Below are 56210 nucleotides of genomic sequence, written 5' to 3'. Positions count from 1 at the left end.
ACGGCCACTTCAACGACATCCTCAAGATGCCCGACATCGTCGCGCGCATGGCCGTGCTCGGCACCACGCCGGTGGGCGGCGATGCCGACGTGCTCGGCAAGACCAACGCCGCCGACTTCACGCGCTTCGGCAAGGTCATCAAGGAACTCGGCATCCAGGCCGACTGAGACTGAACATCCCATGTCCGAACTCAAAGCCATTCCCGATCCGTCGAGCCTGCAGGCGCTGCTGGCCGAATTGCCCGCCAACCTGCTGGCCGGCCGTCGCGTCCTAGTGACCGGCGGCGCGCGCGGCCTGGGCCTTGCGTTCGCGCAGTGCATCGCCGCGGCGGGCGCGAGCGTGGTGCTGGCCGACATCCTCGGCGAGCTGGCCGGGACCGAAGCGAAGGCGCTGCGCGAAGCCGGCCACAAGGCGCATGCGCTGACCGTCGATCTGTCGAACCCGGCATCCATCGACGCCTGCGCCGCCGAAGCGATCCGCCTGCTCGGTGGCCTCGACGGCCTCGTCAACAACGCCGCCATCACCAACTCGGGCGGCCGCGACGCGCACCTGCTCGAGATCGACATGTGGGACCGCGTGATGAACGTCAACGTGCGCGGCACCTGGCTCATGGGCCGCGCCTGCCGGCCGGCACTGGCGGCAAGCGGCCGCGGCGCCGTCGTCAACCTTGCTTCCGACACCGCGCTGTGGGGCGCCCCCAACCTGCTGGCCTACGCATCGAGCAAAGGCGCCGTCATCTCCATGACGCGTTCGCTGGCGCGCGAATGGGGCGGCGACAACATCACCGTCAATGCCGTGGCACCGGGCCTCACGCTGGTCGAGGCGACCGAATACGTGCCGATGGCGCGCCATCAAAAGTACCTCGAAGGCCGCGCCATCCCGCGCGAGCAGCAGGCGGCCGACGTGTGCGGCGCCACGCTGTACCTGCTTTCCGGCCTCGCACGCTTCGTGACGGGCCAGCTGCTGGCCGTCAACGGCGGCTTCGCGATGCACTGATGCACCGACCCCACAAGCGAACGAACGACCAAATTTTTCCGACGAAGGAGTGACCCCCATGAGCGATTTGTCCGAACAGCAGAAGATCAACGATGCCGCCGCCACCACCACGCTGGCGCAGCCCGAGGGCAGCAGCCTTGCCGAGTGGATGAACACCCGCATCGCGCGCTACGAAACCCGCAAGTACGACTGGGACGCGCTGAAGTTCCAGGCCGACTTCGACCCCAAGTTCCGCCGCGCGCAGATGCGCTACGTGGGCACCGGCGGCACCGGCGTGGCGAAAGACGTCAACACCGTGGCCGCCGAGCACTTCACCTTCTCGACCATGGTGATCCCGGCCGGCCACGAAGGCCCGCCGCACCTGCACACCGACGTGGAAGAAGTGTTCTTCCTGATCCGCGGCAAGCTCAAGGTCGTGATCGAGAAGGACGGCGAGCGCTTCGAAACCATCATGACCGACCGCGACCTCATCTCGGTGCCGCCGGGCGTGTACCGCGAAGAGATCAACATCGGCGACGAAGACGCGCTGATGTGCGTGATGCTCGGCGCGAAGAAGCCGGTGACGCCGACCTATCCGGCCGATCACCCGCTCGCCAAGATCAAGCGCTGAGAACGGCATGAGCGACGCCATGGCCACCGATGCACAGACGCTGCCCGCTTCCGAGCTGGCACTGCTGGACGCCCGCTTTCCCGCCCGCACGGTGCCGGTCGGCGGCGGCGCGGCGGTGTCGGTGCGCGAGCACGGCGCAGGCCCGGCCATCGTGTGCCTGCACGGCATCGGCTCGGGCGCGGCCTCATGGCTCCATGTCGCGTTGCTGCTCGCACCGCAGGCCCGCGTGATCGCGTGGGATGCGCCGGGCTACGGTGCATCGACGCCGCTCGCATCCGCCACGCCAACCGCCGCTGATTACGCAGAGCGACTGCATGCGCTGCTCGATGCGCTCGACGTGCAGTCCTGCGTGCTCGTCGGCCATTCGCTCGGTGCGCTCACCGCCGCATCGGCCGCGCGCAACGGCTCGGCCCTGGCTTCGCGCATCCGCCGCCTCATGCTGATCAGCCCGGCCGCCGGCTACGGCGCACCGTCGCGCGCCGAAGCCCGCGCCAAGGTGCACACCGAACGCCTGGCCACGCTCGACGAACTGGGCATCGCCGGCATGGCCGCGAAGCGCTCGGGCCGCCTCGTGTCCGACACCGCCAGCGAACTCGCGCGCCAATGGGTGCGCTGGAACATGGCGCGGCTGAACGATGGCGGCTACCGCCAGGCCGTCGAGCTGCTGTGCAACGGCGACCTGCTGGCCGACCTGCCGCCCGCCATGCCGGTGCGCGTGGCCTGTGGCACGCTCGATGTCGTCACCACGCCCGACGCCTGCGCCGAAGTCGCGCGCCAATGCGGGGTGGCGCTCGAAGCCATCGAAGGCGCGGGCCACGCCAGCTACGTGGAACAGCCGCAGGCCGTTGCCGCGCTGCTGCGCGAAGCGCTCGCCGCCTGACCGGGCACCCGGAACAACCAACCCCAACAACCAACGACCATGGCCAACGACAACGAAGTGATGGAAGAGGGCGCCGACCGCTACAACGTGCCCGCGCTCGAACGCGGCCTGCGCGTGCTGTGCGAGTTCAGCCGCGAAAGCCGCACGCTCTCCGCGCCCGAACTGGCGCGCCGCTTCGACCTGCCGCGCTCCACCGTGTTCCGCCTGCTCACCACGCTGGAGAACATGGGCTTTCTGGAACGTGCCGAAGGCGGCCGCGACTACCGGCTGGGCCTTGCGGTGCTGCGCCTGGGCTTCGAATACCTCGCGTCGCTGGAACTCACGCAGCTCGGCACGCCGCTGCTCAACCGCCTGTGCGACGAGCTGCGCACGCCCTGCAACCTCGTGGTGCGCGACGGCCGCTCGATCGTCTACGTCGCCAAGGTCGCACCGCCCACGCCGTTCGCCAGCTCGGTCACCGTGGGCACGCGCCTGCCGGCCCATGCCACGGTGCTCGGCCGCGTGCTGCTCGAAGACCTCACGCTGCCGCAACTGCGCGCGCTGTACCCCGAAGACAAGCTGGAGACCTTCTCGCCGAGCACGCCCAAGACCGTGAACGAACTCTTCGACATGGTGCAGGCCGACCGCTCGCGCGGCTACGTGCTGGGCGAAGGATTCTTCGAGTCGAACATCTCCAGCATCGCGGCCCCGGTGCGCGACCACAGCGGCCACATCGTGGCGGCGCTGGGCGCGACCATCACCTCGGGCCACATCGAAGAAAACCGCATGGACGAGATGGTGCTGCGCGTGCGCAGCACGGCCGAAGAAATCTCTGGCCTGCTGAACTACTCGCCTGCACGCGCCAACAAGGTGGTGCCGCTTCGCAGCGCTTGATGGTGATGGTCATGACGATGCACGCACCTTCTTCCTTCTTTGCCGCCGATGCGCTCGCGGGCCGCGTGGCCGTGGTCACAGGCGGTTCGTCGGGCATTGGCCTGGCGACCGTCGAGCTGCTGCTCGGCTGCGGCGCCGCCGTCGCGCTGTGCGGGCGCAATGCCGAACGTCTCGACCGCGCGGTGGCCGGCCTGCGCGAACAGTTCCCCAACGCGAAGCTCTTCGCCCAAGCTTGCGACGTGCTCGACGGCGCCTCGGTCCGCTCCTTCGCTGCTGCCAGCGAAGCCGCGCTCGGCCCGGCCTCGATGCTCGTCAACAACGCAGGGCAGGGCCGCGTCTCCACCTTCGCCACGACCGACGATGCAGCCTGGACCGAAGAGCTGAATCTGAAGTTCTTCTCGGTCATCAATCCCACGCGCGCCTTTTTGCCGCAGCTCGCGGCACAGCGCGCGGTGCTCGGCGATGCGTCCATCGTCTGTGCCAACTCGCTGCTGGCGCGCCAACCCGAGCCGCACATGGTCGCGACCTCGGCCGCGCGTGCGGGCCTGTTGAACCTCGTGCGTTCGATGGCCACCGAGTTTGCGCCGCAGGGCGTGCGCGTCAACGGCATCCTGATCGGGCTGGTCGAGTCGGGCCAATGGCGCCGCCGCTTCGAGGCGCGCGAAGACAAGTCGCAGGACTGGTCCGCCTGGAGCGGCCAGCTCGCAACCAACAAACACATCCCGCTGGGTCGCCTGGGGCTTCCGACCGAAGCCGCACGCGCGATCCTTTTCCTCGCTTCGCCCCTCGCGTCGTACACGACGGGCAGTCACATCGATATCTCCGGAGGCCTGTCGCGCCATGCATGAACCCACGAACAACAACACGGTCACGGTCGGCGCGGTCGTCGCGGCCTTTCTCGAGCAGTGCGGCGTCAAGGCGGCGTTCGGCGTGATTTCGATCCACAACATGCCGATCCTCGATGCCTTCGCGCAGCGCGGCATGGTGCGCTTCATCTCCTCGCGGGGCGAGGCGGGCGCGGGCAACATGGCCGACGCCTATGCGCGCTCCACCGCCAGCCTGGGCGTGTGCATCACCAGCACCGGCCCCGCTGCGGGCAACATCGCGGGCAGCCTGGTCGAAGCCTTGACCGCCGGCGCGCCGCTGCTGCACATCACCGGGCAGATCGAGACGCCATATTTGGACAAGGGCATGTCGTACATCCACGAGGCGCCCGACCAGCTCACCATGCTCAAGGCAGTGTCGAAGGCTGCGCTGCGCGTGCGCAGCGTGGAGACGGCGCTCGGCACGCTCAAGCGCGCGGTGCAGCTCGCGCTGACGGCGCCTACCGGCCCGGTGAGCGTGGAGATCCCGATCGACATCCAGTCGGCGCTCATGACGATGCCTGCCGACCTGTCGCCGCTGCCCATCGAGCGGCCCGTGCCGTCGGCCGCCGCGCTCGATGCATTGGCCGCGCGCCTCTCGGCCGCCAAGCGCCCGCTGCTGTGGGTCGGCGGTGGTGCACGCCACGCACGCAGTGCGATCCAGCGCCTGCAAAAGCTCGGCTTCGGCGTGGTCACCACCACGCAGGGCCGCGGCACGGTGTCCGAAGACGACGCCGGCTCGCTCGGCGCCTACAACATCCAGAAGCCGGTCGAGGCCTTCTATCAGACCTGCGACGCGATGCTGGTGGTGGGCTCGCGCCTGCGCGGCAACGAAACGCTCAAGTACGAACTGAAGCTGCCGCGCCCGCTGTACCGCATCGACGCCGACGCTGCCGCCGAAGGCCGCTGCTACGCCTCTGAAGCTTTTGTCTGCGGCGATTCGGCACTCGCGCTCGAAGGCCTTGCGGATCGCCTCGAGGCAAAGGGCTATCGCGCCGACGCGCAGCTGCTGGTCGACCTGCGCGCCGCGCACGACCAGGCCGTGGCAACGCTGCGCGACGGCCTTGGCCCGTACGCCGAACTCGTGCGCCGCATCCAGTCGGCGGCGGGCCGCAATTTCAACTGGGTGCGCGACGTCACCGTCTCCAACAGCACCTGGGGCAACCGCGAGCTGCGCATCTTCGAGCCGAGCGCCGGCGTGCACGCCACGGGCGGCGGCATCGGGCAGGGCATGCCGATGGCGATCGGCGCGGCCATCGGCGCGGCGGTCACCGGCTCGGGCCGCAAGACCTTCTGCCTGGCCGGCGACGGCGGCTTCATCCTGAACCTGGGCGAGCTGGCCTGCATGGTGCAGGAGAAGGCGCCCATGGTGATCGTGCTGATGAACGACAAGAGCTACGGCGTCATCAAGAACATCCAGGACGCGCAATACGGCGGCCGCCAGTGCTACGCCGAGCTGCACACACCCGACTACGACCTGCTGTGCAAGTCGATCGCGCTGCCGCACGCTTGCGTGCGCGACCTTGCCGATCTGCCGGCGCGGCTGGGCGAGGCACTGTCCACCGACGGCCCGTTCCTGCTGGAGATCGACATGCTCTCCATCGGTGGCTTCAAGACCAGCTTCGCCGGCCCGCCGACGAACACGGTCACGCAGATTCCCGCGCTCGGCACGGCCAAGTGACGGTGGGCAAGGCTTCCTCCATGACCGCCATCACACGCATTGCACTCGTCGGCTGCGGCGCCATCGGCACCGCGGTGCTCGAACTGCTCCGGGGCGACCCGGTCCTCAAGGTGACGGTCATCGTCGTGCCCGTCGAAGGCATGGCTGCGGCACAGAAGGCCGTGCCCGGCGCGCAGGTCTTGAGCACGGTGCCCGTTGCCGGCATCGACCTCGTGGTCGAGACGGCCGGCCATGCGGCCATCGAAGAGCATGTGCTGCCGGCGCTGGCACGCGGCACGCCTTGCGTGGTCGCCTCGGTCGGCGCGCTGTCGGCGACCGGCTTGGCTGAAAAGCTCGAAGCCGCCGCCATCGCGGGCCGCACGCAGGTGCAGCTGATCCCCGGCGCCATCGGCGGAATCGACGCGCTGGCCGCCGCCCGCATCGGCGGCCTGGACAGCGTGCGCTACACCGGTCGCAAGCCGCCGCAGGCCTGGAAGGGCACGCCGGCCGAGCAGGGCCGCGATCTCGATGCGTTGACGCAGGAAACCGTGATCTTCGAAGGCAGCGCGCGCGAAGCCGCCTTGCTGTACCCGAAGAACGCCAACGTCGCGGCCACCGTCTCGCTCGCGGGCCTGGGGCTCGACAAGACGCTGGTGCGCCTGATTGCCGACCCCGCCACCGCCGAGAACGTGCACACCGTCGAAGCCGAAGGCGCCTTCGGCAGCTTCGCGCTGACCATGCGCAACAAGCCGCTCGCGGCCAACCCCAAGACCTCCGCGCTCACCGTCTACAGCGCGGTGCGCGCCCTGCGCAACCGCGTCGCGGCGCTCGCCATCTGAATTGCTTTCCATGATTTCTTCCGAACTCCTTCCGATCTGCGTTGCCGGCGAATGGCGCCTGGGCGGCGGCGATGTGTATGAAAGCCTCTACCCCGCCACGGGCGAGCCCATCGCGCGGCTGAAGGCCGCAAGCCTCGCCGACGTCGAGGAAGCCATCACGCGCGCCGACCATGCCTTCCGTACCAGCGGCTGGGCCCAGCGCCTGCCGCACGAGCGCGCCGCCGTGCTGCATCGCGTGGCGCAACTGATCCGCGAAGAAGGCGAATCGCTCGCGCAGAAGCAGCGTCTGGACAACGGCAAGCCCATCAGCGAAACCCGCAACCTCGTTGCCAGCGCCGCCGGCACCTTCCAGTTCTTCGCCGCCGCGCTCGAAACGCTCGAAGAAACCATCACCCCCTCGCGCGGCGCCTTCGTCACGATGAGCGTGCACGAGCCCATGGGCGTGGTCGCAGCCATCACGCCGTGGAACTCGCCGATTGCCAGCGAAGCGCAGAAGCTCGCGCCCGCGCTGGCGGCCGGCAATGCGGTGGTCGTCAAGCCCGCCGAAGTCACGCCGCTCATGGCGCTGGAACTGGCGCGCATCTGCGAGAAGGCCGGCGTGCCCAAGGGCATCGTCAGCGTGTTGCCGGGCAAGGGCTCGGTGATTGGCGACGCGATCACCAAGCATCCGCTGGTCAAGCGCGTGTCGTTCACGGGCGGCACCACCACGGGCAAGCACATCGCACACATCGCGGCCGACAAGATGATGCCGGTGTCGCTGGAGCTGGGCGGCAAGTCGCCGACCATGGTGCTGGACGATGCCGACCTCGACCATGCGGTGAGCGGCGTGCTGTACGGCATCTTCAGTTCGTCGGGCGAATCGTGCATCGCAGGTTCGCGCCTGTTCGTGGCGCGAAGCATCTACGACGAGTTCCTGACGCGGCTGGCCGAAGGCGCCAATGCGTTGCGCGTGGGCGACCCGGCCTCGGAGCGAACGCAGATGGGCCCGCTCATCACAGCCAAGCACCGCGAGGGCATCGAGCGCTATGTGGACCTCGGCGTGTCCGAAGGCGGCCGAATTCGCACGGGCGGCGTACGCCCGCACGGCGATGGCTATGACCGTGGCTACTTCTACAAGCCAACCATCATCGAAGGTCTGGACAACAGCGCGCGCATCAGCCAGGAGGAAATCTTCGGGCCGGTGCTGGTCGCGATGCCGTTCGACGACGAAGCCTCGCTGATTGCGCAGGCCAACGACAGCGTTTACGCGCTGGCTGCGGGTGTGTGGAGCCGCGACTTCAAGCGCGCCTGGAAGTTGGGCCGTGCGGTGCAGGCTGGCACGGTATGGGTCAACACGTACAAGCAGTTCTCTGTCTCCACGCCTTTTGGCGGCTGGCGTGACAGCGGGCTGGGGCGCGAGAAGGGGCGCGAAGGGATCTTTCAGTACATGGAGCAGAAGAGCATGTACTGGGGGACGAATGAACAGCCGTTGCCTTGGGCACTGGGATGACGTCTCTTTTCTCTGCTCATTTGCTGCGTTGTTCTGGGCGCTGTCGTTCAGGGCGACGCTCACGCCGACACGGTGCTCTTTTTCGCGAATGTCCCCCGCTTCGCTCCTCCTTTATTTCGCGAAAAAGAGCCCCGTATCGGCGCGAGCGCTGGACAGAGTGGTTGTTGATCAGCGGTACACCAGCTGCGTGCCCCTGTGCGAATGACACCAGGTGCTCCCCGCAGCGAAATAAAGGAGGAGCGAAGCGGGGGACATTCGCGGAGGGGAGCTCCTGGTGTCATTCGCACTCGCCCCGAATGAACCCGACCCCGACCCCGATCCCGCCCCGAACAAGCGTCCCGAAAGCAAAAGACCGCAGCCCCCGTTGAACACCAGAGCGAAAAACTGACATGAGCGTACTTGGCATCGACCAGATCACCTACGGGGCAGACGACCTGCCCACCTGCCGCCGCTTCTTCGAAGACTGGGGCCTCGCACTCACGTCGGAAGCGAACGACGAACTCGTTTTCGAGTGCCTGAACGGCTGCAAGGTTGTCGTCGCGGCGTTGGGCAACGCCAACCTGCCGCCCGCGATGGAAGAAGGCCCGACGCTGCGCGAAGTGGTGTGGGGCGTGGAAAGCGATGCGGACCTCGACCGCTATGCCGCTGCCATCGCAAACGACACGGGTTTCTTCGACAGCACGGTCGACGACGCACGCCGCATCGGCTGCATCGACCCCAACGGCCTCGCCGTGCGTTTGCAAGTCAGCCGCAAGCACGCGGTCGACGTCGACTGCGGTGCCATGAACACCTGGAACGCCAAGCCGCGCATCAACCAGGCCGCACCGATCTACGAACGCGCAACACCTATCGAAGTCGGTCATGTGGTGTTCTTCGTCAACGACGTGGTGGGCACGAGCGCGTTCTATGCGCAACGCTTCGGCTTCGTCGCTTCCGACAGCTACCCGAACCGTGGTGCCTTCATGCGCTGCGCTTCGGAGGGTGGCCACCACGACCTGTTCCTGCTGCAGATTCCCTCGGGCAAACGCGGGCTGAACCACGTGGCCTTCACCGTGCGCGACATCCACGAAGTGTTCGGCGGTGGCCTGCACTTCTCGCGCCGTGGCTGGGAGACGCAGCTCGGCCCGGGGCGCCACCCGGTGTCGTCGGCGTACTTCTGGTACTTCAAGAACCCGGCCGGCGGCCTCATCGAGTACTACGCCGACGAAGACCAGCTCACCGCCGACTGGCAACCACGCGAGTTCGAGCCCGGCCCGACGGTGTTCGCCGAATGGGCCGTCGATGGCGGCCTCGATGGCAACACCCGTCGCCAGAAGAACGCGGAAGGCCCGAAAGGCGCGTTCCTTACCGAAAAGAAATAAGTCCCTCGATCCGCCATGCAACAACGTCTTTCCTTTTCTTCTTCTCTCCTGTTTGCCGCGCTCGCGGCGCTGACGCTCGGCACGACCGCGCATGCGCAGCAAAGCGATGCGCAGAAGCAACTGGCCAGTGAACGCTTCACCATCATTTCGCCGTTCCCGCCCGGTGGCCCGGTCGATACGCTGGCGCGCATCCTGTCGGACGGCCTGGCGCGGCGCTACGGCCAGGCGGCCGTGGTCGACAACCAGGTCGGCGCGGCCGGCAACATCGGCATGGAAAAAGTCAAGCGCGCCAAGGGCGACGGCCACACGCTGCTGGTGATCCCGGCGGGCAACGTCACCATCAACCCGACGCTGATGCCCAACTTCCCGTTCGACATGGCGAAGGACTTCGTGCCGATCACCATGCTGGCCAAGGCGCCCAACGTGCTGGTGGCGTCGCCGGCGTCGGGCATCAAGAACGCGAAGGACCTGGTGGCGAAGGCCAAGGCCAAGCCCAACACGCTGTCGTATGCCTCGCCGGGCGTGGGCAGCGGCCTGCACCTGGCGGGCGAACTGTTCAAGCAGCAGGCCGGCATCGACATGCTGCACGTGCCCTACAAGGGCACGCCGCCGGCACTCAATGATGTGCTCGGCGGCTCGGTACCGCTGATGTTCAGCAACCTGCCCGCGACGCTGCCGTTCTTGAAGCAAGGCAAGCTGGTCGCCATCGGCGTGACCGAGGCCAAGCGCAGCGCCGCCGCGCCCGACATTCCCACGCTGGCGGAGCAGGGCATCCAGGGCGTGACGGTGACCTCCTGGTACGGCCTGATGGCACCGAAGGGCACGCCGCCCGCCGTGGTCGAGCAACTGGCGAAGGACGCGGCGGACATGCTCGCGCAGCCCGACGTGCGCGAACGGCTCAAGTTGCAGGGCATGACCGACGCGGCCATGAAGCCCGCCGAGTTCGCCACCTACATCCGCGATGAGACGGCCGTGTGGGCCAAGATCATCAAGGCCCGCAACATCGTCGCCGAGTAAGCGCCGGCAGCCACATCAAGCGGAGACAGATTCATGATGATGATGAAGAAGACCAGCGAATCCACCATCGGCATCGTCGGTGCGGGCATCGGCGGCCTTGTGGCAGCCATTGCGCTGCGGCGCGCGGGCCACGACGTGATCGTGTTCGAGCAGGCCAAACAGTTTGCCCGCGTCGGCGCGGACATCAACCTCACGCCGAATGCCGTGCGCGCACTCGACGGCCTCGGTGTCGGCGAAGCGGCCCGCGTGACGGCCGCACGTCCGTCGCACCGCATCAGCCGCACCTACGACACCGGCGAAGAAACCTCGCGCCTTGAAATGGCCGATTCGGCGGAGCAGCGCTACGGCGCACCGCAGCTCACGATCCACCGCGCCGACCTGCTGGCTGCATTGGCCGACATGTTCCCGGCCGAACAGGTCGCGCTCGGCAAGCGTGCGGAAAAAATCGAAGCGGACGGCAAGGGCGTGAGCCTTTCCTTCGCCGATGGCACCAGCGCCCGTGTCGGCGTGCTGCTGGGCGCCGATGGCATCCACTCGTGCGTGCGCACCGCGATGTTCGGTGCCGAGAGCCCGCGCTTCACCGGCATCGTGGCCTACCGCGCCGTGGTGCCCGCCGAGCGCGTGGCCGGCGTGCCGAACCTGGGCGCCTTCACCAAGTGGTGGGGCCCGAATCCGCAGAGCCAGATCGTCACGTTCCCGCTCAATCGCGGCAAGGACATCTTCATCTTCGCGACCACGCCGCAGGACACCTGGCACCTCGAATCGTGGACCGCGCCGGGCAGCGTCGACGAACTGCGCGAGCAGTACGTGGCCTATCACCCCGAAGCGCGCGCCTTGCTCGATGCCTGCGACACGGTGCTCAAGACCGCGCTGTACGAGCGTGACCCGATGCCCGCCTGGGCCGCCGGCCGCATGGCGTTGCTGGGTGACGCCGCGCACCCGATGCTGCCTTTCATGGCGCAGGGCGCGGGCATGGCGATCGAAGACGCAGTGGTGCTGGCCCGCCACCTCGAAGGCGTGGCGATGAGCGACATGGCCGATGCCTTGCAAGGCTACGAGAAGGCCCGCATCGAACGCGCCAGCCAGGTGCAGCTCGGCTCACGCGGCAACAACTGGCTGCGCGAAGGTGGCAACGCCGACTGGGTCTACGGCTACGACGCCTGGGCCGTGCCGCTCGGTGCACCCGTTGCGGTCGCCGCTGCCACCGCCTGATTTCATTTCACCTCACTCCCACGGAGGCCACGATGCAACAACAAGACCGCTATCTCCAACCGCACCAGGCGCGCCAACGCCCGGCGACCACTTACGAAGACCTGCTCGGCGACGTGATCGAACGCGCCTTTGCCGATGGCATCCATGACCTGGGCGGCCTGGTGCAACGTCTGAACGACAGCGGCCTGGCCACGCCCGGCGGCCAGCTGTGGACCGAAGCGCTGTACCGCAAGGAAATGGCCGCGCTGGCCGTCTGAGGAGAACCCACCATGCCCATCGCCATTCACCCCGTTCCCGCAGACCCGGTCGACCATCTCCTGGAGATCGGCCTGAAAGACCTCTGGTATCCGATCTGCCCCTCGCACTTCATCAAGGAGAACCCCATCTCCCTGCGCCGCCTCGGCCGCAAGCTCGCGCTGTGGCGCGACGGCGAAGGCGTGCTGCATGCGCTGGAAGACCGTTGCCCGCATCGCGGCGCGCCGCTGTCGCAGGGCGTGATCCTGGGTGACCGTCTCTCGTGCCCGTACCACGGCGTCGAGGTGCGGCATGACGGCGTCGTCACGCGCGTGCCCGGCAGCCCGGGTTGCAAGCTCGAAGGCTCGCAGGCCACGCGGCACTTCCATGTGCAGGAGCGCGCGGGTGCGGTGTTTCTCTACAACTCGAAGGAGTCGGTCGATGTGCCGCCGCCGCTGGTGCTGCCCGAGCAACTGACCGACGACGCAGAGTACGGCAGCTTCCTTTGCTACACCGAGTGGAAGGGCGACTACCGCTACGTGCTCGACAACGTGATGGACCCGATGCACGGCACGTATCTGCACAAGCAGTCGCATTCGATGGCCGAGGGCGACTCGAGCGCCAAGTTCGGCATTCGCCCGACCGACATCGGCTTCGTGTTCGAGAAGGAAGGCCAGCGCAACGTCAACTTCGACTGGACCGAGTGGGCCGACACCGGCATCCACTGGATGCGCCTTGAAATCCCGTACCCGAAGACCGGCGGCCCCGGCGGCAACTTCATCATCATCGGCGCGTTCTCGCCGATGGCGAATGGCATGACGGCCACCTTCTTCTGGCGCGTGCGCAAGCTGCCCAAGGGCTGGGAGCGCGACACCTGGCGCTTTCTCTACAAGAACCGCCTGGAAGCGCGCCACTGGCATGTGCTGGAGCAGGACCGCGTGATGCTCGAAGAGATGGAGCCCGACGCCAACCAGCACGAGAACCTGTACCAGCACGACCTGGGCATCGTGCGGCTGCGCCGCCACATGCGCGGCCTGGCACAGGCACAACTGGCTGAAGCAGCCGAAGCCACCACCGCCTGACCCGGGAGCGAGCCGCGCCATGTCTTCTCCCACGCTGAACGCCCTCGTGCACACCATGCGCTACGAGGCCGACGGCATCGTCAGCGTCGAGTTCCGGCCGGCATCGCCTGCCGTGGACTTTCCCGCCTTCGAGGCCGGCTCCCACATCGACCTGCACCTGCCCAACGGGCTGGTGCGCAGCTACTCGCTGTGCAATCCATCGAGCGACCGCCAGCGCTATGTGGTCGGCGTGCTCAACGACCGCAAGAGCCGGGGCGGCTCGCGCTATGTGCACCAGCAGTTGCGCGTGGGCATGACGCTGCCGATCTCGGCGCCGCGCAACAACTTCAAGCTGCAGGAGGGCGCCGCGCGCTCGGTGCTGGTGGCCGGCGGCATCGGCGTCACGCCCATCTGGTGCATGCTGCAGCGCCTCGTGGCCATCGGCAAGCCGGTGGAGCTGCTGTACTGCGCGCGCACCCGCAAGGAAGCCGCCTTCTGCGATGCCATCGAAGCGCTGGCGAAAGAAAAGGCCATACAGCTCACCTGGCATTTCGACGACGAGAAGGGCGCACCGCCCGACCTCGCGGCGCTGCTGGCCGGCAAGGGCGCCGACAGCCACTACTACTGCTGCGGCCCGACGCCGATGCTCGATGCGTTCGAGAAAAGCTGCGAACAGCTCGGCCATGCGAACGCGCACATCGAGCGCTTTGCCGCCGTGCATGTGGAGGCGCCGAGCGCCACGCAAGGCTACGTGGTGCAGTGCGCGAAGAGCGGCAAGAGCGTCGAGGTGCCGGCGGGCAAGTCGATCCTCGACAGCCTGATCGACGCCGGCCTCAACCCCGACCACAGTTGCAAGGAAGGCGTGTGCGGCGCCTGTGAAACAGCGGTGCTCGAAGGCGAAGTCGAGCACCACGACGGCATCCTCACCAAGATCGAACGTGCGTCCAACAAGACCATGATGATCTGCGTCTCTCGCTGCAAGGGCGAGCGGCTGGTGCTGGACATCTGAGAGGCCACGCGGCCGGAAAAAGAAAAAACCAACCCGAGACATTCAATGAAAAAGTACTTGATCGCGCTGGCTGCGGCCAGCACGGCTGGCGGAGCGCTGGCCCAGTCTTCCCTCACGCTCTTCGGCGTGGTCGATGCCGCCGTCACCTACACGCGCGGCAGCGGCACCGGTTCGGGCAGCAAGGTGCAGTTGACCAACAGCGGCAACATGTTTAGCCGGCTGGGCTTTCGCGGCACTGAAGACCTGGGCGGAGGTCTGTCGGCCAGCTTCTGGCTCGAGATGGGCCTGCAGAACGACACCGGCACCGGCTTTCCCTCGAACTCGAACAACCAGGCCAGCGGCAACGGCCCCGCCGGATCGCTCAGCTTCAACCGCCGCTCGACGGTGAGCCTGGCCGGCCCGTTCGGCGAAGTGCGGCTGGGCCGCGACTACGTGCCGGCGTTCTGGAACACGGCCATCTTCGATCCCTTCGGCACGGGCAGCGGCATCGGGGCGAATCAGATCTATTTCTCGGGCCTGGGCGGGCTGGTGGCGCCTACCGGCACGCGCGCATCGAACAGCATCGGCTACTTTCTGCCCGCCAACCTCGGCGGCTTCTACGGGCAGGTGATGTACGCGATGGGCGAGAACGATTCGCTCTCGGTGGTGCCCAAGACGCTGGTGTCGACGCGGCACGACGGCGATCACACGGGGCTGCGCTTCGGCTACCAGAGCGGCGGCTTCCACATCGCGCTGGCCACCGGCAAGACGCGCTATGCCAGCGGCGACCTGCGCGTGACCAACCTCGGTGCCTCCTACACCTTCGGGCCCTCGCTGATGAACCTCAAGCTCACGAGCGAGCTCTACACCGAGTCGAAGGGCGCGACGGACGGCAAGGGCGCGCTCATCGGCTTCCAGTTGCCCATCGGCCCCGGCGAGATCAAGGGCTCGTACGCGCGCTACAAGCTGCAGCCGGCCGGCGCGCTGCTGGACCCCACGTCGTCGAAGCTGGCCATCGGCTACGTGCACAACCTCTCGAAGCGCACCGCGCTGTACGCCACCATCGCGCGCATCAGCAACAGGAACGGCGCCACGCAGGCGCTGTCGGGCGCCGTCACGCTGCCGAACCGTGCCTCCAGCGGCACCGAGTTCGGCATGCGCCACATGTTCTAGGCGCATTCGCGCAGCAACAACCCACGGCAGGAGCGCCATGCAGAGCAAGAACTTTCGTTGGTACGGCGTCGTCACGCTGTTCGTGATCGTCGCGATCTCCTACGTGGACCGCATCAACATCGCAGTGCTGATCACCGACCCCGCGTTCCTCGCGCACGTGGGGCTGGCCGCGGATGACCGCGTGAGCCAGGGCCTGCTGGCCACCGCCTTCATGCTGGGCTATGGCGTGTCGGCCTTCGTGCTCACGCCGTTCTGCTCGGCGCTGTTCGGCGTGCGCCGCAGCCTGGTCTACGGGCTGGTGCTGTGGGGTGTGGTGACCTGGGCCTCGCCCATGTTCCACAGCTACGGCATGCTGCTGGCCTCGCGCATCCTGCTGGGCGTGTCCGAAGGTCCGCTGTTCTCGCTGGCCTCGTCCTACATCAAGGCACATTTCCAGAGCCACGAGAACGGCAAGCCGAATGCCATCGTCAACATGGGCACCGGGCTCGGCCTGGCCATCGGCTATCCGCTGGTCGGCTACCTGCTCACGCGCTTCGACTGGGACAGTTCGTTCCATGTGCTCGGCGTGCTGAACATCGCGCTCGGCATTCCGCTGGTGCTGGCGTTCGTGCGCATGCCGCCCACGCATGCCGACGGAGTGCGGCCATCGTCGTTCGGTGAAGCGATGGCGCGCGTGGGCGGCATCGTGCGCGGTGCGCTGCAGACGCGGCACCTGTTCCTCATCACGCTGCTGACCTCGGCGGCGCTGGCCTACCTCTGGGGCAGCAGCAACTGGCTGCCGACCTACCTGCGCGAGGCGCGCGGCTTCTCGATGCGCGAGATGGGCTGGCTCGCCTCCGCGCCGCAATACGCCACGGTGCTCGCCGTGTTCGTGGGTGGCGTGCTGATCGACAAGATAGGCCGCGAGCGCGTGCCCTTCATCTTCATGGGCGCGAGCATCGGCGTGGCACTGGCTGTGCTGATGGCGATCAATGCGCACAACCCCTATGTGGCGGCCTGCTGCCTCGTGGCGGCCAATTTCTTCTGGGGCCTGCAGAGCCCGGCCATTCCGAGCACGGTGCAGCACTGCGCGCGGCCCGAGCACACGGCCAGTGCGTTCGGCGTGACCAACGGTGCGGGCAGCCTGGTGGCGGGCTTCATGCCGGCACTGATGGGCGGCGTGATCAGCGCGGTGTCGCACGGTGCGGGTGGTGCGAGCGCGGCCGTCACGCCGGCTTCGTCGGCGGCGGGATTCTTCGCGGGCTTCGCGCTATTGATCGGCACGCAAATTGTGGTGTTCGGATGCGGCCTTGCGCTGTGGCTTCGCGAGCGTTCGCGCAGCATGGTTGCAGTTTCGGGTTCTCAACTTTCGTAGCTCTGGCAGCCACAAGAACCTTCGTACTGTGGCAGCGGTGTCACAGCGATCACGCATCCAATCTGTCATCTGCGTGAGCATGTGTTGCAGCGACAGAACCATCGTCGTACCCCACGGCATGCGTTGCATTGCATGACGCCATTCGGTCTATCGCGCGCGAACATCTTGAGAGAGAAAAGTTCCGCAAGTCGTTGAGCCGTCGCATTCGTTCAGATAAAACTGAGCGCACCTAATGGACGGGGGAATGCGCGTGACACCAACGAGAAGAGCCGCAAAGAATCTTGCCATTGCCACCACGGCACGTACGCTTTCTGCCTCGCAGAAGCGGGCCGTGCCGGTGCGTGCACGCTGAAGGCGCATCACCCGCCCCAAGGCCCGACCCCACATCCCATCCACCCCGCGCATCGACGGGAATGGACCACATCACCCCTCGCATCCTGGGGCCGCCCGCATTGATTGCGGCGAGGCCTGGCGTGGCACGTCCGTGCCGTGCCGGGCCGACGAAAAACCGTGGCGTCTTCGTGTTGTTCTGACGAACGTGTCGTTCGCCGGAAGGGCTCGCTGTTGCCTGCTTGATTCGTTGTTCTTCATTCCATCACCGCGCCTGCCTGCGCAGCACCGGCTACCCGTCGATGCATGCAGGGTGGCGCATGTCCTTACCCATAGGCGATCATGAAAAAACTCAACCAACCCTTCGTCAATCATCTTGCCATCACCGCAGTGACCCTTGCCGCTTTGACGGCATGCGGCGGTGGCGGCGACAGCGGCTCTTCGTTCGGTGGCGCAGGCGCGGGCCTTGGCGCTCCGTCGGGCCCGGCGGCGTCGGCCCCCACGCTCAACGTCGTGGACGCGACGCAGAAGACGCCCGACGACGGCGTGCCCAGCCTGGCGGATGCGGCACTTCACGCCGTCGATCGTTCGGCCAAGCCGATGGAGTTGCCCGACACCGTCTGGCCCAGCAACTACAAGCTGTGGTTCCGGCCCGATGCGGCACTGAAGACCTTCGTGGGCCGTGGCGATGTGGAGATCGAGGTGCTCAAGCCGGTCGATGCAATCGTCGTCGCCGCGCACAACCTGAACTTTGCAAGGGGCCGCACCACGCTGCGCAAGGTGTCGAACCCGGGCGTGGCGATACCGCTGATACCCACGCCGCAGACGCTGGGCGACTTCGTGCAACTGCGCCTGAACGACGGCCAGATCGCCAAGGGCAAGTACCTGCTGCACATGGAGTGGGACGGCAAGATCCAGTTCTCGGATGCGGAGTACTGCCCGCCCGCCGAAGTGCAGCGCAACCCGTTCTGCTCGGCCGCCACCGGCATCTTCAAGGTGGGTCTTTCGACGCCCGAGGGCGTGAGCAGCGATGCCATCGTGACGCAGGGCGAAACCAATTACGCGCGGCAGTGGTTTCCGGGCTGGGACGAGCCGGCCTTCCGCCACACCTTCGAGATCTCGGCCGAGGTGCCGGGCGACTGGAAGACCGTGTCGAACGGCGCGCAGAAGTCGGCGGTGAAGCTGCCCGACGGCTACCAGCAGGTGTCGTTCGAGAAGACACCGTCGATGCCCATGTACCTGACCTTCTTCGGCGGCGGCAAGTTCGACATATTGCCGGACACCTTCAAGAACCCGCTGGACGGCTCCGACATTCCGCTGCGCTGGTTCACGCCGCCGGGCCGCTCCACCTGGGCCACCTTCCCGATGGAGTGGACCAAGGTGGCCTTGGACTACTACTACAAGTACACGGGCATTCCGCTGCCCATCAAGAAGTTCGACACCATCGCGGCGAACGACAGCTACAACAACAAGCCGAACACCGGCTTCGGTGGCATGGAGAACTGGGGCGCCATCTTCGAGTTTGCCGACTCGGTGCTCACCAAGCCGGGCGACAGGCCCACGCCGTATTCGGTGACGGTGGTCACGCACGAGATTGCGCACCAGTGGTTCGGTGACCTGGTCACGCTCGACTGGTGGGACAACGTGTGGCTGAACGAATCGTTCGCGCGCTGGTTCGAAAGGCGCACCACGATCAAGTTCCACCCCGAGTACTACAGCTTCTACGACTACGTGCTCGACAAGCACAACGTGATCGTGGCCGACCTGAAGAGCACGGCCGTGCCGGTGCAGCGCAACCTCAACGACGCGGGTTCGTTCGGCTTCATCAGCCCGTCGATCTTCGTCTACAACAAGGGCAGCCATGTGCTGGAGACGATCCAGAACTACATCGGCGAAGACGCGATGCAAAAGGGCCTGCAGATCTACCTGAAGGACTACGCCTTCGGCAACGTCACGCCCACGCGCCTGTGGACTTCGCTGGAGAAGGCGAGCGGCGGCAAGAAGGTGAGCGAGATCGGCGACAGCTTCATCCGCCAGACCGGCATTCCGCTGCTGACGGTGGATGCGCAATGCGCGAGCGACCGCACCTACGTGAACATCACGCAGGAGTCCTTTCCCAACCAGAACCTGTACCCGGCCTCGACGTGGAGCATTCCCGTCACGCTGGCGTATGGCGATGCGATGGACCAGCGCAAGACCTTCGTGATGTCGACCAACAGCACGCAACTGGAGCTGCCGGGTTGCACGGCCGTGCTGGCCGGGCCGACCGGGCAGGACTACTACGTGAGCAATTACAGCGCGCAGTCGTGGAGCAACCTGCTGGCCAGGTCGCAGTACTTCGCGGGCAACCTGCCGCTGCTGAAGAACATTGAGCAGGATGCCATCAAGCTGCTGGGCGTGGGGCGCATCACGCAGGCGCAGTTCGACCAGATCAAGAACATCGTCAAGCTGCCGGCGCCGCTGCTGGCCAAGGCGGAATTGAACCAGCAGAAGATGGCGGCGCAGGAGGCAGGCGCACCGGAGGAATATCCGCATGCGCTGCGCTTCCAGGGCAACCTGAAGCTGCGTGACAACGACAAGCGCTGAGTCTCCGAACCACCCATGCATGCGCCGCCGGGCGCGCCCGGCGGCGCATGCCTCACATCACAGGATCATCATGAACAGAGTATTGAAATGGCTGGGGGCCGGCACCTGCGTCTTGCTGGTGCTGATCGCTTGCGGTGCAGGCAGCGGGCCCGAGGACGCGCTGGTCGGCGTCTACGCCGTCAAGCAGGACGGCGTGCTCAAGGAACTGGTGAAGATCGAGCGGCAGGGCGACCGCTACGTGATGCGCGACAAGGTGCGCACACCCGAATGGAGCGAAGCCAAGATGCAGATGCAGCCGGTGACGCGCGAGCGCTGGAACAGGATCACCACCGACAAGGAGAACACCGCCTTCCTTGGCGTGGCGAGCGACCAGCTCGGCATCTTCAAGGTGCCCGCGGGCTGGAAGAAGAACAGCTTCAGCACGCAGACCGGCTACTTCCTGTTCTATTCGCAGGGGCCGGTGGAGGCGTACAAGCTGTAGGCCCGCACGCCGCTGCGGCCAACGCCGTCAGGCCGAAGGCGCAACGATCGCGCCTTCGATGCGGTGGCGCTTCAGCGCATCGGCCACGAAGCCGCTGGCCTTCATCTCTTCGACAAAGGCCGCCAGCAGGGCCTGCGCATCGGCGCCACGGCTGGCCGGCGTGCCCATGGCCTGCTGGATCACCATGAAGCGACCGGGCAGCACGCGCACGCCCGGCGCGCGCTGCGCTTCGCCTTCGAGCAGTTGGCGGATGCCGGCCGCCACTTCGACCTCGCCCGAACGCACGGCCGCCAACGCGGGCCCCGCGCCCTGCAGGCGGACGATCTCGGCCTGCTGGATCTCGCGCGTGAGGAACAGGTCGTAGGCACTGCCCGAGCCGACCGAGATGCGGTGCCCCTTGGCGTCGACCTGTGCGTTGTCGGTCAATGCCGATGACGCGGGCACGAGGTAGCTGCCTTCGATCAGCACATAGGGCGCGGTGAAGCGCAGGCCTTCGCTGCGCGCCGGGTCGATGGCGAAGAAGCCGATGTCGGCCTTCTCGTTCTTCACCGCATCGACCGAGGCGGCGGCCTTCTCGAACACCACCAGTTCGATGCCCACGCCGAGCCGGCGTGCGAACTCGCGCGCGAGATCGATCGACACGCCGACCGGCTCGCCGCTGGCCGCATCCTTGTTGGCGAGGATCGGATTGCCGAGGTTGATCGAGGCGCGCAGCGTGCCGTCGGGCGCGAAGGCCTTCACGAGTGCAGGGGTGATCGGTGGGAGAGGCTGTGTCATGGCGTCCGTTCGTCGGTCAGGGAAGGGGTGAAGCGGGGATGTGAGCGCCAGTTTACGGGCCAGCCGGCCGCATCTCCTACCCCCAGCAGGGCCACGCGCCCACCGGCGCGGCGCCGCGTTCGCGTAGGCTCCGTGAATCGCTGAACCGACCTTGACCCTGACCCCGCCTCTCGCCGTGCCGCTCTCCACATTTCTTGTCGAAGACAACCCGCTCATCCGCCACAACCTCATTGCCGCCATGGAGGACGAGGTCGACATCCATCTCATCGGCACAGCCAGCACCGAGGCCGAGGCCGTGGCATGGCTCGAAGAGAACCCGGGCGCCTGGGAGCTGCTGGTGGTCGATCTCTTCCTGCAGGAAGGATCGGGCCTGGGCATCGTCAAGCGCTGCGGCAGGTGCAGGCCGGGGCAGCGCGTGGTGGTGCTGAGCAACTACGCCACCGGTGAGATCGCCGACTGGGCGCGCGAACTCGGGGCCGATGCGGTGTTCGACAAGTCGCTGGAACTCGACGGCTTCTTCGCGCTGTGCGCGGGGCTGGAAGCCGAAGGCCGCTAGACGCGCAGCACCAGCGGTATCCGCACCGTCACCTGCAGGCCCTTGCCCGTGCCGGTGTCGCTGAGCGCGATGGCGCCGTCATGTGCCTCGACCACCGCGAGCACGATGGCCAGCCCGAGGCCGCTGCCGGTCTGCACCTGGTCGGGATCGCGAAAGAAACGGTCGAACACGCGCTCACGCAAGGCCGGCGCAATGCCCGAGCCCTGATCGGCCACGGTCAGCACGGCTTCGTCGACCACCCGCCGGATGCCCACGCTCACGACCGAGCCCACGGGGCTGTACTTGGTGGCGTTGTCGATCAGGTTGTCGATCATCGAGACGAGGCCGTCGCGGTCGCCCACGATCTCCGCCGGTTCGTCGGCCACGAGTTCGATCTCGACCTCGCGCACGTGCGCCAGCGTCGAGAGGGCGGCCAGCCGTTCCTGTACCAGGTCGTCCAGCCGCAGCGATTGCGGCGCCGCGGCGTTCGCATGGCTGCGCATCAGGCGCAGCAACTGGCCGACCAGCCGCTCCGCGCGGGCGTTGCTGCTGAGCACGCGCGCGAACAGCTCGTGCTGGCGCTCGGTGGGGATGTATTGCGTCAGCAGGGCCTGCAGCGCCTCGACGTTGACACGCATCGCGGCAATCGGCGTGCGCAGTTCGTGCGCCGCATCGGCAATGAAGCTCTGCTCCCGCGCGATGCTCGCGCGCAGCCTTCCCATCAGTGCGTTGAAGTTGTGGACCAGTGGCAGCAGCTCGTCGTGCCGCGGCTTCACCGACACCGGCGCCAGGTCGTGCGGGCCACGCGAGGCGATCTCGTTCGCCACCGTGCGCCAGGGCTTCAGCGCGAGCCGGATCGACAGCCACGCCGGAAACAGCAGAAAGGGCACGCTGATGACCAGCGGCAGCAGGTAGTAGCCGCGCGACTGGAAGGTGAGCCACATCTGCATGCCGCCCGGCGCAATGAGCGTGACGCTCGTCTTGCCCGAAGCCGACGCGATGCTGTGCGCCCGCCATGACTTTCCATCGGCTTCGACCGACTCGATGACGTCCGTCCGCGTGTTCGCGATGTCCGACGGCACGCCGTCGGAGCGGTAGATCTGGCGGCCGTTCTGCCACACGATGACGCTGGGCGACAGCGTGGCGCTGTTGCCGTTGCCGAAGGCGTCACGCAGCGCCAGGTCCATGGCGCGCAGGCTCTCGTACTGCTTGGCGGGCCGGTCGACCAGGGTCTGCGCGACCAGCAGGATGCTGCGCTGCGAGGCGTTGATGGACGACAGGTCGTCGTTCATCGCGGAGTTCGCCACCAGCCCGATCGCGACGCTCCACAGCAGCGTCATCATCGCGATCTGCGCGAGCATGAGCCGGCGCACCAGCGAAGGCCGCCGCACGCGGCGCCAGCCTTCGCGCAGCCACCGCCCCGGCATGAGGGCCAGCGACACGACCATTGCGTTCATGAGCGCTCCAGCGGCGTGCTTGCCGTCTGGTAGATCACATAGCCGATGCCGCGCACCGTGCGGATGTAGCCTTCGCCGATCTTGCGGCGCAGGTTCGAGATGTGCACGTCGAGCACGTTGCTGTTCTGGCTCTGTCCGTTGGGCAGCACGAGCTGTTCGAGTGCGCGGCGCGCGACGACGCGGTCGGCGCGCTTGACCAGCAGGCTCAGCAGCTTGAACTCGCTGCGCGAGAGCGCCACCGGCATGTCGCGCACGCGCACGCGCTGGGTGGCCTCGTGCAGCCAGAGGCCGCGCACCTCGAAGGTGGCGCCGTCGCTGCCGTAGCTGCGCCGTGCAAGGGCGCGCACGCGCGACAGCAGCTCGGCCAGCACGAAGGGCTTGACCATGTAGTCGTCGGCGCCGGTGTCCAGGCCCTTGAGGCGGTCGTCCAGGCCGTCGCGCGCACTGAGGATCAGCACCGGCAGGCGGGCGCCCTCGCGCCGCAGTTGCTCCAGCACCGAGAGGCCGTCGCCGTCGGGCAGGCCCAGGTCGAGCAGGATGAGATCGCAGCCTTGCGTTTCGAGAACGCGCAGTGCCTCTTCGACACGGCGCACCCACACCACCTCCATACCCTGGGTTTGCAGGGCAACGCGTATGCCGGTGGCCAGGTCGAAATCGTCTTCGGCCAGGAGGATCTTCATGGAAGGGCAATCTAACTGTCGAAGCTGAAGGAATCCCAAAGAAACGAGGAGGGCGCCGGCCGGCAAGGCGACAAATTTTCAGGAGACCTTCATTTGCGCGGATCACGATGGCGGGGTGTTCATTCCGCACGCCGCGAAGAAGAAAAAAACACCCATGCACCCCAAGCGCACCATCGCGGCCGCGATGCTCCTGCTGCCCCTGGCGGCGCTCGAGTCGAGCGCTCACAGGCCCGATCCCTTCGAGCAGGACTTCAAGCCGTCGAAGCCGGTCTATCGCATCGAGCAGCGCGATGCCGATCCCTCCAGGCAACGCTCGGGCGCCGGTGCCGCCTGGGGCGGCAGGGCAGGCGCGGGCCTGAGTCCGAGCGGCTGGCGTCCGCACAGCCTGGAGCGCTACGACGGCTACCGCTATTCGAGCCGCGACGCCGACGGCGACGGCATGCCCGACCGCTGGGACCGACATCCCAACGACCCGCATCGCCAATGAGGCAGCCGCAGACCCCGATGCATCCCCTCGACGTTCGCCTGTTCACCCGCCATTTCCGCTCGCCCGAGGCCCATTCCTCGCTGCTGGATTCGTACGCCCGCGTGCTGTCGCGCTGGCCGGTGCCGTATGAGAGCCGCTATGTCGAGACGCGCTACGGCCGCGCGCACGTGCTGGCCTCGGGGCCGGCCTATGCGCCGCCGGTGGTGCTGCTGCACGGTGGCGGCGGCAATGCCACCACCTGGATCCACAACATCGAAAAGCTCGCGGGCGCGCTGCAGGTCTATGCGGTCGACATCATCGGCGACGCGGGCCGCACCGAAGGGCGCCGGCCCGTGTCCGAGGACGCGTACTGCAACTGGCTCGACGATGTGCTGATCGGCCTCGGCCGGCCCAAGGTGGGCCTGTGCGGTGCTTCCTTCGGTGCGTGGCTCGCGGCGGCCTACCTGCGCCAGACCTCGCGCCGTGTGCCCAAGCTCGCGCTGCTGGCGCCGGCGAACCTCGACACGCTGCGGCCGGCCTTCGTTGCACGCGCGGCAATGGCCGCGATGTTCCCGAGCGAAAAGCTGGTGCGCGGTTTCCAGGCCAGGGTGTCATCACCGATGGCGCCCGAGCCGCCCGCCTGGGCCATGGACGACCTGCTGGTGCGCTGGCGCTGCCAGCGCGGCAACCCGAGGCCGCCAGGCCGCATGAGCGACGCCGACCTGCGCGTGCTGCCGAAACACACGCTGCTGATGCTCGGCGAAGACGAGGCGCTTTACGACCCGCTGCGCGCCCGTGCCCGCGTGCGGACCCATGCGCCGCATGTGCACGTCGAGCTGCTGCCCGACGCGGGCCACACGCTGGCCTTCGACCAACCCGACAAGGTCGGCGACGCACTGATCGAGTTCTTCCGGCAGGACGGCTGGACGCTGTAGCCGCGCGCGCCGTCCGTTGTCAACGCGCCGTCAACGCGCGGTCAGCGGTTCCAGCCCGGTCTTCGCGATGGTGGGCGCCGCGGCCGGCGAGTTGAGATAACGGATCAGTTGCCGTGCGGCCTCGGGCTGCTTCGATGCGCTGGCGATGCCGGCCGAGAACACCGTCACGCGCTGCACTTCGGCGGGCAGCGGGCCGATGTAGTCGACGCCCGCGATGGGCAGCAGCTCGCTCACCTGCTGCAGGCCCAGTGCCGCGTCGCCGCGTGCGACGACGGTGCCGACGCGTTCGCTCAGGATGCGCTTGCTCTTGGGTTTGACCTGGTCTTCGATGCCGAGCTTCTTGAGCAGTTCGGTCTCGTAGTAGGTGCCACTCGCGCTGGCCGAGTAGGCGATCGACGGTGCCGCGAGCAAGGTGCGCTTGAGCGCATCGACCGTGCCGATGTCGGGCCGGGGCGCGCCCTTGCGCACCGCGAAGCCGATGGACGAGCGCACCAGGTCGACCTGGCTGCCCGCCACCACCTTGCCTTGCGCGACCAGCGCATCGAGCGCGGGGCGCGCAAGGATCACCACGTCGGCCGGCTCGTTGCGCGCCAGCCGGCTGGGGATCGAGTCGTCGGCATTGCCCATCGACGCACCGTAGGCCGTCTTCACCGTGCGGCCGCTGCTGCGCTCGAACGCCGGGCGCAGGTCGTTGTAGGCGGCGGTGAAGCCGCCCGAGGTCATGACGTGGATGTCGCCGGTGGCGGGCTTGTTGCTGTTGTCGAGGCTGCCGCAGCCCGCAAGAACGAGGGCCGCGAACAGCGGAAGCGCGGCGCGGCGCGTGAGGGAAAGAAAGGGCTTCAACGATGTCTCCTGGTGCAAGGGTGGCGGCAGCGTGGTCGCTGTCTGCACTGCCATCGTAGAAGCCGGGGCTGTCAATCAGCCTTCAGCGAATTAGTGGTTATTACCGAGGCTGCGGCTTGGGCTTGTCCGCGTCCTTGCCTTCGGCGGCGGGCAGTCGCCCGCGCCTGGCCAGCCCTTCGCGCAACAGGAACTCGACCTGTGCGTTCGCGCTTCGCAGTTCCTGCGCCGCCAGGCGTTCGATCTCGGCCCACAGGGCCGGATCGATGCGCAGGGGATAAGACTTTTTACCGGGACTGGCCATCGGGTGCAGATACGGCGCGGGCGCGCTTCAGGTGTACAGCGTACCCGTGTTGACGACGGGTTGCGTCTCCCGGTCGGAGCACAGCACCACCAGCAGGTTCGACACCATCGAGGCCTTGCGTTCGTCGTCCAGCACGACGAGGTTGCGCTCCGACAGCCCCTTGAGCGCGGCCTCGACCATGCCCACCGCGCCCGCCACGATCTGGTGCCGCGCGCTGACGATGGCCACGGCCTGTTGGCGCCGCAGCATCACCTGTGCGATCTCCGGTGCATAGGCGAGGTGTGTGAGCTTGGCATCGAGCACTTCGACACCCGCGCTGGAAAAGCGCTGGTTGAGCTCGGCCCGCAGTGCGTCGGCCACCGCATCGAGCCCGGCGCGCAGGGTGATCTCGTCGCTTTGCAGATCGTCGCCGCTGTCATAGGCATACAGCGTGGCCAGATGCCGGATGGCGGCTTCGGCCTGGATGGCCACGAACTTGTTGTAGTCGTCGATCTCGAACACCGCCTGCGCCGTGTCGTGCACCCTCCACACCACGGCGGCACCGATCTCCACCGGGTTGCCGCGCTTGTCGTTCACCTTCAGCGGCGGGGTGTTCAGGTTGCGCGCGCGCAGCGATATCTTCTGGCCCGACTGCAAGGGGTTGGTCCAGCGCAGCCCTTCGCTGCGGTCGGTGCCCTGGTACTGGCCGAAGAGCGTGAGGATGATGCCTTCGTTGGGCTGCAGCATGTAGAGCCCCGGCACCAGCACGATGCCCACCGCAATCAACAGGATGCTCATGGGCAGCGGCATCAGCCGCTGGGCGATGGCCAGCGTGCCCAGCCCGACCAGCAGCACCACCGCGGCGACGATGCCGTATCCGTTGATGGACCGGTAGGCGCGTTCTTTCCGGACCGCGCGCGGTGTCTTGTCTGTGGGCTCAGGCATGAAGGTCTCCGTTAAAAGTGATATCACTTTAATATCTTTTTGGAGACGGTCAAGGTTTTTTTGCGAGCCGCCTTCGCCGGCTCGGCCGCCTCCCGCAGGCACTGCGCAAACTGCGCGACGACGGGTGGGCTGGCCCGTGGCTTGCGCTGGAGAAGCCCGATCTCGCGATGGAAGGTGAACTCGCCGAGCGAGAGCATGCGAACGCCGGGAGGCAGCGGAAGGTGCGCCTCGACCAAGGGCACGAGGGCAACGCCCAGGCCCCTGGATGCGAGATGGATGAGCCCAGGGATTTCGTCGACCTCGATGGAATCATTCACCACGATCCCTTCGCGCCGCAGGAATCTCTCGACCATGCGTCCGCCGAACGAGGCGCGGTCGTAGCGCAGGAAGGGCTGCTCCTGCAGCAGCGTGCGCCAGTCCCTGCCGGGCATGTTCGCCGGCGCAATGAGCACATAAGGCTCGTGCACCAGGGATTGCCACGTGAGGTCCGGAAGAATGCCGAAGGGCGGCCGGATGATCACGGCCGCGTCGATCTTGCCGGCGTCCAGGTCGTCCATCAGCCGCATCGACACGCCGGGCGAGATGTGAACGCGAAGCAGGGGAAAGCCCTTGCGCAATTTTTCGAGCGCCCGCGCCACCAGCGTCGATTGGGTGGAGGCGATGGCGCCGATCCGCAGCAGCCCGCGATCGGTGGCGTCGTCCGGAAGCTCGCTGAGCTTTGCATAGAGGGCGCAGATTTCTTCGGCCCGCACCAGCGTCGTCTCGCCCGCCGCATTCAAGGTGGCGGATCGGCCCGTGCGGTCGAACAGCGCGAACCCGAGCGCTTCTTCGAGCCGCTTGATCTGGCTGCTGACGGCCGATTGCGTCAGGCCGATCCGCTCCCCGGCGGCGGCAAAGGTTCCGTGGCGGCAAACGGAGATGAAGGTTCGAAGCTCGGTGATCATGGCGGGTTCATCGAAATTGGTGATGCTCAGATCGCAAATATATCGTTTTCGGTAATGCAGGCCGCTGCTTAAAGTCCGGCCACCCTGAACTCTTTTTTCGCGATGAAACCCATGAGCGCTCCTGAAACACGCATCCCGTTCCACCTGGCTTTTCCTGTTCGCGACATCGCGGAAGCACGCGCCTTCTACGGCGAGTTGCTCGAATTTCCGGAAGGCCGCAGCGCGCCCGAGTGGGTCGACTTCAATTTCTACGGCCATCAGATCGTGGCCCACCTGGCGCCCGACGAATGCGGCCACAAGACCCACAGCCCGGTCGACGGCCACGACGTGCCCGTGCGCCACTTCGGCGCCGTGCTGCCGATGGACAAGTGGCAGGCCATGGCCGACAAGCTCATCGCACGCCAGACGCAATTCGTCATCGAGCCGTACGTCCGGTTCAAGGGCGAGCCGGGCGAACAGGCCACGATGTTCTTTCTCGATCCGTCGGGCAACGCCCTCGAACTGAAGTCCTTCGCGGATCTGGATTCGCTGTTTGCCGTCTGAAGGCGCGCCCGTGAACAAACAATGCCTTCTTGCGGCTGCAATCGCCGCGGCACTCCTGCTGTCGGTCGGGAGCGCATCCGCCCAGACTGACACCCTGAAGAAGATCAAGGAGTCCGGCGCCATCACCATGGGCGTGCGCGACGCATCGGGTGCCATGTCCTTCACCCTGGGGCCCGGCAGCTACGCGGGCTTTCATGTCGAGGTGTGCGAGCTTGTCATTGCGGACATCCGCAAGGCGCTGCAGAACGACAGGATCAGCGTGAAGTACCAACTGGTCACGCCGCAGAACCGCATGCCGCTGGTGCAGAACGGAACGGTGGACATCGAGTGCGGCACCACGACCAACAACGCCGCGCGGCAAAAAGACGTGGCCTTCGCTCCCACGCTCTACGTGGAAGGCGTTCGCATCGCCGTCAAGGCGGCCTCGGGCATCACGGCGCCGGCGCAGCTTGCCGGCAAGACCGTGGCGGCCACCACGGGCAGCACCTCCGTGCAGCTGCTGAGAAAGCTCAAGCGCGATGGCGCCAACGACATCGCGGAAGTGCTTGCCAAGGACAACAGCGAAGGCTTCCTGCTGCTCGAATCGGGCCGTGCACAGGGCTTTGCCGCCGACGGGCAGATCCTTGCGACGCTGATCTCCAAGAGCAAGGAACCGGCGCAGTACAGGCTGCTCGACCAGGTTCTGAGCGTGGAGCCGATCGCGATCATGATTCCGAAGGGCGACGCCGTGTTCAAGAAGATCGTCGACCAGAGCGTGGTGTCGCTGGCCAGAAGCGGAGACGTCGCACGAATCTACGACAAGTGGTTCATGCAGCCCATTCCGCCGCACAACTCGAAGGTGGGGCTGCCGGCCAGCGCGTTGACGAAGGCGGCCTGGGCCAACCCCACCGACAAGCCCATGGAAGACTACGAGGCGCGATAGGGCGGCTTGGCGGCAGGGGCAGAGCAGGTAAAGACGGCCGGCTTTACCTGCGGTTTACGGCCTCGCAACGCACCCGACAGCCGGGGCTCCTGAAATGCACGATGGCCCTTCGAGGGCCGGATGTCCCAGGAGCCAGGATGATGAAAAGACCCCTTCGCAGGTTCGCGCTCGCCGCGACCCTGATCGCCGTGAGCGGCTACAGCTTTGCGCAATTCGGTGGCGGCGGTGGTGGCGGCATGGGCGGCGGCGGACGGCGCGGCGCGCGTTCCGACAGCACGGCGAGTCCGCGCACCGGCGATGGCCTTTCCACGCCCGCCACGGCGGCCAGCAAGATCCGCGACAAGCTTTATGACCTGCGCCTGCAACTGATGGTGACGCCCGAGCAGTCCGTGCTGTGGGACCATTTCTCCGATGCGGTGTGGGACCTCGCGGGCCGCGGCGGCATGGCGAGCGCAGCGCCGGCCGACGACCAGACGGCCCTGCAGTTCGTGCAACTGCGCACCACGCAGGCGCAAGACCGGGCCCGGCGCATGCAGGCCGTGAGCGATGCGCTGTCGAAGCTCTACGAAGCCTTCACGCCCGAGCAGCGCCATGTGGCGGACCAGAACCTTGCGGCAGTGATCCCCTGATCCTTCTTCAGGCCAGTTGGCCGCTTGCCAGTGCGGCGGCGGCGGCCCGCGTCTCGACGCCCAGCTTCTCGAAGATGTGCTCCAGGTGCTTGTTCACCGTGCGCGGGCTGGTGCCCAGGATCTCGCCGATGTCGCGGTTGGTCTTGCCCTTGGCGAGCCACGAAAGCACTTCGGTTTCGCGCGGCGTGAGCGCGGCTTCGGCCAGCCGCGCCGAAGAAGAAGCGCCGGTGGCGCCGTCGCGCTGCATCGCGAACAGCAGCATGGTTTCGCCCAAGGCCGCCGCGCCGAGGTTGCGCACCGACAGCCGCATGCCGGTCGCCGTGTTGACGGCGATGGCCGCGCCGGGCTCCAGTGCCGCTTCGAGCGATTGCGGCAGCAGCCCCGGCGCCACCGGGTCTTCGAGCGCATGCAGCCACAGCGCGGCCTGCGGCGAGCGCCATGCGATACGCCCGCGCGTGTCGACAAACACCACGCCCATGCCCGCCACATCGACCGCATCGCGTGCCATGCGCGTGATGCGGGCGTTGCGCGCATGCGTGTGCAGCCGCACCAGCACTTCCTGCGCGCGGATGGGTTTCACCACGTAGTCGACGCCGCCGCACTCGAAGCCTTCGACCACGTGCGCGGTTTCTGAAAGACCCGTCATGAACAACACCGGAATGTGCGCCAGCGCCGGGTTGGCCTTGATGCGCCGGCAGGTCTCGAAACCCGAAAGGCCGGGCATCAGGCCGTCGAGCAGGATCGCGTCGGGCACCACCAGTTCGAGCCGCTGCAGCGCGGCTTCGCCATCGGCGGCCACCAGCACGGTGTAGCCGCTGGCCTCCAGCGTGTCGCACAGCATGCCTAGGCTGCTGGGGGCATCGTCCACCACCAGCACCACGGGGCGTTCGGATTCAGGGCGAGGCGAGTGGAGTGTCTGCATCTTCTGCCAGTGCGTTGCGGAGGTTGTCGAGTTCAAAGCGCGTGACCATGCCGCGCAGCCAGGTGCAGGTGGCTGCGGCCGAAGGCGATGCGGCGGCCAGCCGGTCGAGCGTGGTGTGCAGGCCGCGCACGTGGCCCATCTGCACGAGGCGCATGAGTTCGGCGCGGTCGTCTTCGGTCAGCGCGAGCTGCGGCGGGCGGTGGGCTGTTGCTTCTTCGTCGGCCTGCGAAGGCAGCGCATCGTTGGACGAAAGCCATTCAAGGCCCAGGTGCCGCTCCAGCGTGTCGATCAGCTCCGACTCGATCACCGGCTTGCCGACGAAGGCTTGGCAACCGGCCGCGCGCAGCCGCTCGGGCTGGTTCTCGAACATGTTGGCCGAGACGATGATGATCGGGATGTCCCTGAAGCCCGAGGCCCGCACCGACGTGGCGGTCTGCCAGCCGTCCATGTCGTCCATCGTCAGGTCGAGCAGGATGGCCGAGGGCAGCTCTTCGCGCAGGCTGTCCAGGCACTCGGTCCCGCTGGCGGCCTCGCGCACCTCGAAGCCCAGCGGCACGAGCATGCCGGCGAGCATCTGGCGCTGCACCGGCTGGTCGTCCACCACCAGCAACGTGCGTCGTGCGCCGATGTAGCCGGTCACCGGTTGCCCCAGCGATCCGCTCCTGGCTTGCGGGCCGGGGTCGGCCACTTCGCGCAGGTACACGCGCACGCTGAAGGTGCTGCCCTGCGAAGAGGTCTGGGCCAGCTTCAGCTCGCCGCCCATCAGCGAGGTGAGCAGGCCGGTGATGGTCAGGCCCAGTCCGGTGCCCGGTTCGCCGCGCCGGCGGCCCGCGGCCCCGCGCTCGAAGGGCAGAAAGATGCGCTGGTGGTCTTGCGGCGCCACGCCGATGCCGGTGTCGACCACGTCGAAGCGCAGCACCTCGCGCCGCGCATCCACATGCAGCGTGACGGTGCCGCTGTCGGTGAAGCGCACGGCATTCGTCAGCAGGTTGATGAGAATCTGCCGCAGCCATTTCGCATCGGCATGCACCCACGGCGGCAGCGGGCCGGCATGCGTGAAGACGAAGGCCAGGCCCTTGTTCTCGGCCTGCGGGCGAACCATGTGCACGAGCTGGTCGAGAAAGGCGGGCAGGGCGAGCGGTGCCGGCTCCAGTTGCAGGCGGCCGGCCTCGATGCGCGCCAGGTCGAGCAGGCCGTCGATCAGCCCGAGCATGTGCTCGCCGCTGCGGTGGATGGTTTGCACCGCCTCGCGCGGCGGCGTCACCGCATCGCTCTTGAGCAGGATCTGCGAGTAGCCCAGGATGCTGTTGAGCGGCGTGCGCAGCTCGTGCGTCATGCCGGCCACGTAGCGTGTCTTGGCCTGGTTGGCGGCCTCGGCGGCTTCCTTGGCGGTTTGCAGCGCGGCGTCGGTGCGGCGGTGGGCCTCGATCTCCAGCGCGAGCAGGTTGTTGTGCCGGTTCGATTCTTCCTGCGCCATCTGCCGGCTCTCGCTGCCCAGCACCACCCACCATGCGGCCACGGCGGCCACCACCGACAGCAGTGCGAACACCTTCAAAAAGGCCGTGCCCATCGCGGCGTTGTTCGGCCCCAGCAAGGCCTCTTGCGCATAGACCACGCCCACCACCGTGGCCAGCAGCGCAATCAGCGAGGCGGCCACCAGCAGGTAGTGCGCCACGCGGAAGTTCAGCTGCGCCGACAGCGCCGGCGGCAACAAGGCCTGCAGCCAGCCGCTCATTTGCTCGGCGGCGCGCGAGTCGGTCTTGCAGCGGTCGTGGCAGCGCGACTCCAGCGTGCAGCACAGCGAGCAGATCGGTGCGCTGTAGGCGGGGCAGTGGGCCATGTCTTCCGACTCGAAGCTGTTGTCGCACACCGAGCACTTCACGCTCTGGCCGGGCGCCCATCGGTCGATGTCGTTGCGCGCGAGGTAGTAGCGCCCGCGCGTCTTCCACGCCAGCAGCGGAGAGACCAGCATGGCCGTGGCCAGCGCGACGAAGGGCGAGAAGGCCTTGGCCCATTGCCCCAGCACGCCCGAGTACGCCAGCATCGCGAGCCCTGCCGCCACCAGCATCGCGACGAGGCCGACCGGGTTGATGTCGTACAGGTGCGCGCGCTTGAACTCGATGGTCTTCGGGCTCCAGCCCATCGGCTTGTTGATGACCAGGTCGGCCACCAGCGCGCCGACCCAGGCGATGGCGATGTTGCTGTACAGGCCGAGCACGCGCTCCAGCGCGCCGAACACGCCCAGCGTCATGAGCAGCACCGCGATGACCACGTTGAACACCAGCCACACCACGCGCCCCGGGTGGCTGTGCGTGAGCCGCGCAAAGAAGTTGGACCATGCCAGCGAACCCGCATAGGCGTTGGTCAGGTTGATCTTCATCTGCGAGACCACCACGAACAGTACCGTGATGGCGAGCACCCAGGCCGGGTCGTGCAGCACGTAGGCAAAGCCCGTGAGGTACATCTGCGTCGGCTCGATCGCATGGTCGGGCTGTATCTCGTGCTGCAGCGCAAGGAATGCGAGGAAGGCGCCGCCCATCATCTTGAGCATGCCCGGCACGATCCAGCCGGGGCCGGCCACCAGCACCGCGGTCCACCAGCGGCGGCGATTGGCGGCGGTCTTCTCGGGAAGGAAGCGCAGGTAGTCGACCTGCTCGCCGATCTGCACCACCAGCGAGAAGGCCACGGTGGCCGCCGCGCCGAACATCAACGGGTCGAAGCCGCTGCTGTCGGACACCCGGCCGCGCAGGCTGGTGAAGTCGGCGAACAGCTCGGGCTTTTTCAGCAGCACGGCGGCGAAGGGGCAGATGAACAGCACGATCCAGATCGGCTGCGTCCACAACTGCAGCCCAGAGATCAGCGTGATGCCGCGCGCCACCAGCGGAATGATGACGATGGACGACACCACGTACAGCAGCCACAGCGGCCAGTCGAGGTACATCTGCAGCGCCAGCGCGAGGATGGCGGCTTCGAGCGCAAAGAAGATGAAGGTGAAGCTCGCGTAGATCAGCGAGGTGAGCGTGGAGCCGAGGTAGCCGAAGCCCGCGCCGCGCGTGAGCAAATCCATATCGACGCCGTGCCGGGCCGCGTAGTACGAGATCGGCAGGCCCGTGAGAAAAGTGATGAGCCCCACCACCAGGATCGCCCACAGCGCATTCGAGAAGCCGTAGCTCAGCGCGATCGCGCCGCCGATGGCCTCCAGCGCCAGGAACGAGGTGGCGCCGAAGGCCGCGTTGGCCACGCGGAATTCCGACCACTTGCGAAAGCTGCGTGGCGTGTAGCGCAGTGCGTAGTCCTCCAGCGTTTCGTTCGCGACCCAGGCGTTGTAGTCGCGGCGGATGCGAAAGATCTTCTGTCCGGAAACAGAGACGGAAGCGGGTGGCATGGCGGGTTCTCGCGGCGGCGGTGGCATGAGACGGGTACAGCAAGAAGCGCTCCCTGTGCTTCATGCCGAGGACGGGCCACCGATGTCTGGCTCGCGAGTCTGCGGGCAGGGCGGGTTGTGGCCGCTACGTTGAATGACGTATTCGCCGAAGGCCAAGTGATTTCTAAAGTACCAGCCATGGTGCTCGGGGCACCGTCCGATGCACTGCGATGGTGCGCGGCTCACTCTTCCTTCAACCTGCCTGGAGTTCCTGATGTCGCGTGATTCCGAATCTTCCCTTGATGCCTTGGCGCTTCGCCGCCGCCGTCTGCTTCAGGGCGCCGCCGCCTTGCCCATGCTGGGATTGAGCGGCCTGAGCTTCGGCCAGGGGCAGTTCCCCACGGCCAAGGTCAACACCACCAAGCTCGCGGTGACCGACACCGAAGTCACGGTGGGCCAACTGCATTCGTCCACCGGCACCATGGCGATTTCGGAGACCGGCTCGATCCAGGCCGAGCAGCTCGCCATCGACCAGATCAACGCGATGGGCGGTGTGCTGGGCCGCAAGATCAAGGTCATCAAGGAAGACGGTGCCTCCGACTGGCCGACCTTTGCGGAGAAGTCGAAGAAGCTGCTGGTCAACGACCACTGCGCCGCGGTGTTCGGCTGCTGGACCAGCGCCTCGCGCAAGGCCGTGCTGCCGGTGTTCGAGAAAGAAAACGGCTTGCTGTACTACCCGACCTTCTACGAAGGCCTGGAGCAGAGCAAGAACGTGATCTACACCGGCCAAGAGGCCACGCAGCAGATCATCTGGGGCCTGGACTGGGGCGCGAAGGAGAAGAAGGCCAAGACCTTCTTCCTGGTCGGTTCCGACTACATCTGGCCGCGCACCTCGATGAAGATCGCGCGCAAGCACATCGAGAACTTCCAGAAGGGTTCGGTCAAGGGCGAGGAGTACTACCCGCTGGGCCACACCAACTTCAACTCGCTGATCAACAAGATCAAGGTCGCCAAGCCCGACTGCATCTTCGCGGCCGTGGTGGGCGGCTCGAACGTGGCCTTCTACAAGCAGCTCAAGGCAGCGGGCATCACCGGCGACAAGCAGTTCCTGCTGACGCTGGCCGTGACCGAGGACGAAATGACCGGCGTGGGCGGCGAGAACTTCGCGGGCTTCTATTCGTCGATGAAGTACTTCCAGTCGCTGGACAACGAGAACAACAAGAAGTTCGTCGCCGCCTTCAAGGCCAAGTACGGCAAGGACGCGGTGATCGGCGACGTGACGCAGGCGGGCTACCTCGGGCCCTGGCTGTGGAAGGCGGCGGTGGAGAAGGCCGGCAGCTTCGACGTGGACAAGGTGGTGGCCGGTTCGCCGGGCATCGAGCTGAAGACGGCGCCCGAGGGGTACGTGAAGCTGGATGCGAACCACCATCTGTGGAGCAAGGCGCGCATCGGGCAGGGGCAACTGGATGGGACGTTCAAGGTGGTTGCCGAATCGGCCGAGCTCATCAAGCCCGATCCGTTCCCCAAGGGCTACCAGTAAGCCCCTGATGACTTTCTCCCTCCCCCTCTGGGGGAGGGCAGGGGTGGGGGCAAGCGGCCTTTGATGAAGCCTTGCGCTTTCAAGCGCCGACTAGCCCCCATCCCAACCTTCCCCCAGAGGGGGAAGGAGTCAATCCAATACCAAACACCGGAACCCCTCGCCATGACTCTGTCGGACATGATGAACATCGGCCTCATGCAGGGCTTCGCGGGGCTGAGCCTCTTCGCGGTGCTGCTGCTCATGGGCCTCGGGCTCGCGATCATCTTCGGCCAGATGGGCGTCATCAACATGGCGCACGGCGAGTTCATGACCATCGGCGCCTATTCGATCTACCTGGCGGCGCAAGTGACGGAGCGGATGGCGCCCGCGTTCATGCCGTACTACTTCCCGATTGCTATCGGCCTGGCCTTCGTGTTCGCCTTCATCGTCGGCTGGATCGTGGAGTGGGTGCTGATCCGCCACCTCTACAAGCGTCCGCTCGACACGCTGCTCGCCACCTGGGGCGTGAGCCTGGGCCTGCAGCAGATTTTCCGCACCTTCATCGGCCCGAAGGAAGTGAGCCCGACGTTGCCCGAATGGCTCATGGGCTCGTGGACGCCGCATGAAGGCCTGGACATTCCGATCAACGGCCTCTTCGTGCTGGTGCTCACCGCGCTGGTCACGGGCGGCGTGCTGATCGCACTGCACAAAAGCCGCTGGGGCCTGCGCGTGCGCGCCACCGTCGCCAACCGCGTCATGGCCAATGCCACCGGCATCGACACGAAGAAGACCGACCGCCTGACCTTCGCCATCGGCTGCGGCATTGCGGGCGTGGCGGGCGCGGCCTTCACCACCATCGGCTCGACCGGGCCGACCTCAGGCTCGCTCTACATCGTCGATGCCTTCCTGGTCGTCACCTTCGGCGGCGCGGCCAGCCTGTTCGGCACGGTGGTCTCGGCCTTCGGCATTGCGCAGACGCAATCGATCTCGGAGTTCTTCATGACCGGCTCGATGGCCAAGGTGCTGACGCTCTCGCTGATCGTGCTGATCTTGATGATGCGACCGCAGGGCCTGTTCGCCGTGAAAGTGCGCCGCTGATGAACCCGATTCCCTTGCAGGAGAACGTTCCGATGAATTTCATCAAGGCCCAGATCCAGCGCTACCAGCTCGGCAGCCTGTTGCTGCTGGTGCTGCTGCTCGCGGTGGTGCTGCCGCTGTCGCTCGACATCTTCCGCCTCAACCTCGTGGGCAAGTACCTCACCTACGCTTTCGTGGCCGTGGGACTCGTCATGGTGTGGGGCTACGGCGGCGTGCTGAGCCTGGGGCAGGGCGTGTTCTTCGGCATCGGCGGCTATGCGATGGCGATGTTCCTCAAGCTCGAAGCCTCCGACCCCATCACGACCAAGATCCAGTCCACGCCCGGCATTCCGGACTTCATGGACTGGAACCAGATCACCGAGCTGCCCACGCTGTGGCTGCCGTTCAAGAGCCTGCCGCTGAGCCTTGCGCTGGTGGTGCTGGCGCCGATGGCACTGGCCTGGCTCGTGAGCTTCGCGATGTTCAAGCGCCGCGTGGGCGGCGTGTACTTCGCGATCATCACGCAGGCCGTGGCGCTGATCTGCACCGTGCTCATCATCGGCCAGCAGGGCTACACGGGAGGCGTCAACGGCATGACCGACCTGAAGACCATGTTGGGCTGGGACACGCGCACCGACAGTGCCAAGTACATCCTGTACTACGTCTGCGTCGGCCTGCTGGTCTTGAGCATCCTGCTGTGCCGCTGGATACAGACCAGCAAGCTCGGCACGCTGCTGCTGGCCATGCGCGACAAGGAAGACCGCGTGCGCTTCTCGGGCTACGACGTGGCGAACTTCAAGGTCTTCACCTTCTGCCTGGCGGCCGGACTCTCGGGCATCGGCGGCGCCATGTTTGCGCTGCAGGTGGGCTTCATGTCGCCGAGCTTCGTGGGCATCGTTCCTTCCATCGAGATGGTGATCTTCTGCGCGGTCGGCGGGCGCATGAGCCTGGTGGGCGCGGTGTACGGCGCGCTGCTGGTGAATGCGGGAAAGACGCTGTTCTCGGAGAGCTTTCCGGACCTGTGGCTGTTCCTGATGGCGGGGCTGTTCATCGGCGTGACGATGGCCTTCCCGATGGGGCTGGCCGGCGTGTGGGAAGAAAAGATCCGACCGTGGTGGAAGGGCCGTCGCCAGGCGTTGCGCGAAGCGTCGGTGCAGCCGCCGCTGCAAGCCGCAACGCCGCCTGCATCCATTCCCGCATCGCCATCATCACCCGAACCCCACCTGCCCGAAGGTGTCGGCAGCCAGCGCGCCTGAACCCGGAGCCCCCTCATGAGCAACACAGACTTCGCGCTCGCCGTGGAAGACCTCACCGTGTCCTTCGATGGCTTCAAGGCCATCGACGACCTCACGCTGTACATCGACCGCAACGAGCTGCGCGTGATCATCGGCCCCAACGGCGCGGGCAAGACCACGCTGCTCGACCTGATCTGCGGCAAGACGCGCGCCAGCGCCGGCAGCATCAAGTTCAAGAACACCGAACTCACGAAGATGGCCGAGCACAAGCGCGTGCGGTTGGGCATAGGTAGGAAGTTCCAGACGCCCTCGATCTACGAGAACCTTTCGGTGTTCCAGAACCTCGAGGTTTCATTTCCAAAGGGCCGCTCGGTGTTCGGCGCGCTGGCTTTCAAGTGCGACGAAGAGGTCCGCGCGAAGGTGCAGGCCGTGGCCGAAGACATTGGCCTTGCCAACAAGCTCGACACCGAGGCAGGATTGCTGAGCCACGGCCAGAAGCAGTGGTTGGAAATTGGCATGCTGCTGATGCAAGAGCCCGAACTGCTGATGCTCGACGAGCCCATTGCGGGCATGAGCGCGCGAGAGCGCGAACTCACGGCCGACTTGCTCAAGCGCATCTGCCAGAACCGTGCGGTGATCGTCATCGAGCACGACATGGCCTTCGTCAAGCAGATAGCGCACAAGGTCACGGTGATGCATCAGGGAAAGATCCTCGCCGAAGGGCCGATGGAGAAGGTGCAGGCGGACCCGAAGGTCATCGACGTTTACCTGGGGCACTAGGAATGACAGCTTGTTCTTCTGTTCGCTACGTTGTGTTTGGGGTCAGTTGTTCTTTGGGGCGCTGCTGTTCAGGGCGACGCTCACGCCGACACGGTGCTCTTTTTCGCGAATGTCCCCCGCTTCGCTCCTCCTTTATTTCGCGAAAAAGAGCCCCGTATCGGCGCGAGCGCTGGACAGAGTGGTTGTTGATCAGCGGTACACCAGCAGCGCGTCCTGTGCGAATGGCACCAGGTGCTCCCCGCAGCGAAATAAAGGAGGAGCGAAGCGGGGGACATTCGCGGAGGGGAGCACCTGGTGTCATTCGCACTCGCCCTGAATGCACCCGCACCCGCTCCAAACAGCAAAGCCAAGAACAAAACCAACAAACGTCGGAGCAAAGAAGATGAGCACCGTCATGCTGAAGGTAGAAGACCTGCACGTAGCCTACGGCCAGAGCGAGGCACTGCACGGCCTCTCGTTCGAAGGCCATGCCAACGAAACCATCGCCATCATGGGCCGCAACGGCATGGGCAAGACCACGCTGTTCAAGAGCCTCATGGGCGTGCTGCCCCTGAAGAGCGGGCGCATTGAAGTGGCGGGCAACGACGTCTCGCGCGACGAGAGCTTCAAGCGCGTGGCCAAGGGCATCGCCTACGTGCCGCAGGGCCGCATGATCTTTCCCACGCTCACGGTGGAAGAGAACATCCAGACCGGCCTGGAGAACTCCAGGACACGCCGCATCCCCGAAGAAATCTACGCGCTGTTCCCCGTGCTGTGGGACATGAAGAGCCGCAAAGGCGGCAACCTCTCCGGCGGCCAACAACAGCAACTCGCCATTGCACGCGCCCTCGTCACCGACCCCAAGGTGCTGCTGCTCGACGAGCCCACCGAGGGTATCCAGCCTTCGATCATCAAGGACATCGCGAAAGCGCTCAACGAAATCCGCAAGCTGCACGGCATCACCATCGTCGTGTCCGAGCAGGTGCTCAGTTTCGCGATGGACGTGGCCGACCGGCTCTTCGTCATCGAAGGCGGGCGCCTCGTGCACGAGACCGCGCGCGACAAGACCGATGTGGAACACATCAAGGCCTATCTCTCCGTTTGATTTTTCCTTTTCTTTCCGTTTCGTTTCACCACAACCCAAGGAGCCACTGCACATGACGGACACGCTGATCAAGGTTGACCTCTCTAAGTCGCCGACCGAGAACGAGAACATCCACAACCGCTGGCACCCGGACATTCCGATGGCTTGCTGGGTCAACCCCGGCGACGACTTCATCCTCGAAACCTTCGACTGGACCGGCGGCTTCATCAAGAACAACGACAGCGCCGACGACGTGCGCGACATCGACCTGAGCACGGTGCACTACCTCTCGGGCCCGGTGGGCGTGAAGGGCGCGGAGCCCGGCGATCTGCTGGTGGTCGACCTGCTCGACATCGGCGCCAAGCAGGACAGCCTGTGGGGCTTCAACGGCTTCTTCTCGAAGCAGAACGGCGGCGGCTTTCTCACCGACCACTTTCCCGAAGCGCAGAAATCGATCTGGGACTTCAAGGGCATGTTCACCAGCTCGCGCCACATTCCGCGCGTGAACTTCGCGGGGCTGATCCACCCCGGCCTGATCGGCTGCCTGCCCGACAAGCCGATGCTCGACATGTGGAACGAGCGCGAGAAGGCGCTCATTGCCACCGACCCCGACCGCGTGCCCGGCCTGGCCAACCCACCGTTCGCCGGCACCGCACACATGGGCAAGATGACCGGTGAAGCCCGCGCCAAGGCCGCAGCGGAAGGCGCACGCACCGTGCCGCCGCGCGAACACGGTGGCAACTGCGACATCAAGGACCTGTCGCGCGGCTCGAAGGTGTTTTTCCCCGTGTACGTCGATGGCGCGGGCCTGAGCGTGGGCGACCTGCACTTCAGCCAGGGCGACGGCGAAATCACTTTCTGCGGCGCCATCGAGATGGCCGGCTGGGTGCACATGAAGGTCACGCTCATCAAGGGCGGCATGGCCAAGTACGGCATCAAGAACCCGATCTTCAAGCCCAGCCCGATCACGCCGCAGTACAACGACTACCTGATCTTCGAAGGCATCTCGGTCGACGAGTCGGGCAAGCAGCACTACCTGGATGTGAACGTGGCCTACCGGCAGGCCTGCCTGAACGCCATCGAGTACCTGAAGAAGTTCGGCTACTCGGGCGCGCAGGCCTATTCGATCCTGGGCACGGCGCCGGTGCAGGGCCACATCAGCGGCGTGGTCGACGTGCCGAACTCCTGCGCCACGCTGTGGCTGCCGACCGGCATCTTCGACTTCGACATCAACCCGAATGCGCTGGGCCCGATGAAGATGCTCGATGGCAGCGTCGACATGCCGCTGTCGCACGACCTGCGCTGAACTGACCATGCCGACCTACGACTACGCCTGCGGGCAATGCGGTGGCTTCGAGATGCTGCGGCCTTCGGGCCTGCGCGACGAGCCGGCCACGTGCCCCGATTGCGCGGCCGCCTCGCCGCGCGTGCTGTCCGCCGCGCCGCGCCTGGCCTTGATGGCCTCGGGCACGCGCCGTGCGATGGAAACCAACGAGCGCGCGCGGCACGAGCCGGGCAGCTCGCGGGACTACGCGCGCTTCAAGCATCCAGCGGGGTGCGGCTGCTGCAGCTCGGGCAAGCGCGGTGCGACGGTGACGGCGCCCAACGGCGCCAAGTCCGCGCCTTCGCGACGGCCCTGGATGATCAGCCACTGAACTGAAGAAGCAAACAACGCGCTCTTGCGGCGCGTTGCCGCTTCACGGGGATTTCGCACAGCCTTCATCCAACCCCGCGCCGACGCTGCCACCATGGCGACCCCACTTGAGAACCGGGTCGCCATGAAAAGAGTCCTGAAAATTGCGCTGGGCACGCTCGCTGCCTTGTCGTTCGCGCTGCTGTCGAGCACGGCATTCGCCTTCTCTGGCGATGCGACGGACAACGCATTCGCCGCCTTGCTGTCCATGCCCGGTGCCGGGCCGGCGGATGGCTTCTGGGACTTTCCGAAGCCGGACGATCTTCCCGCCGCCAACGAGGCCGCGCTCATCGCCTACCTGGCGAAGCAGAAGAAGGCGGGCGCGGACTTCAACGCCTACCGCCACTTCGGCACCTTGCTGCAGCACGCCATCCGGGCCGGGCAGGAGCGCACCGCCATCTGGCTGCTGGCGAACGGCGCGGACCCGCGCAAGACGCTGAAGGATGGCACCGACAACGCCGCCGCCCTGAGCGCGAGCTACAAGCGCCAGAAGGTGCTGGCCGTGCTGAAGGCGAACTATGGGCTGGAGCCACCGGTAGCTGCAACTGTTGCGCCGCCAGACAAGCCGGTCGATGCCGCGCGGGTCGCGTCATTGACTTTCGTTTCGCCCGCAGACGACAAGGTGGCGCGCGCCTTCATGCGCAAGGTGGCCGCGCCGATGGTCTTCGCCGACCGCAAGCCGAAGGACGTGGCCGCGAGCGAGGCCGCAGTCGCCGAGTGGACGGCGCTGGCCGCGCGGATGAAGCCCGAGGTCTACGCCCGTGTCATCGATGACGACCAGGCCCTGGGCGACCTGGTGCTGATGCACAGCCGCTCCGCAACCGCACTGGACGCCGCCCTGGCCGGTGTGCCCAAGGCCGTGCTGCAGCGCCGCGCGAGGGCCGCGCTGATCGGGTTGGCGCAGCGGGCATTTGCGCATTTCGATCCAGGCAGCGGAGCCGCCAGCTACGCGGTTGCCCCCGATGTGTGGCGCGCACTCTGGCGGCACCTGCCGAAACCCGTGGACTATCAGGACTGGCCTCCGCTGGCTGGAAGGATCCAGCCCGAGCTGTGGGACGAACTGTTCGCCAGCGGCTATGCCAATCGCAATGCGGACACGGCCCTGGAGTGCATTCCTTCGAGCATGGGGGCCGATGCCTTCAAGGCCGCATGGCCGAAGATGGACGCCCACTTCGGCAATGCCCGCCAGGCCGTGCCGCGCATCGTGCTGAGCCCGTTCCGGACCTTCGACGCTTCTGTCTGTTACGCACCGGCGAACGAGCAGACGCGCGACAAGCTGCTGTTCATGGCGTCGCTGGGCATCGCGCATCCCGTGCGCGGGATCGACAGAAAGCGCGTCGCGGAAACCGCCAAGGCCTTGCTTCCCGCGATGGAGCCCTTCATCGACGACAGCAACGCCAACGCATCGGCCAAGCCACGGCTCGTGGATGCGCAGCCGAACTGCCGCTTCGAGCTGACCGGCCCCCTGTACCGCGAACTGCTGCGCAAGCCGGTGGTGATCGGCGGCCCGTACGCGCTGGCCGTGTACGTCGAGTCGGTGCAACTGATCGAGATTCCCGGTGATGCGCAGTGCGCGCTGCTGGTCGGCGGCACAAGCCAGGTCGACGGCTACGTGAGCGGCGATGTCGACAGCTTCACCGGCCCCGAGACCAACCCCCGGCCTTCATGCCCCGATCCGACCGATGCCTACGAGGTGTGGCGCGAGCGCGATGGCAAGGTCGAGCGCCTGAACACCGACATGGGCGGCGACGACGGCGTTCCCCGCCTGACGCTCGTGCAGGACACGGTGACCGGCCGCAGGTACTACCTGCATGACGGCGAGCAGTACGGCAAGTGCCACGGCGGCAACCCCCGGCTCCCGTTCACCCTGGAGTGGAAACAGTCGCCGCAAGGGCCGGCGCTGATGAAGAGCGCCCCGTTTTCGGAACTGGACGATGCGCTGTATGCGCAGTGCGGCATCGAGAAGGAGGGCGTCCGCTGCAAGGGCATCACCACGCCGGGCTTTGCCACCACCGTGGCCGATCCCACGCGCAAGGACGCTTTCGACGGCCTGGACATCCAGCCGTTCCTCCGGGTGTTTCGCAAGCCGCAGTTCGACGCGTACCAGGCGGCGGTGCTGGCGCTGGACAAGCCACGGCTGGCCGAGTTCAAGGCGGAAGGCGTTCCCGGCGCATGGACCGCGCAAGCCATCAAGTCGCTGGGCGCCGCAAGCCTGCCGCTGGCCGAGAAGCGCCGCCGCATTGCGTGGCTGTTCGCCGACCATGCCCAACTGGCGCGCACGCTCGGCAGCGATGTGCTGCAGAGCCTGCTGGGCTGGCTGCCGCGCGAAGACTGGGGGCCGGTTGTTGGCGTCGTGGCGAGCAACCCGAACACCTACTACGGCATCGACTACCTCAAGCAGAACGCGTCGGAGAAAGGGCTCAGGCCACTTGCCTGCGACTTCGACCGCGCACAGGGCCTGAACTGCGGCGAGACCTGGGGCGTCAACCGCTAGGCCGGTATCGGCTCTTCGCTGGCTTCGGGCTTGAAGCGGATCGTCACGCAAGCGCCACCCGAAGCGCTGCGCGACAGCATGACAGTCGCATCGTGCAGCGTCGCGATATCGCGCACGATCGCCAGGCCCAGACCGCTGCCTTCGCCCTCCACATGCTGGCCGCGCACGAAGCGCTCGAACACGGCTTCGCGCCGGTCTTCAGGCACGCCCGGCCCGTTGTCGGACACGCTCAGCGACGGTTGCGCCGCATCGAATTCGATCAGCACCTGTCCGCCCGCCGGCGTGTAGCGCAAGGCGTTGTCCAGCAGGTTGCCGAGCGCCTCGCTGAACAGCTCCGGCTGCAGTTGCACCACGACCGGGTGCGCAGGCGCATCGAGTTCCAGCGTGACCGACCGCGCGGCCGCGAATTCGAGAAAGGTGCTGCCCACGTCATGCGCCAGCGCAACGATGTCCGTGGGCACGAAGCTCAGGTCGCCCCGCACTTCGGGATCGAGCCGGCCCAGCGCCAGCAACTGTTGAACAAGGCGCGCCGTGCGCTGCACCGTGTGGCCCAGCTCGCCCAGCACCTGCCGGCTGCCCGCGAGGTCGCCCGCCTCGGCCGCGCGCGTCACGCCAAGCTGCAGGCCGGCGAGCGGCGTGCGCAACTGGTGCGCCACGGTGGCCGCGAACTGCTGCTCGCGCGCGAGCATGGCCCGGATGCGCGCCAGCAGGTCGTTCAGCGCGGTCGCGAAGGGCATCAGCTCGCGCGGCATGTCGTCCGCGTCAATGGGCTGCAGCGAGGCATGCGAGCGTTCGTTCCAGCGCGCGGCGATGGCCTCCAGCGGATTGAGCGTGCGGCGCACCGCGAAGCCTATGGCGGCGGCGGCGGCCAGCAGCAGGGCACCCACGGGCACCAGCATCATCAGCACTTCGCTTTGCGCACGCTGGCGCTTGCGCGTGGTTTCCGCCACCAGCACCAGCACATTGCTGTCTTCGCTCGCGCCGGGGATGCGTGCCGCCGCCACGCGCACGGGGTGACCCGCATAGAAGGCGTCATAAGCCTGGCCGGCGCGGTAGCTGGCCTGCCGAGTGCCCGATTGCGGAATGCCATGCTGGCCGGCCAGGATGTGGCCGGCCTCGCTCACGCTGAAATAGACCTGGTCGATCTCGTCGTAGCCCAGCACGGCCTCGGTTGCGGCCGGCAGGTCCAGGCGCGCCTTGCCATCGGCAATGCGCACCTGCGCGGCCACTGAGCGGGCGGTGTCCAGCAGCCAGCGGTCGAAGGCCTTGTCGGTCAGGCGCTGCGCAGTGAAGGTGCCGACCGCGCCGGTGGCGGCCACCACCGCGAGCAGCGGCAGCATCAGCCAGATCAGCAGGTCGCGGCGCAGCCACCAGGCGCGGCGGGTGCTGCTCACGACTCGGCCTCCAGTACATAGCCGAAGCCGCGCAGCGTGCGAATGACCAGGCCCGAGCCCACCAGCTTGCGCCGCAGCCGCGACACATACACCTCGGCCGCGCTGTCGCTGACTTCGAGGTTGCGCTCGGCCAGCGCATCGATCAACGCGCGCTTGGGCACCAGCCGCGGCGCGCGGCGCACCAGCAGGCCGAGCACCTCGAACTCGCGGGGAAAGAGCGCGAGCGATTGGCCGGCGATGTCGACGCGGCCTTCGTTGCCGAACCAGGTGAGCGGGCCGTACTGCACGAAGTCTTCGCGCGAGCGCTGGGCGCGCCGCGTGAGCACTTCGACGCGCGCATCCAGCTCCTCGACGGCGAAGGGCTTGACCAGGTAGTCGTCGGCGCCGGTGCGCAGGCCCTCGACGCGGTCGACCACGCGGTCGCGCGCGGTCAGCACCAGCACCGGGGTCGAGCGGTTGGTGCGCCGCAGCCGGGCCAGCCAGTGCAGGCCGTCGCCATCGGGCAGGCCGAGGTCGAGCACCACGAGGTCGACCGGCCGCAGCACGAGCACAGCATCGGCCGCCTGCAGCGTGCCCGCCACATCGACGGCCCATGCGTTGCGCTCCCAGCGAAGAACCAGTTCGTGCGCAATCACGGCATCGTCTTCGACCAGTAGCAGGCGCATCGCTTCGGCAGTTCAGGAAGAAAGAAGAAGAGAGAGGGGGCGGGCCTTCGGGCACGGCACCGTCGGCATTGATAGGTTCTTGCAAGCTTGCAAACCTAGGCTCGCGTTTACTTTCAGTTTAACGGTGCCGTGGGGTTGCGGTGCCTGGAAATCGCATGACAAAAAAATGGACCGTGCCGGCCTTGTCGGGGCTTTTCGTCGTCTCCTGCACCGCATGGTTTCTCTGGGCCCGCAGTCCGGCGGAGTCGCGTGCCGGCACTGAACGGCCGGCGCAGCCCGCCACCCAGTTGGGGGCCGAGACGCTGCGTTATGCCGAGGGCGCGCCGCAGCTCGCGATGATCCGCGCGCAGGAAATTCCACCTTCGCGCGTGCCGCTGGGCGACGTGCTGAGCGCGCGCGTGACCTATGACGAGGACGTGACCGCGCGCATCGGCGTCGGCGTCTCGGGGCGCATCGTCGAGATCAAGGTGTCGCCCGGCGATGCCGTCAAGGCGGGCCAGGTGCTCGCCGAGATCGACTCGCCCGACTTCGGCACCGCCGCCGCCGACCTGAACAAGGCGAAGGCCGACGAAGAGCGCAAGCGCTTGGCCGTCGAGCGCGCGCGGGACCTGGTCTCGGGCGATGCGATTCCGGTCAAGGAATGGGAGTCGCTGCAGTCCGACCTGGCACAGGCGCATGCCGAAACGCAGCGCGCCGGGCGGCGGCTGAAGAACCTCAACCCGCGTGGCCTGCCGATCAACGGCCAGCGCGTGAAGCTGACCAGCCCCATCGACGGCGTGGTGACCGACCGCACGGCCACGCCCGCGCTGGAAGTCAGCCCCGGCCTGGCCGCGCCGCTCTTCGTGGTGACCGATCCGAAGCGCCTGTGGCTGATGATCGACCTGCCTGAAAAGCTGCTGGGCCAGGTCAAGCTCAAGAGCGACGTGAGCGTGGAGAGCGACGCCTATCCCGGCCAGCAGTTCAAGGCGAAGATCGTGCAGCTCGGCCAGGTGGTCGACATCAACACCCGCCGCGCCACCGTGCGCGCGGTGCTGGCCAACCCGCAGCAGGAGCTGCTGCCCGAGATGTTCGTGCGCGCCCGCGTGCTGCAGGCCGGCGGCGTGGGCGTGCGCGTGCCCAACAGCGCCATCGTCAACCATGGCGTGTATGCCTATCTCTTCGTGCAGGCATCGCCTGGCGAATTCCAGCGCCGCAAGGTCGCGCTGCTGACCCAGGGCGGCGACGTGAGCTATGTGGGCGAAGGGCTGCAAGGCAGCGAGCAGGTGGTCGTGAAGGGCGCGCTGCTGCTGGACGCCGAACTCACCGCACGCACGGGTGACAAGTCGTGATCGACCGGCTCATTGCGTTCTCGCTCACGCAGCGGGTGTTTGTGCTGGTGCTCGTCGCGGCCCTGGTGGGCTTCGGCGCCTATGCCTTGTCGAACCTGCCCATCGAGGCCTTTCCGGACGTGCAGGACGTGCAGGTGCGCGTGATCTCGCAACTGCCCGGACAGGCGCCCGAGGACATGGAGCGCACCGTCACGTTGCCGATCGAGCGCGAGGTGTCGGGCATTCCCAAGCTGTCGAACGTGCGCTCCGTCACCATGACGGGCCTGTCGATCGTCACGCTCACTTTTGCTGACGGCACCGACGACTACTTCGCACGCCAGCAGGTCACCGAGAAGCTCTCGACCGTGACGCTGCCGACCGGCGTGCAGCCCCAACTGGCGCCGCTGTCCACGGCGGTGGGCGAGATCTACCGCTACACCATCGAAGGCGGCGGCCTGTCGGATGCGCAGATACGCACCCTGCAAGACTGGACGGTGCGCCCCTTCCTGCGCATGACGCCGGGCGTGGCCGACGTGGTGAGCTTCGGCGGCGCCATCCGCGAGTACCAGGTCGAGGTCGATCCGCTCGCGCTGCGCAAGTACCAGGTCACGCTGGACCAGCTCAACCAGGCCATCGGCAATGGCAACGGCAGCGCGGGCGGTGGCTTGATGCGGCAGGGCGATGCGTCGCTGGTGGTGCGCTCGGCCGGCCTGTTCGCAAGCCTGGCCGACATCCGCAATGTGGTGATTGCCTCGCGGCAGGGCCGGGCCATCACCGTGGCCGACGTGGCCGAGGTGCGCGCGGGCGAGCGCCCGCGCTTCGGCATCGTGGCGGTCGATGCGCGCGACAGCGTGGTCGAGGGCATCGTCTCGATGACCAAGGGTGGCAACCCCGCCAAGATCAATGCCGAACTCAAGGAGCGGGTGGAGCAACTGCGGGCCAGGCTGCCGACGGGCGTGCGGATCGTGCCGGTGTACGACCGCACCGAGCTGGTAAGGCACACCGTATCGACCGTGGCGGAAAACCTGGTGGTCGGTGCGCTGCTGGTGATGGCGGTGCTGATCGTCTTCCTGTCGAGCTGGCGCGCGGCGCTGATCGTGGCCACCGTGATCCCGCTGGCGCTGCTGTTCGCGTTCATCCTCATGAATGCGCGCGGCGTGTCGGCCAACCTGATCTCGCTGGGCGCGGTGGACTTCGGCATCATCATCGACAGCGCGGTGGTGATCGTCGAGGCGCTGATGGTGCGGCTGGCGGCCAAGGCCGCAACCGACATCGCTTCGCCCGAGGCCCGGCACCAGCGCATGGGCGTGCTGCATCGCACGCTGTCGGACCTGGCGCATCCGGTGCTGTTTTCCAAGGCCATCATCATCCTGGCCTTCGTGCCGATCTTCACCTTCCAGCGGGTCGAGGGAAAGATCTTCACGCCGGTGGCACTCACGCTGAGCTTTGCGCTGCTGGGTGCGGTGCTGCTGACCTTCACGCTGCTGCCGACGCTGCTGTCTTATGCCCTGCAGCGCCGCACGCTGGCCGAGAAGCACAAGCCCTGGCTCGACTGGCTGCAGATGCGCTATCGCCGCCTGGTGATGTTCACCATGCGGCGCGGCCGCATCACGCTGCTGCTGTCGGCGGTGCCGGTGGTGCTGGCATTGCTGCTGGCGCCGCGACTGGGCAGCGAGTTTCTGCCCAAGCTGGACGAAGGCAACATCTGGCTGACCATCACGCTGCCCACCTCGGCCTCGCTGGAGACCACGAAAGAGGTCGAGCATGTGGTGCGCGCCAAGCTGCTGGGCTACCCCGAAGTGGCGCGCGTGATCGCGCAGGTCGGCCGGCCCGATGACGGCTCCGATCCGAAGGGGCCGAACAACCTGGAGATACTGGTCGACCTGAAGCCGCGCGGCCAGTGGCGCTTTACCTCGAAGGAAGCGCTGGTGGCCGACATGTCGGGCAAGCTGGAATCGATCCCGGGCATCAGCGCCAACTTCTCGCAGGTGATCCAGGACAACGTGGAAGAGGCGCTGTCGGGCTTTCGCGGCGAGATCGTCGCCAAGATCATCGGCAACAACCTCGACATCCTCGACGACAAGGGCGCGGAGGTGGCCTCGGTCATCAAGGGCATCCGGGGCGCGAGCGACGTCGATGCGACACGCATCGGCGGGCAGACCGAAGTCGTCATCACGCCCGACCGGGCGCGGCTGGCGCGCTACGGCCTGGCAATCAACGACGTCAACACGCTGGTGAACGAAGCCATGTCGGGCACCTCGGTGACCGGCTTCTTCGATGCCGACAAGCGCTTCGACGTGGTAGTGCGCGTGGGCGAGAAGCATCGCAACAGCGTCGATGCCATTGCCGGCCTGCAACTGGCGGTGCCGGGCACGCAGAGCGGCAACGGGCCGGGCACGATCGCGCTGGGCGACGTGGCGTCCATCGAGGTGCGGGAGGGCGCGTCGCGCATCTTCCGCGAGTCGGGCTCGCGCATGGTGATCGTCAAGGTCAACCTGCTGGGCCGCGACCAGGGCAGCTTTGTCGAAGAGGCGCAGCGCGTGGTGGCCGAGCAGGTCAAGCTGCCGCCGGGCTACGAACTCACCTGGGGCGGCCAGTTCGAGAATTCGCAGCGCGCGGCCAAGCGGCTGATGGTGATCGTGCCGCTGACCGCGCTGCTGATCTTCTCGCTGCTGTTCTGGGCCTTCCGCTCGGTGCGGCTCGCGGGGCTGGTGCTGGGGATGATTCCGTTCACGCTGGTGGGTGGGCTGGCCGCGCTGGGGCTGGCCGACCTGCACCTGTCGGTGTCGGCTGCGGTGGGCTTCATCGCGGTGGCGGGCATCTCGGTGCAGAACGGCGTGATCCTGGTCGAGGAGGTGACGCAGCGCGTGCGCGAAGGCTCGGCCGTGGCGCGCGCCATCGTCGAAGGCGCGGCCGTGCGGCTGCGCCCGATTCTCATGACCGCGTTGATGGCGGGGCTGGGCCTGCTGCCGGCTGCCCTGTCGCACGGCATCGGCAGCGAGACGCAGCGGCCCTTTGCCTGCGTGATCGTCGGCGGCATCGTCAGCGGCACGCTGTTCACGCTGCTGGTGCTGCCGCTGGCCATCGGCATGTTCGGCAATTTCTACGACGAAGCGGAAGAGGACGCGGCTGAAAAGAAGAACGCGTCGACCGGTCCTTCGCCAGAACCCGTGGCCGGTCATTGATGCGATGGCACGCGGAGAAATTTCACCCATGCGAACACTTGCGATGAACCGATCGACCCGACCCGGCCTGCTGCACACCGTGGCGCTGGCCAGCGCCATGCTGCTCGCCGGCTGCGCCGTAGGGCCGGACTATGTGCGCCCGACACTGGCAGCGTCCAATGGCTTCTCTCCCAAGCCGTTGCCTGAGGCGACTGCAGCCGCGCCTGTGCCCGCGGGCGATGCGCAGCGCTTCGACGCCACGCGCGACATCCAGGCCGACTGGTGGACGCTGTTCGGATCGAAGCCGCTCGATGCGGTCGTGCGCAAGGCCTTTGCGGCCAATCCGACGATCGAGTCCGCGCAGGCGGCATTGCGCGTCGCGCAGGAGAACGTGCGGGCGCAGCAGGGCTTTTTCTTTCCTGCGGTGCAGGCCAGCTATTCGCCCACGCGCACCAAGATCGCAGGAAATCTCGGCGGCAACTCGCCCGGCGTGCAGGGCAACGGAACGGTGATCAGCACCACCGCGAACACGCCCGCGAAAGATGGTGGCAGCGCGCCCTTCAACGCGCCTGTGATCTACAACTTTCACACGGCACAGTTGACCGTGGGCTATGCGCCCGATGTGTTCGGCGGCAACCGTCGCCAGGTCGAGGCGCTGCAGGCGCAGGCGACCTACCAGCAACTGCAACTGGAGGCGACGTACCTCACGCTCGCGGCCAACGTGGTGGCCGCGGCGATCCAGGAAGCCTCGCTGCGCCAGCAGATTGCGACGACGCGCGCGATCGTGGAGATCAACACGCAGTCGGTCGCGCTGCTGCAGCGGCAGCTCAAGGCCGGCTATGCCTCGCGGCTCGACCTGGCGGTGCAGGAGAACGCACTCGCGCAAGCCAACCAGTTGCTGCCGCCGCTGGAGAAGCAGTTCGAGCAGACCCGCAACCTGTTGCGCGCGCTCACCGGCGGCGTGCAGGACGTGGAGTTGCCCGAGTCCTTCGATCTCGCCTCGCTGACGCTGCCGCGCGAACTTCCGCTGAGCCTGCCTTCGCAGCTCGTGGCGCAGCGCCCCGATGTGCGCGCGGCCGAAGAGCAGTTGCACGCAGCGAGCGCGCAGGTCGGCGTGGCCATCGCGAACCGGCTGCCGCAGTTCTCTATCGACGCCACCTGGGGTGGTGCCGCCAGCCGCTTCGGCCAGATGTTCATGGATTCGGGGCGCTTCTTCAGCCTGGCCGGCAACATCACGCAGCCGTTGTTCGATGGCGGTGTGCTGCGCCATCGCCAGCGTGCGGCCGAGGAAGAACTGCGCCAGGCCGATGCGCAGTACCGGGCGACGGTCATCACCGCCTTCCAGAACGTGGCGGACACCCTGCAGGCCATCCATGCGGACGCCAGGGCATTGCGCGCGACGGTCGAGCTGGAGCGCACGACGAAAACGTCGATGGAGCTGATCCGCCGGCAGTTGGGCCGTGGCTACGTGGATCGCCTGGCGCTGCTGACGGCAGAGCAGGCGCACCACCAGGCCATGCTCGCGCTGGCGCAGGCGCAAGCCACACGGCTGGGAGACACCGCCGCGTTGTTCCAGGCACTGGGCGGTGGATGGTGGAACCGGGAGGCAGCACGAGAGGCGACAGCACCTTCCGGTGAATGACGTGCGCGCTCCAGGCCTGTCGCGCATGTTGTTTCATTGTTGTGGGAGATGTTTGTATTCGTTGCAGCGCCTCTTTGACGGAGGCTGGCAAACCCCATCTGCTTCATTGGGAAAGTTGGGGCAACCCCTATTGACCGGCCGCTTTTCAAGGGCCGCATTGTTTCAATCCTGTGAACGCCGTGGTTCATTTCACAGACGTTTTTTGATGCGCTTGAGGATCACACTTCATCTCACCAACCAACCCCTGAAGGAGATTGAAATGAATGCCTCGAAGATCCTCGCTGCTGCTGCTCTCTCGCTCCTGGCTGCTGCCGGAGCACATGCAGAAACCTATGACGGCGTGCACACCGTGAACTCCACGATCTCGCGCGCTGAAGTCTCGTCGCAAGCCGTTGTTGCCGCACACGCCGGCAATGTCTACGGTGACGGCGCCACTGCCGGTGCACAACCGTTCACCTCGACCGCCGACCGCGCTGTCGTGCAAGCCGAAGCTGTTGCCAAGGCCCACGACCCGCTGGCCAGCCTCGACCGCCGCGCGTTCTACCGCGACGAAGTGCCGGCTGCCTACAAGAAGCCCAGCGTGTCGTTCACGCGCCAGGCTGGCCTGTAAGCCAAACCAGCAAGCCGATACGTCGGCTGCATGAAGAACGGGCCCTTGCGGCCCGTTTTTTCGTTGGTGTCGCGGATCACGCGACTTCAGGCACCGATGTGAAAAGCCACCGCCTTGCCCGCGCGTTCGGCATGGAGAAGATCGTCTTCGATCCTGAGCTGGGTCCAAGTGCCGATGACGCCTTCGGAGCCGATCAACTCGATGCTGTCGCCGGAAAGCGCGCGATAGCGAAACAGCGGCGCGCACTGCGGGCCCTCGTGCTGGCCCTGGATGGCACGAACGAAACCATTCGATTGAAACCAGTAGATCTCGACATCGGTGTCGGAGACGAGCTGCAGGCGCGAGTCGATGGGAATGTGTGGGTTCATCGGGTGGTGATGCGTGAATTGAACGCGCTCAGCGAAAGTCGCGCCGGTACTTGATGACGCCTCTTGGACAAAGCAGCCATCTGCGATGGCGAAGCGGCCGAATATAAAACTTCAACCGCCGGTTCGCCGGTAGGTCAGCAATCGCCCTCTGTAGGCCAGGTGCTCCGCCGTCGCCAACCGATCCAGCCGCTCCTCGCGCATGCCGAATCCCTCGTCCGCCATCTGCCGATTGAAGGCCGGGCGGTTGCCCCGGTCGGGGTCGACGATCCACACCTCGGCGGCGGGGCCCGTGTGGCGACCGATGAAGGCGGCGAGCAGGCCTTTCGTATCACGTTCGTAGAGCAGGTCGCTGCCGATGACGAGGTCGTACAGGCCGCGCACGTCGCCAACGGCATGCGTCTCGTGCATGCCCCAGTGGCCGCGCCGGTACTTCATGGGCGGCAGCGCATTCAGTCGAAGGTTCTCCAGCAGGAAGCCGGCAGTGAGCGGATGGCAGTCGCTCGCGGTCATGTCGTTGCCGCGGCGGTGGCCCACGAGGCTCGCAAGCGCGAGGCCGCAACCAATTTCAAGCACGCGCGCACCGATGACCACCGGATGCACCGCCATGCGCGCGGCCAGTTGCGCGCCCGACGGCCACAGCAGCCCGAACATCGGCCACGCAGCGGAAGAAATGCCCTGTGCGGCGGCCGCACCCAGTGGGTCGGCGAACTGCTGGCGGTCCAGCAGCGACTGGATGACGAGGTCATCCGCACCCGCGATGGCGATGCGTTCCAGCTTGATTCGGTAGCCCGGCATCGGAAGGGGGCGGGGCCTCGCGTGCGAGGCCTCGAAACAGCAAAGGTGGGCCAGTATGCGCGTCGTCCGGCCCCGGGCAAGCACAAGGGCCATCTCACGTGGCGCTAAGCAAGCTCTCACAGGCTGGTAAGTAGGTCGCCCTAGAGTGAGGTGCATCATTACAGGAGACTCTCATGAAGATTCGTACCCTGACCTTGTGCATCGCCGCCGCGCCGGCGCTGGTGCTGGCCTCGCTGGCACACGCGGGTGGCCAGGCCGATCCCGACTATCCGCAGATTTCACACTCGACCATGTCGCGCGACACGGTGGCGGCGGAAGCGGTGCGCGCCAACAACGCCATGCATGCAACCGAGGTCGCCGAATCGCAGGTGGCACCGATGCCGACAGGCGCGGACCGCGCGCAGGTTCAGGCCGAGGCGACCCGCGCCAACAACGCCATGCATCCGACCGAGGTGCTCGAATCGCAAGTGGCGCCACCGGTGGCATCGGCGAACCAGCCTGCCGGCTCGACAGTCAGCGGCGAGTAGGCGGCGAGTAAGCCGCAGGGCAAGTCAATCCCGGGTGAGCACGAAGCGCTTGCGGATGCCGCTTGCCGCTGAAGGCGCCACCCACAGGTCGAACTCGCCCGGCTCGACCGTGGGCTTCATGTCGCGGCCGATGAACTTCAGGTCATCGGCCGTGAGCGTGAACTCCACGACGCTCGACGCGCCCGGTGCGATGCGCACTTTCTGGAAGTTCTTGAGTTCGCGCACCGGCCGCGTCACGCTGGCCGCGCGCTCGGCGGTGTAGAGCTGCACCACTTCCTCGGCCTCGCGCTGGCCCGTGTTGGTGAGAGTGGCGCGCACGCGCAGCGTGTCCGACATCGTCATCCGCTCCTGGCTCAACTCGACGCTGTCGTAGCGCACCGGCGCATAGCCGATGCCGAAGCCGAAGGGGTAGAGCGCCTCGTTCGTCGCATCCAGGTAGCGCGTCTTGAAGTAGGTGGCCGGTGCGCCTTCGGGCGACGGCCGCCCGGTGCGCTTGTGGCCGTAGTAGTAGGGCACCTGGCCCGCCGTCTGCGGAAAGCTCACGGGCAGGCGGCCCGAAGGATTGAAGTCGCCGAACACCACGTCGGCAATGGCGTTGCCGGTCTGCACGCCGAGGAACCATGTGACGAGGATGGCGCGTGCATTGCGCACCGCACCTTTGAGCGCCATTGCGCGGCCATTGCTGAGCAGCACGACCACGGGCTTGCCGGTGGCGGCCACGGCTTCGGCCAGGTCCTGTTGCGCCTGCGGCATGCCGATGTCGCTGCGCGAGCGTGCCTCGCCCGACATCTTCTCGCTCTCGCCGATGGCCAGCAGCACCACGTCGGCATTGCGCGCGGCGGCCACGGCGGCATCGATGCCACCGGGCAGCGGCGACTCGACGTTCGAGCCGCGCACGATGGTCAGCGAAGAGTTGCTGCCCAGCGCGGTGCGCAGCCCCTGGTCGATGCCCACCGGCGCTGTCTGGCCCGGGAACAGGCTCCAGGCGCCGAGCAGTTCGGTCGTGCCTTCGGCAAAAGGCCCGATCAACGCGATCTTCGTGCCGGCCTTGGGCAGGGGCAGCAGCATCTGCTCGTTCTTCAGCATCACGATGGAGCGGCGCGCGCTCTCGCGGGCCAGCGCGATGAACTCGGGGTTCTCCGCGCGGGTTGCGGCGGGCGGGCCGTCCAGGCCACGCAGCGGATCGTCGAAGAGGCCGAGCTTGAACTTGACCCACAGCACGCGGCGCACCGCTTCATCGAGCCGCGCCATCGGCACTTCGCCCGTGGCCACGAGGTCGGGCAGATAGCGCATGTACAGGCCGCTCTGCATGCTGACGTCGGTGCCGGCCATGAAGGCCTGCTTGGCCGCCTCGCGCGGATTGGCGGCATAGCCGTGCTCGACCAGTTCTTCGTCGGCCGTGTAGTCGGACACCACGAAGCCCTTGAACTTCCATTCGTCGCGCAGCACTCCAGTCAGCAGCGCGGGGTTGGCGGTCGAGGGCACGCCGCCGATTTCGTTGAAGGCGCTCATGACCGACAGCGCGCCGGCATCGATGGCCGCGCGAAACGGCGGCAGGTAGACCTCGCGCAGCGTGCGCTCCGAGATCTCGCTGGTGTTGTAGTCGAGCCCGCCTTCGGCCGCGCCGT

52 protein-coding genes (2 of these 52 only partly in view) are annotated in these 56210 nt (G+C 66.7%); 38 read left to right on the top strand and 14 right to left on the bottom strand.

The genetic code is table 11. From position 1 onward, the window contains the following. The 19 genes from ACSFB7_RS13995 to ACSFB7_RS13905 form a co-directional block, all read left to right on the top strand. Positions 1–167, top strand: partial view of a Bug family tripartite tricarboxylate transporter substrate binding protein gene (locus ACSFB7_RS13995; protein ID WP_435470995.1) — the 3' end only. Its footprint begins 820 nt before the window's first position; only the last 167 of its 987 coding nucleotides appear in the window; its start codon lies off the left edge, out of view; the stop codon is at positions 165–167. A 13-nt stretch (positions 168–180) separates the two neighbouring features. Then, positions 181–996 (top strand): SDR family oxidoreductase, encoded by an 816-nt coding sequence (locus tag ACSFB7_RS13990; RefSeq protein ID WP_435470993.1) that lies wholly within the window; start codon positions 181–183, stop codon positions 994–996. A gap of 58 nt (positions 997–1054) precedes the next feature. After that, the gene (locus ACSFB7_RS13985) at positions 1055–1606 is read left to right on the top strand and encodes a cupin domain-containing protein (protein ID WP_435470991.1); all 552 of its coding nucleotides are present in this window, start codon (positions 1055–1057) and stop codon (positions 1604–1606) included. 7 nt (positions 1607–1613) lie between these two features. Next, positions 1614–2486 carry an alpha/beta fold hydrolase gene (locus ACSFB7_RS13980; RefSeq protein WP_435470989.1) on the top strand — a complete coding sequence of 291 codons (873 nt, stop codon included), beginning with the start codon at positions 1614–1616 and terminating at the stop codon, positions 2484–2486. Positions 2487–2525: 39 nt separating this feature from the next. Continuing rightward, entirely contained in the window at positions 2526–3359 is an 834-nt protein-coding gene (locus tag ACSFB7_RS13975; RefSeq protein ID WP_435470987.1) for an IclR family transcriptional regulator, read from the top strand. 11 nt (positions 3360–3370) lie between these two features. After that, a complete protein-coding gene (locus tag ACSFB7_RS13970; protein WP_435470985.1) occupies positions 3371–4207 on the top strand; it encodes an SDR family oxidoreductase in 837 nt (278 codons plus the stop codon). Next, positions 4200–5903 (top strand): thiamine pyrophosphate-binding protein, encoded by a 1704-nt coding sequence (locus tag ACSFB7_RS13965; protein WP_435470983.1) that lies wholly within the window; start codon positions 4200–4202, stop codon positions 5901–5903. Before ACSFB7_RS13970 ends, ACSFB7_RS13965 begins: the two co-directional genes overlap by 8 nt. Positions 5904–5923: 20 nt before the next feature. Then, the gene (locus ACSFB7_RS13960; RefSeq protein ID WP_435470981.1) at positions 5924–6721 is read left to right on the top strand and encodes an aspartate dehydrogenase; all 798 of its coding nucleotides are present in this window, start codon (positions 5924–5926) and stop codon (positions 6719–6721) included. Positions 6722–6731: 10 nt separating this feature from the next. Further along, complete coding sequence (locus tag ACSFB7_RS13955; RefSeq protein ID WP_435470979.1) at positions 6732–8210, top strand: aldehyde dehydrogenase; 1479 nt, start codon at positions 6732–6734, stop codon at positions 8208–8210. A gap of 389 nt (positions 8211–8599) precedes the next feature. Beyond that, complete coding sequence (locus tag ACSFB7_RS13950; RefSeq protein ID WP_435470977.1) at positions 8600–9571, top strand: VOC family protein; 972 nt, start codon at positions 8600–8602, stop codon at positions 9569–9571. Positions 9572–9586: 15 nt separating this feature from the next. Continuing rightward, positions 9587–10588 carry a Bug family tripartite tricarboxylate transporter substrate binding protein gene (locus tag ACSFB7_RS13945; protein WP_435470975.1) on the top strand — a complete coding sequence of 334 codons (1002 nt, stop codon included), beginning with the start codon at positions 9587–9589 and terminating at the stop codon, positions 10586–10588. 42 nt (positions 10589–10630) lie between these two features. Then, complete coding sequence (locus tag ACSFB7_RS13940; RefSeq protein ID WP_435471053.1) at positions 10631–11800, top strand: FAD-dependent monooxygenase; 1170 nt, start codon at positions 10631–10633, stop codon at positions 11798–11800. Between the two features lie 32 nt (positions 11801–11832). Then, positions 11833–12057: a recombinase-like helix-turn-helix domain-containing protein gene (locus ACSFB7_RS13935; protein WP_435470973.1), complete on the top strand. Its 225-nt coding sequence runs from the start codon at positions 11833–11835 to the stop codon at positions 12055–12057. Positions 12058–12069: 12 nt separating this feature from the next. Further along, a complete protein-coding gene (locus tag ACSFB7_RS13930; RefSeq protein ID WP_435470971.1) occupies positions 12070–13116 on the top strand; it encodes a Rieske 2Fe-2S domain-containing protein in 1047 nt (348 codons plus the stop codon). Between the two features lie 19 nt (positions 13117–13135). Then, entirely contained in the window at positions 13136–14104 is a 969-nt protein-coding gene (locus ACSFB7_RS13925) for a PDR/VanB family oxidoreductase (RefSeq protein WP_435470969.1), read from the top strand. Between the two features lie 45 nt (positions 14105–14149). Then, entirely contained in the window at positions 14150–15256 is a 1107-nt protein-coding gene (locus ACSFB7_RS13920; protein WP_435470967.1) for a porin, read from the top strand. 37 nt (positions 15257–15293) lie between these two features. Beyond that, positions 15294–16610: an MFS transporter gene (locus ACSFB7_RS13915; protein WP_435470965.1), complete on the top strand. Its 1317-nt coding sequence runs from the start codon at positions 15294–15296 to the stop codon at positions 16608–16610. Between the two features lie 672 nt (positions 16611–17282). Further along, the gene (locus ACSFB7_RS13910; protein ID WP_435470963.1) at positions 17283–19526 is read left to right on the top strand and encodes a M1 family metallopeptidase; all 2244 of its coding nucleotides are present in this window, start codon (positions 17283–17285) and stop codon (positions 19524–19526) included. 70 nt (positions 19527–19596) lie between these two features. Then, positions 19597–20007, top strand: a complete 411-nt coding sequence (locus ACSFB7_RS13905) for a hypothetical protein (protein ID WP_435470961.1) — start codon at positions 19597–19599, stop codon at positions 20005–20007. Positions 20008–20034: 27 nt separating this feature from the next. Here ACSFB7_RS13905 and ACSFB7_RS13900 read toward each other — a convergent pair whose 3' ends face one another. Then, entirely contained in the window at positions 20035–20784 is a 750-nt protein-coding gene (locus ACSFB7_RS13900; protein WP_435470959.1) for an ABC transporter substrate-binding protein, read from the bottom strand. Between the two features lie 175 nt (positions 20785–20959). Here ACSFB7_RS13900 and ACSFB7_RS13895 point away from each other — a divergent pair, with 175 nt between their 5' ends. After that, positions 20960–21340 (top strand): response regulator, encoded by a 381-nt coding sequence (locus tag ACSFB7_RS13895; protein ID WP_435470957.1) that lies wholly within the window; start codon positions 20960–20962, stop codon positions 21338–21340. Here ACSFB7_RS13895 and ACSFB7_RS13890 read toward each other — a convergent pair. Together ACSFB7_RS13890 and ACSFB7_RS13885 are read right to left on the bottom strand one after the other, a co-directional pair. Further along, positions 21337–22776, bottom strand: a complete 1440-nt coding sequence (locus ACSFB7_RS13890; protein WP_435470955.1) for a sensor histidine kinase — start codon at positions 22774–22776, stop codon at positions 21337–21339. The two genes, ACSFB7_RS13895 and ACSFB7_RS13890, sit on opposite strands and share 4 nt — an antisense overlap. Next, on the bottom strand, positions 22773–23456 hold the full coding sequence (locus ACSFB7_RS13885) for a response regulator (RefSeq protein WP_435470953.1): 684 nt from the start codon (positions 23454–23456) through the stop codon (positions 22773–22775). Before ACSFB7_RS13885 ends, ACSFB7_RS13890 begins: the two co-directional genes overlap by 4 nt. Before the next feature lie 154 nt (positions 23457–23610). On the opposite strand from ACSFB7_RS13885, the gene ACSFB7_RS13880 reads away from it, so the two are divergent. Both ACSFB7_RS13880 and ACSFB7_RS13875 read left to right on the top strand, forming a co-directional pair. Beyond that, complete coding sequence (locus ACSFB7_RS13880; protein ID WP_435470951.1) at positions 23611–23943, top strand: hypothetical protein; 333 nt, start codon at positions 23611–23613, stop codon at positions 23941–23943. Between the two features lie 17 nt (positions 23944–23960). Continuing rightward, positions 23961–24857 carry an alpha/beta fold hydrolase gene (locus ACSFB7_RS13875; RefSeq protein WP_435470949.1) on the top strand — a complete coding sequence of 299 codons (897 nt, stop codon included), beginning with the start codon at positions 23961–23963 and terminating at the stop codon, positions 24855–24857. Positions 24858–24887: 30 nt separating this feature from the next. Here ACSFB7_RS13875 and ACSFB7_RS13870 read toward each other — a convergent pair whose 3' ends face one another. The 4 genes from ACSFB7_RS13870 to ACSFB7_RS13855 all read right to left on the bottom strand — a co-directional run bounded on the left by ACSFB7_RS13870 (position 24888) and on the right by ACSFB7_RS13855 (position 27869). Continuing rightward, on the bottom strand, positions 24888–25700 hold the full coding sequence (locus tag ACSFB7_RS13870) for a substrate-binding domain-containing protein (RefSeq protein WP_435470947.1): 813 nt from the start codon (positions 25698–25700) through the stop codon (positions 24888–24890). 100 nt (positions 25701–25800) lie between these two features. Beyond that, positions 25801–26001: a type II toxin-antitoxin system antitoxin gene (locus tag ACSFB7_RS13865; RefSeq protein ID WP_435470945.1), complete on the bottom strand. Its 201-nt coding sequence runs from the start codon at positions 25999–26001 to the stop codon at positions 25801–25803. A gap of 27 nt (positions 26002–26028) precedes the next feature. Further along, a complete protein-coding gene (locus tag ACSFB7_RS13860) occupies positions 26029–26925 on the bottom strand; it encodes an SPFH domain-containing protein (protein ID WP_435470943.1) in 897 nt (298 codons plus the stop codon). 23 nt (positions 26926–26948) lie between these two features. Beyond that, the gene (locus tag ACSFB7_RS13855; RefSeq protein ID WP_435471051.1) at positions 26949–27869 is read right to left on the bottom strand and encodes a LysR family transcriptional regulator; all 921 of its coding nucleotides are present in this window, start codon (positions 27867–27869) and stop codon (positions 26949–26951) included. Positions 27870–27980: 111 nt separating this feature from the next. Between ACSFB7_RS13855 and ACSFB7_RS13850 the strand changes: the two genes are divergently transcribed. From ACSFB7_RS13850 to ACSFB7_RS13840, 3 genes are all read left to right on the top strand, one after another. Then, the gene (locus tag ACSFB7_RS13850) at positions 27981–28412 is read left to right on the top strand and encodes a VOC family protein (RefSeq protein ID WP_435470941.1); all 432 of its coding nucleotides are present in this window, start codon (positions 27981–27983) and stop codon (positions 28410–28412) included. Between the two features lie 10 nt (positions 28413–28422). Further along, positions 28423–29334, top strand: coding sequence for an amino acid ABC transporter substrate-binding protein (locus ACSFB7_RS13845; RefSeq protein WP_435470939.1), 912 nt, complete (start codon positions 28423–28425; stop codon positions 29332–29334). A gap of 140 nt (positions 29335–29474) precedes the next feature. Then, positions 29475–29963, top strand: a complete 489-nt coding sequence (locus ACSFB7_RS13840; protein WP_435470937.1) for a Spy/CpxP family protein refolding chaperone — start codon at positions 29475–29477, stop codon at positions 29961–29963. Between the two features lie 7 nt (positions 29964–29970). Here the strand turns inward: ACSFB7_RS13840 and ACSFB7_RS13835 are convergent, their stop codons facing one another. Next, positions 29971–30885 carry a response regulator gene (locus ACSFB7_RS13835; protein WP_435470935.1) on the bottom strand — a complete coding sequence of 305 codons (915 nt, stop codon included), beginning with the start codon at positions 30883–30885 and terminating at the stop codon, positions 29971–29973. Beyond that, positions 30857–34297, bottom strand: a complete 3441-nt coding sequence (locus ACSFB7_RS13830) for a hybrid sensor histidine kinase/response regulator (protein ID WP_435470933.1) — start codon at positions 34295–34297, stop codon at positions 30857–30859. Before ACSFB7_RS13830 ends, ACSFB7_RS13835 begins: the two co-directional genes overlap by 29 nt. A 226-nt stretch (positions 34298–34523) precedes the next feature. Between ACSFB7_RS13830 and urtA the strand changes: the two genes are divergently transcribed. The 8 genes from urtA to ACSFB7_RS13790 all read left to right on the top strand — a co-directional run bounded on the left by urtA (position 34524) and on the right by ACSFB7_RS13790 (position 44110). Next, positions 34524–35789, top strand: coding sequence for an urea ABC transporter substrate-binding protein (gene urtA / locus ACSFB7_RS13825; protein ID WP_435470931.1), 1266 nt, complete (start codon positions 34524–34526; stop codon positions 35787–35789). Between the two features lie 162 nt (positions 35790–35951). After that, entirely contained in the window at positions 35952–36866 is a 915-nt protein-coding gene (urtB, locus tag ACSFB7_RS13820; RefSeq protein ID WP_435470929.1) for an urea ABC transporter permease subunit UrtB, read from the top strand. 32 nt (positions 36867–36898) lie between these two features. Next, complete coding sequence (urtC, locus tag ACSFB7_RS13815; protein ID WP_435470927.1) at positions 36899–38101, top strand: urea ABC transporter permease subunit UrtC; 1203 nt, start codon at positions 36899–36901, stop codon at positions 38099–38101. 15 nt (positions 38102–38116) lie between these two features. Next, positions 38117–38860: an urea ABC transporter ATP-binding protein UrtD gene (gene urtD, locus ACSFB7_RS13810; protein ID WP_435470925.1), complete on the top strand. Its 744-nt coding sequence runs from the start codon at positions 38117–38119 to the stop codon at positions 38858–38860. A gap of 394 nt (positions 38861–39254) precedes the next feature. Then, complete coding sequence (gene urtE, locus ACSFB7_RS13805; RefSeq protein WP_435471049.1) at positions 39255–39944, top strand: urea ABC transporter ATP-binding subunit UrtE; 690 nt, start codon at positions 39255–39257, stop codon at positions 39942–39944. A 52-nt stretch (positions 39945–39996) separates the two neighbouring features. Further along, on the top strand, positions 39997–41229 hold the full coding sequence (fmdA, locus tag ACSFB7_RS13800; protein ID WP_394480141.1) for a formamidase: 1233 nt from the start codon (positions 39997–39999) through the stop codon (positions 41227–41229). A gap of 7 nt (positions 41230–41236) precedes the next feature. Next, entirely contained in the window at positions 41237–41578 is a 342-nt protein-coding gene (locus ACSFB7_RS13795) for a zinc ribbon domain-containing protein (protein ID WP_435470923.1), read from the top strand. A 123-nt stretch (positions 41579–41701) separates the two neighbouring features. Then, entirely contained in the window at positions 41702–44110 is a 2409-nt protein-coding gene (locus ACSFB7_RS13790) for a hypothetical protein (RefSeq protein WP_435470921.1), read from the top strand. Here the strand turns inward: ACSFB7_RS13790 and ACSFB7_RS13785 are convergent. Then, on the bottom strand, positions 44107–45504 hold the full coding sequence (locus tag ACSFB7_RS13785) for a sensor histidine kinase (RefSeq protein ID WP_435470919.1): 1398 nt from the start codon (positions 45502–45504) through the stop codon (positions 44107–44109). The genes ACSFB7_RS13790 and ACSFB7_RS13785 overlap by 4 nt on opposite strands. Continuing rightward, complete coding sequence (locus tag ACSFB7_RS13780; RefSeq protein ID WP_435470917.1) at positions 45501–46169, bottom strand: response regulator; 669 nt, start codon at positions 46167–46169, stop codon at positions 45501–45503. The genes ACSFB7_RS13785 and ACSFB7_RS13780 overlap by 4 nt, the downstream gene beginning before the upstream one ends. 155 nt (positions 46170–46324) lie before the next feature. On the opposite strand from ACSFB7_RS13780, the gene ACSFB7_RS13775 reads away from it, so the two are divergent. The 4 genes from ACSFB7_RS13775 to ACSFB7_RS13760 all read left to right on the top strand — a co-directional run bounded on the left by ACSFB7_RS13775 (position 46325) and on the right by ACSFB7_RS13760 (position 52892). Beyond that, complete coding sequence (locus ACSFB7_RS13775) at positions 46325–47497, top strand: efflux RND transporter periplasmic adaptor subunit (RefSeq protein ID WP_435470915.1); 1173 nt, start codon at positions 46325–46327, stop codon at positions 47495–47497. Beyond that, a complete protein-coding gene (locus ACSFB7_RS13770; RefSeq protein ID WP_435470913.1) occupies positions 47494–50661 on the top strand; it encodes an efflux RND transporter permease subunit in 3168 nt (1055 codons plus the stop codon). The genes ACSFB7_RS13775 and ACSFB7_RS13770 overlap by 4 nt, the downstream gene beginning before the upstream one ends. A 43-nt stretch (positions 50662–50704) precedes the next feature. Next, the gene (locus tag ACSFB7_RS13765; RefSeq protein ID WP_435470911.1) at positions 50705–52282 is read left to right on the top strand and encodes an efflux transporter outer membrane subunit; all 1578 of its coding nucleotides are present in this window, start codon (positions 50705–50707) and stop codon (positions 52280–52282) included. Between the two features lie 259 nt (positions 52283–52541). Then, positions 52542–52892, top strand: coding sequence for an alpha/beta hydrolase (locus ACSFB7_RS13760; RefSeq protein ID WP_187110817.1), 351 nt, complete (start codon positions 52542–52544; stop codon positions 52890–52892). An 86-nt stretch (positions 52893–52978) separates the two neighbouring features. Here ACSFB7_RS13760 and ACSFB7_RS13755 read toward each other — a convergent pair whose 3' ends face one another. Together ACSFB7_RS13755 and ACSFB7_RS13750 are read right to left on the bottom strand one after the other, a co-directional pair. Beyond that, positions 52979–53260, bottom strand: coding sequence for a hypothetical protein (locus ACSFB7_RS13755; RefSeq protein ID WP_435470908.1), 282 nt, complete (start codon positions 53258–53260; stop codon positions 52979–52981). 111 nt (positions 53261–53371) lie between these two features. Then, positions 53372–54055: a class I SAM-dependent methyltransferase gene (locus ACSFB7_RS13750; protein WP_435470906.1), complete on the bottom strand. Its 684-nt coding sequence runs from the start codon at positions 54053–54055 to the stop codon at positions 53372–53374. 173 nt (positions 54056–54228) lie between these two features. Here ACSFB7_RS13750 and ACSFB7_RS13745 point away from each other — a divergent pair, with 173 nt between their 5' ends. Beyond that, the gene (locus ACSFB7_RS13745; protein ID WP_435470904.1) at positions 54229–54582 is read left to right on the top strand and encodes a hypothetical protein; all 354 of its coding nucleotides are present in this window, start codon (positions 54229–54231) and stop codon (positions 54580–54582) included. A 24-nt stretch (positions 54583–54606) separates the two neighbouring features. On the opposite strand, the gene ACSFB7_RS13740 is transcribed toward ACSFB7_RS13745, so the two are convergent. Beyond that, a protein-coding gene (locus ACSFB7_RS13740) for a glycoside hydrolase family 3 N-terminal domain-containing protein (protein WP_435470902.1) crosses the window boundary here: on the bottom strand, positions 54607–56210 show its 3' portion. It continues 673 nt past the right edge of the window; 1604 of the gene's 2277 nt are visible here — the last part of the coding sequence; the start codon falls outside the window, past its right edge — the gene reads right to left on this strand; the stop codon is at positions 54607–54609.

This window comes from Variovorax raffinosi (assembly GCF_051216615.1).
Lineage (GTDB): Bacteria > Pseudomonadota > Gammaproteobacteria > Burkholderiales > Burkholderiaceae_C > Variovorax.
The sequence above is the reverse complement of the archived record's forward strand: the minus strand, read 5'-3'. Positions and strand labels throughout refer to the sequence as shown.

Excerpts from the sequence above, each read along its gene's own strand:
- ACSFB7_RS13990 (WP_435470993.1), top strand. The coding sequence starts at position 181 with ATGTCCGAACTCAAAGCCATTCCCGATCCGTCGAGCCTGCAGGCGCTG.
- ACSFB7_RS13985 (WP_435470991.1), top strand. The coding sequence starts at position 1,055 with ATGAGCGATTTGTCCGAACAGCAGAAGATCAACGATGCCGCCGCCACC.
- ACSFB7_RS13980 (WP_435470989.1), top strand. The coding sequence starts at position 1,614 with ATGAGCGACGCCATGGCCACCGATGCACAGACGCTGCCCGCTTCCGAG.
- ACSFB7_RS13975 (WP_435470987.1), top strand. The coding sequence starts at position 2,526 with ATGGCCAACGACAACGAAGTGATGGAAGAGGGCGCCGACCGCTACAAC.
- ACSFB7_RS13970 (WP_435470985.1), top strand. The coding sequence starts at position 3,371 with ATGACGATGCACGCACCTTCTTCCTTCTTTGCCGCCGATGCGCTCGCG.
- ACSFB7_RS13965 (WP_435470983.1), top strand. The coding sequence starts at position 4,200 with ATGCATGAACCCACGAACAACAACACGGTCACGGTCGGCGCGGTCGTC.
- ACSFB7_RS13960 (WP_435470981.1), top strand. The coding sequence starts at position 5,924 with ATGACCGCCATCACACGCATTGCACTCGTCGGCTGCGGCGCCATCGGC.
- ACSFB7_RS13955 (WP_435470979.1), top strand. The coding sequence starts at position 6,732 with ATGATTTCTTCCGAACTCCTTCCGATCTGCGTTGCCGGCGAATGGCGC.
- ACSFB7_RS13950 (WP_435470977.1), top strand. The coding sequence starts at position 8,600 with ATGAGCGTACTTGGCATCGACCAGATCACCTACGGGGCAGACGACCTG.
- ACSFB7_RS13945 (WP_435470975.1), top strand. The coding sequence starts at position 9,587 with ATGCAACAACGTCTTTCCTTTTCTTCTTCTCTCCTGTTTGCCGCGCTC.
- ACSFB7_RS13940 (WP_435471053.1), top strand. The coding sequence starts at position 10,631 with ATGAAGAAGACCAGCGAATCCACCATCGGCATCGTCGGTGCGGGCATC.
- ACSFB7_RS13935 (WP_435470973.1), top strand. The coding sequence starts at position 11,833 with ATGCAACAACAAGACCGCTATCTCCAACCGCACCAGGCGCGCCAACGC.
- ACSFB7_RS13930 (WP_435470971.1), top strand. The coding sequence starts at position 12,070 with ATGCCCATCGCCATTCACCCCGTTCCCGCAGACCCGGTCGACCATCTC.
- ACSFB7_RS13925 (WP_435470969.1), top strand. The coding sequence starts at position 13,136 with ATGTCTTCTCCCACGCTGAACGCCCTCGTGCACACCATGCGCTACGAG.
- ACSFB7_RS13920 (WP_435470967.1), top strand. The coding sequence starts at position 14,150 with ATGAAAAAGTACTTGATCGCGCTGGCTGCGGCCAGCACGGCTGGCGGA.
- ACSFB7_RS13915 (WP_435470965.1), top strand. The coding sequence starts at position 15,294 with ATGCAGAGCAAGAACTTTCGTTGGTACGGCGTCGTCACGCTGTTCGTG.
- ACSFB7_RS13910 (WP_435470963.1), top strand. The coding sequence starts at position 17,283 with ATGAAAAAACTCAACCAACCCTTCGTCAATCATCTTGCCATCACCGCA.
- ACSFB7_RS13905 (WP_435470961.1), top strand. The coding sequence starts at position 19,597 with ATGAACAGAGTATTGAAATGGCTGGGGGCCGGCACCTGCGTCTTGCTG.
- ACSFB7_RS13900 (WP_435470959.1), bottom strand. The coding sequence starts at position 20,784 with ATGACACAGCCTCTCCCACCGATCACCCCTGCACTCGTGAAGGCCTTC.
- ACSFB7_RS13890 (WP_435470955.1), bottom strand. The coding sequence starts at position 22,776 with ATGAACGCAATGGTCGTGTCGCTGGCCCTCATGCCGGGGCGGTGGCTG.
- ACSFB7_RS13885 (WP_435470953.1), bottom strand. The coding sequence starts at position 23,456 with ATGAAGATCCTCCTGGCCGAAGACGATTTCGACCTGGCCACCGGCATA.
- ACSFB7_RS13880 (WP_435470951.1), top strand. The coding sequence starts at position 23,611 with ATGCACCCCAAGCGCACCATCGCGGCCGCGATGCTCCTGCTGCCCCTG.
- ACSFB7_RS13875 (WP_435470949.1), top strand. The coding sequence starts at position 23,961 with ATGCATCCCCTCGACGTTCGCCTGTTCACCCGCCATTTCCGCTCGCCC.
- ACSFB7_RS13865 (WP_435470945.1), bottom strand. The coding sequence starts at position 26,001 with ATGGCCAGTCCCGGTAAAAAGTCTTATCCCCTGCGCATCGATCCGGCC.
- ACSFB7_RS13860 (WP_435470943.1), bottom strand. The coding sequence starts at position 26,925 with ATGCCTGAGCCCACAGACAAGACACCGCGCGCGGTCCGGAAAGAACGC.
- ACSFB7_RS13855 (WP_435471051.1), bottom strand. The coding sequence starts at position 27,869 with ATGATCACCGAGCTTCGAACCTTCATCTCCGTTTGCCGCCACGGAACC.
- ACSFB7_RS13850 (WP_435470941.1), top strand. The coding sequence starts at position 27,981 with ATGAGCGCTCCTGAAACACGCATCCCGTTCCACCTGGCTTTTCCTGTT.
- ACSFB7_RS13840 (WP_435470937.1), top strand. The coding sequence starts at position 29,475 with ATGAAAAGACCCCTTCGCAGGTTCGCGCTCGCCGCGACCCTGATCGCC.
- ACSFB7_RS13835 (WP_435470935.1), bottom strand. The coding sequence starts at position 30,885 with ATGCAGACACTCCACTCGCCTCGCCCTGAATCCGAACGCCCCGTGGTG.
- ACSFB7_RS13830 (WP_435470933.1), bottom strand. The coding sequence starts at position 34,297 with ATGCCACCGCCGCCGCGAGAACCCGCCATGCCACCCGCTTCCGTCTCT.
- urtA (WP_435470931.1), top strand. The coding sequence starts at position 34,524 with ATGTCGCGTGATTCCGAATCTTCCCTTGATGCCTTGGCGCTTCGCCGC.
- urtB (WP_435470929.1), top strand. The coding sequence starts at position 35,952 with ATGACTCTGTCGGACATGATGAACATCGGCCTCATGCAGGGCTTCGCG.
- urtC (WP_435470927.1), top strand. The coding sequence starts at position 36,899 with ATGAATTTCATCAAGGCCCAGATCCAGCGCTACCAGCTCGGCAGCCTG.
- urtD (WP_435470925.1), top strand. The coding sequence starts at position 38,117 with ATGAGCAACACAGACTTCGCGCTCGCCGTGGAAGACCTCACCGTGTCC.
- urtE (WP_435471049.1), top strand. The coding sequence starts at position 39,255 with ATGCTGAAGGTAGAAGACCTGCACGTAGCCTACGGCCAGAGCGAGGCA.
- fmdA (WP_394480141.1), top strand. The coding sequence starts at position 39,997 with ATGACGGACACGCTGATCAAGGTTGACCTCTCTAAGTCGCCGACCGAG.
- ACSFB7_RS13795 (WP_435470923.1), top strand. The coding sequence starts at position 41,237 with ATGCCGACCTACGACTACGCCTGCGGGCAATGCGGTGGCTTCGAGATG.
- ACSFB7_RS13790 (WP_435470921.1), top strand. The coding sequence starts at position 41,702 with ATGAAAAGAGTCCTGAAAATTGCGCTGGGCACGCTCGCTGCCTTGTCG.
- ACSFB7_RS13780 (WP_435470917.1), bottom strand. The coding sequence starts at position 46,169 with ATGCGCCTGCTACTGGTCGAAGACGATGCCGTGATTGCGCACGAACTG.
- ACSFB7_RS13775 (WP_435470915.1), top strand. The coding sequence starts at position 46,325 with ATGACAAAAAAATGGACCGTGCCGGCCTTGTCGGGGCTTTTCGTCGTC.
- ACSFB7_RS13765 (WP_435470911.1), top strand. The coding sequence starts at position 50,705 with ATGAACCGATCGACCCGACCCGGCCTGCTGCACACCGTGGCGCTGGCC.
- ACSFB7_RS13760 (WP_187110817.1), top strand. The coding sequence starts at position 52,542 with ATGAATGCCTCGAAGATCCTCGCTGCTGCTGCTCTCTCGCTCCTGGCT.
- ACSFB7_RS13755 (WP_435470908.1), bottom strand. The coding sequence starts at position 53,260 with ATGAACCCACACATTCCCATCGACTCGCGCCTGCAGCTCGTCTCCGAC.
- ACSFB7_RS13750 (WP_435470906.1), bottom strand. The coding sequence starts at position 54,055 with ATGCCGGGCTACCGAATCAAGCTGGAACGCATCGCCATCGCGGGTGCG.
- ACSFB7_RS13745 (WP_435470904.1), top strand. The coding sequence starts at position 54,229 with ATGAAGATTCGTACCCTGACCTTGTGCATCGCCGCCGCGCCGGCGCTG.